Source organism: Variovorax sp. RCC_210 (assembly GCF_041355175.1).
In the GTDB taxonomy this organism is placed as follows: domain Bacteria; phylum Pseudomonadota; class Gammaproteobacteria; order Burkholderiales; family Burkholderiaceae_C; genus Variovorax.
Map to the genome: position 1 here is coordinate 1 of NZ_JBFUPJ010000018.1, position 57671 is coordinate 57671.

A 57671-nucleotide genomic window follows, 5' to 3' on the forward strand; every position below is an offset into this window, starting at 1 on the left:
GCAAGTCCTCTTCGAAGACTGTTTCAACCAGAATGTCGATATCCAACCCATCGTTGCACTTGGGATTTGAGGCCGCCCTTACTTTCTTTTGGCGAAGCAAAAGAAAGTAAGTCGCCCGCCGGGGCGAGACCCGGCCAGCAGCCTAAAAACAGAAATCAGAGCGTATGACTCCGATCCCCTTCAACAAACCCCATCGCATCCCACCCCTCACCAACAGCAAACCCCACAACCTTGAACAGCTCCCCCATCTCATGCTCATGCACCAGCCGAGCCGCCATGGCCCGCTCCCCCACGGAGCCTGCCTCCATCCGCCCCAGCAACCCGCAGTTCAGCAGAAACCGAGCCTGGCTCGTATAGCCCAGCACGGAAAGGCCCGCATCCTGCCCCGCCACGGCAATCCCCGTGAAGTCCACATGCGCAGTGATGTCCTTGTACCCAACATCGGCCAGCGGGTCCCCATCGGCCTGGTGCGCGCGATGGCACATCACCGTGCCCATGTGCCGCTGCGGGTGGTAGTACTCGCCTTCAGGAAAACCGTAGTCCACCAGAAAAGCCGCCCCCTTCTTCAACCGGTCCGCCAGCGTGGCGATGAACGCACGCGCCTGCGGATGGATTTCGGTCAGGTAGTCGTGCTCGCCGGGCACATCGACCGGCGGCCGCAGCCCGGTGGCGCGATCGGCCCACGCCCATCCGTCGCCCTGCGCATTGCGCACCACGCCGCGCTCGAACCACTGCCCGCCCACGCGCGCCAGCAACTGCACCGGCATGGCGTCGAGCACCTCGTTGCCGACCACCACGCCTTCCATCGTCTCGGGCAGTTCGTTGAGCCACTCGACACGCTCCGCATAACGCACCAGCGCCTGCTGCTGCCGCTCGCGCAGGGTGCCCGACAGGTCGACGATGCGGTAGCGCACGTCGGTGCGGCCGATCTCGTCGAGGGCATGCAGCAACTGCACGGCCAGCGCGCCCGAACCCGCGCCGAATTCCCAGACCGTGTCGGTCCCGGTCTTCTCCAGCGCCTCGGCCACCTGGGCGGCCAAGGTGGCGCCGAACATCGGCGTCAATTCGGGTGCCGTCACGAAGTCGCTGCCCGACGAAGGCATGTGGCCGAACTTGGCGGAGGTGTTGGCGTAGTAGCCCAGGCCGGGCGCGTACAGCGCGAGCGCCATGAAGCGGTCGAACCCGATCCAGCCCCCTGCGCGTTCCACGGAACGCGCAATGAGGTGATCGAGGGCGGTGGGTAAACTGCTGGGGGTTGTCTTTGTCGTCACGGCGCCATTGTCTCTCTCCTCCCATTTCCCCTCCGCATGAGCACCGCACCGCCCCCCTCCGCCCGCCGCACCGTTCTCGTCACAGGCGCAGGCCGACGGCTGGGCCGCGAGATCGCGCTGGGGTTGGCCGCGGGCGGCTGGCAGGTGGCCGTGCACTACCGCAACTCGCGCGCCGAGGCCGAACAGACGGTGGCCGACTGCGCCGCCCTCTCGGGCGATTCGGCGCTCTTCGCGGCCGACCTCGAGGACGAGGCCGCCACGCGCGCGCTGCTGCCGCAGGTGGTCGCGCGCTTTCGCGGCATCGACGCCGTGGTGCACAGCGCGGCCCTGTTCGAGCACGACGAAGCCGCCACCTTCAGCTACGCGCTAATGGAGCGCCATGCGCGCAGCAACACCGGCGCGGCCATCCTGCTGGCGCAGGCGCTGCACGCGCACCTGGCCGCGCGCGACGCGCAGGGCGCGGTGGTCCACCTGCTCGACCAGAAGCTGTGGAACCCCAATCCCGATTTCCTGAGCTACACGCTGTCGAAGGCGGCGCTCGAGGCCGCCACGCCGATGCTGGCGCTGGCGCTGGCCCCGCGCGTGCGCGTGGTGGGCGTGGCCCCGGGCCTCACGCTGGCGAGCCACATGCTGGACGACGAGACCTTCGCGCAGCTGCACAAGCTGTCGCCGCTGGGCCGGTCTTCCACGCCGGAAGACGTGGTCGCCACGGTGAAGTTCGCGCTGGAAAACCGCTCCCTCACCGGCACCACGCTGCTGGTCGACGGCGGCCAGCACCTGATGAAATTCGAGCGCGATTTCTCGCTCATGTGACGACGAGCACCACCACCATGTCTACCCCCTCCACGCCCCTGCCCGCGCCGACCCGGGGGCGCCAGACCCTCACCCTGCAGGGCCTGCGCTTCGATGCCAACCTGGGCATCCTCGACCACGAGAAGACGGCGCCGCAACCCATCCTGGTGGACGCCGAGCTCAGCCTCGGCCCGCAGCCGCTGCTGCCGCAGGACGACGACATCTTCCACGTGCTCGACTACCGCAAGGTGCGCCGCATCATCATCGAGGAGTGCACCGCCGAGCACGTCAACCTGCTCGAAAGCCTCATCGGCAAGCTGGTGCAGCGGCTGCTGCAGCTGCCCGGCGTGGTGGGCGTGCGCGTGAAGATCGCCAAGCTCGAAATCTTCGACGACTGCGAGGTGGCGATCCGCATGGAAGCCGGCGAGTGGTGAGCAGCAGCCCCGGCCCCTCAGGCCGCTGAACCGCAGGCCACGGCGGGCTTGGCGCCCGCAGGCCACATGCGCACGCCGAGAGCACCGAGCGCGGACAACGCCGCCATCAGCGCCACGCCCGACCAGCCCCACTGGGCCAGCACCAGGGCGCCGAGCGCCGAGCCCGTCGCCATGCCGACGAACACCCCCGTGAAGAACACCGCATTGAGCCGGCTGCGCGCACCGGGGTCGATGCCGTAGACCACCGTCTGGTGCGCGATGAGCGCGGCCTGCAGGCCGAAGTCGAAGCCGATGGCGCTGGCCACGATGAGCCCCAGCCGCGCGGCGGGCGCCATCAGCGGCGCGAACAGCATGGCCGCGAAAGACACCACCACCAGCGCCGCGCCCATGCGGATGACCAGTTCCGGCCCGCGCCGGTCGGCCAGCCGCCCGGCGATGGGCGCGGCCAGCGCACCCGCCGCGCCGGCCAGGCCGAAGGCACCGGCCGCCGCGCTGCCCAGGTGGAAGGGCGCGCCATGCAGCATGACCGCGAGCGTCGACCAGAAGGCGCTGAAGCCCACCGACAGCAAGGCCTGCGCGATGGTCGCGCGGCGCAGCGCGCCGTGGCGCTGCCACAGCTTGGCAAGCGAACCCAGCAACGCGCCGTAGCCCAGTTGCGTGGTCGGGCGCAGGTGCGGCAGGCCGCGCGCGGCGGCCACGCCGATGAAGGCGATGCTGGCGGCGGCCACCACGAACATCGCGCGCCAGCCGAAGTGCTCGGCCACGAAGCCGCTCAGCACGCGCGACAGCAAGATGCCCAGCAGCAGCCCCGTCATGACCGTGCCGACGATCTTGCCGCGGTGCGCCTCGGGCGCCAGCGTGGCGGCGGCGGGCACCACGTCCTGCGCCAGGGTGGCGGCCAGGCCGATCACCAGGCTGGCCGCCAGCAGCGGCCCGACCGACGGCGAAAACGCCGCGCCGAGCAAGGCCAGCACCAGCACGCTGGCCTTGGCGAGGATGATGCGGCGCCGGTCGAAGCGGTCGCCCAGCGGCGCCAGCAGCAGGATGCCCAGCGCGTAGCCCAGTTGCGTGAGCGTGGGCACGAAGCCCACCGAGCGCGCCGAGGCGCCGATGTCCGGACCCAGCACGCCCAGCATGGGCTGGCTGTAATAGAGCGCCGCCACGCCGAAGCCCGCGCTGGCGGCCAGCAGCAGGATCAGCGAGCTCGGCAGCTTTTCATGCACCGATGGAATGGAAGACATGGTGTTAACCCTTAGATGCGAAAACAAGGGCTGGAGTGTGCGCGTCGCAAACGGGCGAAGGTAGCCCCTTCCCTCGAACAATTGATATACGCTGCGCGCATGGCCGCACCGCTTTCGTCACCTTCATCAGCTTCATCCGCGCCCACCGACCGCATCGAGCTGATGCAGACCTTCGTGCGCATCGTCGAGGCCGGCAGCCTGTCGGCCGCGGCCGCCCAGATGGGCACCACTCAGCCCACCGTGAGCCGGCGCCTGCAGGCGCTGGAGCGCTCGCTGGGCGTGCGCTTGCTGCAGCGCTCCACCCACGCCATGAAGCTCACCGAGGACGGCGAGCGCTGCTTCGACCGCGCCAAGGAACTCATCCTGAGCTGGAGCGCCTTCGAGGCCGAGCTGCGCGGCGCCGGCGACCAGCCCGAGGGCCGGCTGCGCGTGGTGGCGCCGCATGCCTTCGGGCAGCAGCTGCTGGTCGGCCCGCTGGCGGCCTACCTGAAGCGCCACCCGCAGGTGACGGTCGAGTGGCTGCTGCACGACGGCCCGCACGACGAAACGCCCGATTTCATCACCGAGGGCGTCGACTGCGCGGTGCGCGTGGGCCAGGTGAGCGACCCGGGGCTGGTCGCGATCCGGTTGTCAGAGGTGCCGCGCATCGCGTTCGCCGCGCCGTCGATGTTCGAGGGCGTTGCGCTGCCCGCGCACCCCCGCGAGCTGGAGGCGCTGCCCTGGCTGGCCGCGCGCAACTTCTACCGCACCGAGGTCGTGCTGACCCACGAGCACACGGGCGAGGTGGTGCGCGTGCCGATCCGCCCGCGCCTGGTCACCGACAGCCTCTACGCCCTGCGCAGCGCCGTGCTGCTGGGCGTGGGCGCGGGCGTGTCGTCGGCCTGGATGCTGAGCGAGGAGATCGCCGCGGGCCGGCTCGTGCACCTGCTGCCGCAGTGGCGCGGCACGCCCGCGCCGGTGCACATCGTGTACCCGTACGCGCGCTTCTATCCGGCGAAGCTGCGGCTCTTCGTGGAGGCGATGCGCACGGCCTTTCCGGCTTCGTGACGCGCGAAAACGCAGGACGAGCGGGACCGAAGTGCGCCGAATGCGCGTGGAAAACACCCCGAAAGCGCCCGGATGGCACGTGAAATGGGGATCGGGGACAATCGCAGCCTCCCCCGACTCCCCGAAGTAGCCTGCCCATGAACGCCGTCTGGATCGACGAGGCGCCCGCCGCCGCCGACGCCACCAACTCCCTGAAGATCGAACGCGAGACGCACAAGCTCGAAAAGCGCCTGTGCCGCCAGGTCGGGCAGGCCATCGTGGACTACAACATGATCGAGGAGGGCGACAAGGTCATGGTGTGCGTCTCGGGCGGAAAAGACAGCTACGCGCTGCTCGACATCCTGCTCAAGCTGAAGGCGCGCGCGCCCATCCACTTCGACATCGTGGCGGTCAACCTCGACCAGAAGCAGCCCGGCTTCCCCGAAGAGGTGCTGCCCAAGTACCTGAGCGACCTGGGCGTGGACTTCCACATCGAGAACCAGGACACCTACAGCATCGTCAAGCGCGTGATTCCCGAGGGCAAGACCACCTGCGGCCTGTGCAGCCGGCTGCGCCGCGGCATCCTGTACCGCGTGGCCGACGAGCTGGGCGCCACCAAGGTCGCGCTGGGCCACCACCGCGACGACATGCTGCAGACCTTCTTCCTCAACATGTTCTTCGCCGGCAAGCTCAAGAGCATGCCGCCCAAGCTGGTGAGCGACGACGGCAAGCACGTCGTGATCCGCCCGCTGGCCTACGTGGCCGAGAAAGACACCGTGCGCTGGGCCCAGCACCGCGAGTTCCCGATCATTCCGTGCACCCTGTGCGGCAGCCAGGAAAACCTGCAGCGCAAGCAGGTCGGCGAAATGCTGCGCGAATGGGACAGGAAGCACCCCGGGCGCGTGGAAAACATGTTCACCGCGCTGCAGAACGTGGTGCCCTCGCACCTGCTGGACGGAACGCGGCACGATTTCAAGGGTCTGAAGGCGACGGGCGTGGCCGACGACGACGGCGACAAGGCCTTCGACGCGCCCTCTTTCGACTTGCTCTCCCAGGCACCCTCGGCCCTGCGCATCGTCCAGGGCTGACCGGGCAACCCAGGGGAATTTGGAGCCCGCGAGGCTCGGAGACCCTTTCATGACACGCGCGTTTTCTGCCTTTCGGACCTTCCTGCCTCTTGCAGTCGTCGCGAGCCTGAGCGGCTGCGCCACCTCTTGGGTGGTCGACAGCGACGTGAAGAGCTTCGCCTCCCCCGGCGCCGTGGCGCCCGGCGCCACCTACCGCTTCGACCGCCTGCCCTCGCAGCAGGCCGACGGCGCCCGCCAGGAATCGCTCGAGGCCATGGCCGGCGCGGCGCTCGACCAGGCCGGCCTGCGCCGCGACGACACCAAGCCCCAGTACACCGCGCAGATCGGCGCGCGCGTCACGGCCGGGCTGTCGCCCTGGGCCGATCCGTGGCTCTACAGCGGGCCCTGGGGCTACGGCGGCTACGGGTACGGTGGCTATGGCTACTACGGCCGGCGTTTCTACGGCGGCGGCTGGTACGGCGGCCCGGTGTTCGCGCCGCCGGCCAACCCCTGGTACGAGCGAGAAGTAAGCATCGTGCTGCGCGAGGTCGGCTCCAACCGCGTGGTCTACGAAACCCGCGCGCGCAACGACGGGCCCTACAACTCGAGCGCGGCGATCCTGCCGGTCATGTTCCAGGCCGCCCTGCAGGGCTTTCCGAATCCGCCGCAGGGCGAGCGCCGCGTAAACATCGAGCTGTCCACGGCGAAAAAGTAGCGCTTCTAGAATCCCGCGGATGGAAGAAGCCACCCGCCTGATCGCCGTTCGCCACGGAGAAACCGCCTGGAACGTCGACACCCGCATCCAGGGCCAGCTCGACATCGGGCTCAATGAAACCGGCCTCTGGCAGGCGCGCCGTGCCGGCGGTGCGCTGGCGGACGAACCCATCGGCGTCGTCTACGCCAGCGACCTGTCGCGCGCCTGGCAGACCGCCGAGGCCATCGCCCAGCCCCACGGCCTGCCCGTTCAGCCCGAGCCGCGCCTGCGCGAGCGGGCCTTCGGCACCTTCGAGGGCATGAGCTTTGCCGAGATCGAGGCCAGGCTCCCCGAGCAGGCCAAGCGATGGCGCGAGCGCGACCCCGAGTTCGAGCCCGAAGGCGGCGAGAGCCTGCTGGTGTTCCGCGACCGCGTGACGGGCGTGGCCGCGGAGCTGGCGGCGCGCCATCCGGGCGAACTGGTGGTGCTGGTGGCGCACGGCGGCGTGATGGACGTGCTGTACCGCGCGGCCACCCGCCAGGAGCTGCAGGCGCCGCGCACCTGGCAGCTGGGCAACGCGGCCATCAACCGCATGCTGTGGACGCCGGGCGGCTTCAGCCTCGTCGGGTGGAGCGATACCGCCCACCTGACGGCGGGCGATGCGCTGGACGAGATCACCAGCTGAGTTTTCTTTAGCGGTCTCGTTTCGGCGGCTTGCCGTTCAGGGCGCGATCACACCGGCGGGGCACGACTACGCATGCGAAGCCGAGTGCCCGCTGGCACCGGCTTCCGCCTTCGCTTCGCCGGGCAGGTCGACCATCGGCCCCGTTCCGCTGTAGCGGTCCAGCGCCAGGTAGATGGCCGGCGTGATGTACAGCGTGATCACCTGCGAGAAGATCAGCCCGCCCACCACCGCCACGCCCAGCGGCTGCCGCAGCTCGGCGCCGGCGCCCAGGCCCAGCGCGAGCGGCAACGCGCCCATCAACGCGGCCAGCGTGGTCATCAGGATGGGCCTGAAGCGCAGTCGGCAGGCCTCGCGTATCGCGTCCACCGGCTTCATGCCCTCGGTGCGCTGCGCGTCCAGCGCAAAGTCGATCAGCATGATCGCGTTCTTCTTCACGATGCCGATCAGCAGCAGGATGCCGATGGTCGCGATCAGCGTCAGGTCGAAGCCGAAGAGCTTCAGCGACAGCAGCGCCCCTACCGCCGCCGAAGGCAGCCCCGCCAAAATGGTCAGCGGGTGGATGTAGCTCTCGTACAGCACACCCAGCAGCACGTAGATGACCAGCACCGCCAGCACCAGCAGCACCGCCTGGCTCGACTGCGAGCTCTGGAACACCGCCGCGTCGCCGCCGTAGGTGGTGATGATCGACTGCGGCATCTTCAGCTCGTCCTTGAACTGGTCGATCTTCGCGGTCGCGTTGCCCAGCGGCACGTCGGGCCCGAGGTTGAACGACACCGTCACCGCCTGCAGCTGGCCCTGGTGGTTCACCGACGTGGGCCCCACGGTGCGGTTGATGGTCGAGAAGGCCGACAGCGGCACCAGCCGGCCGGTGGTGCTGCGCACCGACAGGCGGGACACGTCGTCCTCGAACTGGCGATCGTTGTCGGCGGCCGAAAGAATCACCTGGTAGGTGTTGCTCGCGGCGTAGATGCTGCCGATCTGGCGGTCGCCGTAGGCGTTGTAGAGCGCGGTGCGCAGGTCGCCCACGTTCACGCCGAGCACGCCAGCCTTGTCGCGGTCGATGTCGAGCGTGGCCTGCAGGCCGCGGTTCTGCGAGTCGCTGGTCACGTCGCGAAAGGCGGGGTCCGCGCGCATGCGCTCCATCAACCTGGTGGCCCACGGCACCATCTCGCCGGCGTTCACGCTCTGTAGCGTGTACTGGAAGCGCGCCTTGCTCTGCCGGCCGCCCAGGCGCAGGTTCTGCACCGGCTGCATGTACACGGCCACGCCCGGAATCTCGCGAAAGCGCTGGCGCAGCGACTCGAGCACCTTGGCCATCTGCGGGCGCTCGCCGCGCGGCTTGAGCACGGCAAACAGCCGGCCCGAATTCTGCGTGGCGGTCGGGCCGCCCACGCCCACGAAGGCGCTCACGTAGTCCACGCTCGGGTCGGCCTGCAGCGCGTCGGACACGCGGGCCTGCAGCGCCTTCATGGCGGTGAACGAGATGTCTTCGGCGGCTTCGGTGGTGATCTGGATCTGGCCGATGTCTTCCTCGGGGAAGAAGCCCTTGGGAATGGTGACGAACAGCCAGCCGGTGATGACGAAGGTGAGCCCCGCCATGGCCAGCATCAGCGCGCGGTGCCCCAGCGTCCAGTCGAGCGAGCGCATATAGCCGCCGTGCACCGCGCGGTAGCCGCGCTCGAAGGCGCGGCCGATGGCGGTGCCGGGCTCGGGGTGTTCTTCTTCGTGGTCATGCCCGGACGCCAGCGCACCCTCCTTGCGCGGCACCTGCTTGAGCAGCCGGCTCGCGAGCATCGGCACCAGCGTGAGCGACACGATGGCCGACACCAGCACCGCCAGCGCCACCACCACCGCGAACTCGTGGAACAGCAGGCCGATGACGCCCGGCATGAAGAAGATCGGAATGAACACGGCCACCAGCGAGATGGAGATCGACACGATGGTGAAGCCCACCTCGCGCGCTCCGCGCAGCGCCGCGGCGAAGGGCTCCATGCCCTTCTCGACGTAGCGCATGATGTTTTCCAGCACCACGATGGCGTCGTCCACCACCAGGCCCACGGCCAGCGTGATACCCAGCAGCGACACGTTGTCCAGGCTGTAGCCGAAGGCGTAGAGCAGCGCCACCGCGCCGATCAGCGAAATCGGAATGGTGGCCGCCGGAATCAGCGTGGCGACCAGCCGGTGCAGGAAGAGAAAGATCACCAGCACCACCAGCGCGATGGTGCCCAGCAGCGTGAGCTGCACGTCGTGCACGGCCTCGCGGATGGAGAGCGAGCGGTCGTTCACCATCTGGATCTCGACCGACTGCGGCAGCTCGGCCTTGAAGCGCGGAATGAGCGCGCGCACCGCGTCCACCACCTGCACGGTGTTGGCGTTGGGCTGGCGCTGCACGGCCAGTGAAATGGAGTCCTGCCCGTTGAAGCTGCTGGCGGTCTTCACCGACTCGAAGCTGTCCTCGATGGTGGCCACTTCGTCGAGGCGCACCGGCGCGCCGTTGCGCTGGCCGACGATGAGCTTGGCGAAGTCGGCCGCCTTCACGAGCTGGCGATTGGCCTGGATGGTGAGCGTCTGCCGCGGGCCGTCGAGCACGCCGACGGGCGTGTTGGCATTGGCCGAGTTGACGGCCTTGGCCAGCTCGTCGAGCGTGATGTTGCGCGCGTTGAGCAGGTCGGCGTTGGCCTTGATGCGCACCGCGAAGGCCTTGCGCCCGTACACGCCCACCTGCGCCACGCCGTCGATGGTCGACAGCGTGGGCGAGATCAGGTTCTCGGCATAGTCGTTGAGCTCGGCCGGGTTCATCGACGGCGAGATCAGCGCGATGAACAGCACCGGCGCGTCGGCCGGGTTCACCTTGCGGTACGACGGCAGCTGCGTGAGCTCCTGCGGCAGCTGGCGCTGGGCGCGCAGCAGCGCGGCCTGCACGTCGACGGCGGCGGCGTCGATGTCGCGGCTGCTCACGAACTCGAGCGTGAGCGAGGTCACGCCCTGCGTGTTCACCGAGCTGATGGTCTGCAGCCCGGGAATGGTGGAGAACTGCTTTTCGAGCGGCAGCGCCACCGAGCTGGCCATGGTGTCCGGGCTGGCGCCCGGCAGCTGCGCGTTGACGTTGATGACCGGCGTGTTGTAGCTGGGCAGCGCCGCCACGGGGATGCTGAAGTACGCAAAGATGCCGATGACCACGACGGCCGCCGACAGCAGCACCGTCATCGCCGGACGGCGGATGCAGAGCTCCGAGATGTTCATGCGCGTTCCTGCTTCGGCGGCTTGACGCCGGTGCCTTCGGAAGACGCGGCGCTGCCGGGGGTGACGCCCGTGGTTCCGTTCGTGCCGTTCGTGCCGTTGGTCGGCTTGGGCGGCGCGGCAGGCTCAACTGCTGCCGGCGCGGCCGCCGGCGCCTTGGCGTCCACCCGCACCTTGCCGCCCGGGCGCACGTTCTGGCTGCCCTCGATCACCACCTGCTCGCCCGGCTCCAGCCCGCTCACTGCGACCTTGGTGCCGAAGGTGTGCAGCGTCTTCACCTTGCGGCGCGTGGCGGTCCTGGCCTCGTCCACCACGTAGAGCGAGGTGCCGTCGGACAGCATCATCAGCGCCGCGGCCGGCACCACGGTGGCGCCTTCGAGCGTGCGCACCGTGATGCGCGTGCCCACGAACTGCCCCGGCCACAGGCCCTGGTCGGCGTTGGCGAACACGGCCTTGGCGCGCACGGTGCCGATCTGCGGATCGACCGTGTTGTCCACGAAGTCGAGCGTGCCGCTCAGCGGCTCCTTGCGGCCGGCGACGAGGGCATCGACCTTCGAGCGGGCGCGCGCGGCGCCCAGCAGGGCCTGCAGGTTGCCCTCGGGCACCGGAAAGCTCACGGCAATGGGGTCGAGCTGCGTGATGGTCACCAGCGACAGCGTCGGCTGCACCAGCGTGCCCGGGTAGATATTGACGGCACCGATGCGCCCGGCGATGGGCGCGCGCAACGTGGCGTAGCCCAGCGCCACCTGCGCGCTCTGCACGGCCGCGCGGTCGGCGGCCACGGCGGCGCGCTGCGCCTCCAGCTGCGAGAGCGTGGCGTCGGCCGCGCTCTTGGCGATGAAGTTCTGCGCCACCAGGTCCTGGCTGCGCTTGTACTGGCGTTCCAGGTCGGCCATGGTGGCCTCGTCCTTTTGCTGCTGCGCCCGGGCGCGCGCCAGGTTGGCCTGGTCGTTGCGGTCGTCGAGCGTGAAGAGCAGCTGCCCCGCCTTCACGAACTGCCCTTCCTTCACGTGCACCGCGCTCACCGTGTTCGTCACCTGCGGGCGCAGGTCGACGCTGTTGAGGGAGACCACGCTGCCGTTGACCTGCACGGTGACGGGCACGTCCTGCTTCTGGGCCGTGGCCAGCGTCACCAGCGCGGGGGCGCCGCCATTGCCCGCTCCACCGGCGCCCGTGCCGTTCGAAGCGCCGGGTGCCTTGGCCGACTTTGTGTCCGACTTGTTGCCGGACATGCTCCACCATCCGCCTGCGACGGCTACGATCAACACGCCCGCGAGGGCTACGGCAACATTTTTCTTCATGGGTTTTTTGTGCACTTTGGGCTGACAGCGGCTATTGAATCAGTGGCGGGAGCGCAGTGTTCACCACTCCTGTAAAGAAATGTAAAGCAAGCGAACCTTTTCGCCCGCTTTACGACAGGCACCCCCTCCCCGATGACTCCCTGCGAAGCGGCTGGCGCGGCACACCCCTCGCTAAAATCCCCGCTCCACAGCCTCTGGATAAACCCCATGAACCGCTGCAAGACACCCACGAACTCCCGACCCAACTCTCTCCTTTTGGCGCTTTGCGCCGCCGGCCTCACCGGCCTGTTCTCCCTCGCGGCCCACGCCCAGGACGAAATCCCTCGCCCGCAGACCCAGAACGAATCGCTGGCCGGCGGCCGCACCTTCCCCATCGGCGCCCTGCGCGGCAAGCTCATGGTGGTGGACACCAACGACGTGCAGCTCGACGGCAACCCGGTGCGCCTGTCGCCCGGCGCGCGCATCCGCAACCAGCAGAACCTGCTGCAGATGACCGGCGCGCTGGTCGGCCAGCTCTACCTGGTGAACTACACGCTCGACGCGGCCGGGCTGATCAAGGAGGTCTGGATCCTCACGCCGGAAGAGGCCTCGGCCTCGCGCGAGGCCATGAGCAAGCCGTTCCTGAACATCTGGCCGTTCGTCTCGAACGACACCGTCAACACGCAATAAACCAGGGCGGCGCGCCGCGCGCGCCCGCCGTCCCGCACGCCCTGCCCCCACGCAGGGCACAGAGAGTTCCCCCATGAAAAAAGTATTCATCAAGACCTTCGGCTGCCAGATGAACGAGTACGACTCGGACAAGATGGCCGACGTGCTGCACGCCGCGCAGGGCTACGAGCCCACGCAGAACGTGGACGAGGCCGACCTCATCCTGTTCAACACCTGCTCGGTGCGCGAGAAGGCGCAGGAAAAGGTCTTCTCCGACCTCGGCCGCGTGAAGCACCTGAAGGCCAAGGGCGTGAAGATCGGCGTGGGCGGCTGCGTGGCCAGCCAGGAGGGCCAGGCCATCATCGCGCGCGCGCCGTACGTCGACATCGTGTTCGGCCCGCAGACGCTGCACCGCCTGCCCGAGATGCTGAACGACCGCGAGCGGCTGGACCGCCCGCAGGTGGACATCAGCTTTCCCGAGATCGAGAAGTTCGACCACCTGCCGCCCGCGCGCGTGGAAGGCGCCACCGCCTTCGTGTCGATCATGGAAGGCTGCTCCAAGTACTGCAGCTACTGCGTGGTGCCCTACACCCGCGGCGAGGAAGTGAACCGCCCGCTGGACGACGTGCTGGTGGAAATCGCCGGCCTGGCCGACCAGGGCGTGCGCGAGATCACGCTGCTGGGGCAGAACGTGAACGCCTACCGCGGCAAGATGGGCGACACGGCGGAAATCGCCGACTTCGCGCTGCTCATCGAGTACGTGGCCGAGATTCCCGGCATCGAGCGCATCCGCTACACCACCAGCCACCCGAACGAGTTCACGCCGCGGCTCATCGAGGCCTACGCCAAGGTGCCGCAGCTGGTGAGCCACCTGCACCTGCCGGTGCAGCACGGCAGCGACCGCATCCTGATGGCCATGAAGCGCGGCTACACCGCCATGGAATACAAGAGCACGGTGCGCAAGCTGCGCGCCATCCGCCCCGAGCTGGCCCTGTCCAGCGACTTCATCGTCGGCTTCCCCGGCGAGACCGACGAAGACTTCGCCAAGATGATGAAGCTGATCGAAGACTGCCAGTTCGACAGCAGCTTCAGCTTCATCTTCAGCCCGCGCCCCGGCACGCCGGCCGCCGCGCTGAAGGACGACACCCCGCACGAGGTGAAGCTGGCGCGCCTGCACGTGCTGCAGGCGGCCATCGACACCAACGTGAAGCGCTTCGGCCAGGCGCTGGTGGGCAGCACGCAGCGCGTGCTGGTCGAGGGCGCTTCGCGCAAGGACGCGAACGAACTCATGGGCCGCACCGCCTGCAACCGCGTCGTCAACTTCGAAGGCGACGCCCGCCTGGTGGGCCAGATGACCGACCTGCGCATCACGCGCTCGCTGGCCTACACGCTGCGCGGCGAAGTGCTCACGCGCGAATCCGAACTGGCGGCACCGGCCACGGCCCCCGCCGCCGCGCTCGCCCACTGATGGCGAAGCGACCTTCCATCCGCGGCTCGTTCCAGCAGCTGCTGCTGTTCGCGTTCCTGCTGATCACCGCGCTGCTGGTGGGCGTGGCCCTGCGCTCGGTGCTGCAGTACGACGTGCTCATGACCCAGAGCCGCGACGCCGCCGCGCGCGCGCTGCGCCTGTCGGGCGCGGCCCAGTCGCTGGCCGAGCGCAGCGCGGCCATGGAGCGCGCGGGGCGCCAGTCGCTGGTGCTCAACGACGCGGTTCTGCGCCGCCGTTTCGACGACGCCGCGCGCGAGGCGCACCAGGTGCTCGAGCGGCTCGAAACCAACGGCCTGGCGCCGGCCGGCATCGAGATGTGGCGCGCCCAGCTCGGCGTGATCGAGGGGCTGATGAGCGGCAACGCCGACAGCGCCCTGGCACGCGAAAGCACCATGGCCATGCAGTTCCGCGAGCTCGACGCGCTGAACACCAACCTTGCGCAGCAGGCGCAGTTCCTGATCGAAACGCAGAACGACGCGCTGGCCAAGCGCATCGAGAACGCACGCCGCCGGCTGATGCGCGAAGTGGTCGCCGCCAGCGTGCTGGCCGTGTCGCTGGCGCTGGCCTTCGGCATCTGGCTGGCGCGGCCTTTCAAGCGGCTGGAGCACGCCATCGTCGGGCTGGGGCAGAACCGGCTGGACGAGCCCATCGACATCCGCGGCCCGGCCGACGTGCGGCGCGTGTCGCAGCAGCTCGAATGGCTGCGCCTGCGCCTGACCGAGCTCGACGCCGACAAGGCGCGCTTCCTGCGCCATGTGTCGCACGAGCTGAAGACGCCGCTGGCCGCGCTGCGCGAAGGCGTATCGCTGCTGGAAGACGGAGTACCCGGCCCGCTGAACCCGGCGCAGCTCGAGGTGGCGCAGATCCTCCAGCAGAACACCATCTCGCTGCAGGGGCAGATCGAGGCGCTGCTGCGCTTCAACGCCGCCGCCTTCGAGGCGCGCGAGCTGCGTCGCGAGCGCACCGAGCTGCTGCCGCTGATCGAGGAGCAGATCGAGGCCCAGCGCCTGCAGTGGCAGTCGCACGGCCTGCGCGTGCGCGCCGAGGGCCAGCCCATTGCCATCACGGTGGACCGCACCAAGCTCGGCACCGCCATTGCCAACCTGTTGAGCAACGCCATCCGCTTTTCGGTAACCGGCGGTGTCATCACGCTGGCGGTGTCGGGCACGCCGGAGGCCGTCTACATCGACGTGAACGACGCGGGGCCCGGCATTGCCGAGGGCGACCGCGACCGGATCTTCGAACCCTTCTTCCGCGGCGAGCGCCAGCCGGAGCACACGGTCAAAGGCACCGGCATCGGACTTTCGATCGTGCAGGAGTACATTGCAGCCCACGGGGGCCGCATCACCCTGCAGCCTGACGGACCCGGTGCACGCTTTCGCATCGAACTGCCGCGCACGGCCTGACAACCCCGGCACTCTCCCGAGTCTTCCAACACCGCCTCGCGTCCTCTTTTTCGACCCATGCCTTTCCCGTTCGTCCGCCGTTCCTCCTTCGCCGGGGCGATGACCGTGCCTTTCGTCCTGCTGCTGGCCGCCTGCGCCAGCCAGCCCAAGCCGCCCGCGGAAGCCGACGCGGTGCCGCCGCCGCCCGTGGTGCCGCGCGTGATGCCGGTCGAGGCCGAGCCCCGCGCGCCGGCGACCCAGCCCGCGTCGCTGTTCACGCTGATCACGCAGGGGCCGGTGGCGGCCATGCTGTCCTACGCCGACAAGATGCGCTCGCTCAACGGCGGCGACCTGGCCGGTGAAATCTCGCGCATCGGCGACCCGGGCGATTCGCCCACCACCCAGATGCAGCTGGCGCTGCTGCTCTCGCAGACCCGCGTGCCGGCCGACCTGGCGCGCGCGTTGGGGCTGCTGCAGCGCGTCATCGCCAACCCGTCTCCCGAGGCGCAGCCGCTGCAGCCGCTGGCGCGCGCCCTGGCCGCGCGCTACGTGGAGCAGCGCCGCGTGGAAGACGACCGCGACAAGCAGGTGCAGCAGCTGCGCGACAGCCAGCGCCGCATCGACCAGCTGAACGACCGCATCGAAGCCCTGCGCGCCATCGAGCGCAGCTTCGCGCGGCCCAACATGGCGCCCGCGGCACCCGCCGCGCCGCCCAACGGAACAAAGCAAAGCCCATGAGCAACACCGGTGCCCGCCTTCTCGTGGTCGACGACGACCCGGACATGCTCCGCCTGCTCTCGATGCGGCTGAGTTCGGCGGGTTACCAGGTCACGGCCGTGACCTCGGCCGAAACCGCGCTCACTCAGCTCGAAATAGAGCACCCGCAGCTCGTGCTCAGCGACGTGCGCCTGCCCGGGCGCGACGGCCTGCAGCTGTTCGACGAAATCCGCAAGCGCCATCCGTCGCTGCCGGTCATCCTGCTGACCGCGCACGGCACCATTCCCGACGCGGTCGAGGCCACGGCGCGCGGCGTGTTCACCTACCTGACCAAGCCCTACGACGGGCGCGAGCTGCTCGACAAGATCGCGCAGGCGCTGGCGCTGGGCGCGCCCGCCACCACGCCGAGCAAGGGCGGCGACGAAAGCTGGCGCTCCGAAATCGTCAGCCGCAGCAACCGCATGGCCGAGTTGCTGGCCGAGGCGCGCATGGTCGCCAAGTCGGACGCCTCGGTGCTGCTGCGCGGCGACTCCGGCGCCGGCAAGGAGCTGCTGGCGCGCGCCATCCACAAGGCCAGCGCGCGCGCCGACAAGCCTTTCGTGGCGGTCAATTGCGGGGCCATTCCCGAAGCGCTGCTGGAGTCGGAGCTGTTCGGCCACATGAAGGGCGCCTTCACCGACGCCCACGCCAACCACAAGGGCCTGTTCCAGCAGGCCGACGGCGGCACGCTGCTGCTGGACGAAATCGGGGACATGCCGCCCGCCCTGCAGGTCAAGCTGCTGCGCGTGCTGCAGGAGCGCGCGGTGCGCCCGCTGGGCGCGAGCCAGTCGATCGAGGTCGACGTGCGCATCGTCTCGGCCACCCACCGCGACCTGGACGCGGCCATGGAGGCCGGCCAGTTCCGCGAAGACCTCTACTACCGCCTGAACGTGGTGACGCTCACGCTGCCGCCGCTGTCGGCGCGGCGCGAAGACATTCCGCTGCTGGCCAACCACTTCCTGCAGCGGCTGTCGACCAAGTACGGCAAGCGGCTGTCGGGCTTCGCGCCCGAGGCGCTGAAGGCCCTGACCACGGCCGCCTGGCCGGGCAACGTGCGCCAGCTGTTCAACGTGGTGGAACAGGTGTGCGCGCTGTCGAGCTCGCCGCTGATTCCGCTGGCGCTGGTGCAGCGCGCGCTGCGCGTGCCCACGGTCGAGGTGCAGACCTATGCCGACGCCAAGCAGCGTTTCGAGCGCGACTACCTGGTCGGCCTGCTCAAGCTGACCGACGGCAACGTGGCCGACGCCGCCCGCCTGGCCGACCGCAATCGCACCGAGTTCTACCGCCTGTTGCAGAAGCACGAGCTCACGCCCGGGCACTTCAAGGCCGACCCTGTCGCCAACGGCAGCGACCCTGTCGGCGAATAGCGACGCACCTAAGTTGTTGATTCATATAGCCATTCCCCACCAGCCCGCCGGGCTTGTCGGGATTCGGCGACAAAAAGAGGGGTTTTGAGGCCCGCCAGCGGCCTCCACCCCCGAAAAATGCAGTCGAAGCGGCCTAAGCCGTTGATCTGAAAGCGTTTTTCCAGCCTGGCACAGGGTTTGCCCCTGTACTGGCATGACAGCACTAACCAGCCCATCTTTCGCACTGCGCCAGCAGCGCGACGGCCTGCGTCAAAAGCAGTTTTCTCCCTCGCGGCCCCGTGCCGCGGGCTATTCGCAAGCCGCGCTCGCCAGCGCCGGCGGCGCCGAGCCGGATTGCGTGATCAAGCGCTTTCCTGCCATTGGCGACACCCCTTCCCTCGACAAGCAACGTTGGTAAATCACCATGAAGCCAAACGACTTCTCGCAACTGAATGTTCTGGCCGATGCCGACTTTTCGCACCGCAGCGCGGTGCGTGAAGAACGCCATCCCAACGCCGTGACGGCACCGCCGGTGAATCGCGGTTCCATGACGCCGCGCCCGTGGCGCGGTTTCTGGAACAGCCTGGGCACCGCCGCCCTGGTGAAGCTGGGCGCCGGCCGCAAGGCCGAGGCCGCCAGCGCCGAGTCCGTGCAGCAGGTCAAGCAACCCTGGCAACGCGCCGCGGCCCAGCGCCGCAATGCCTTCATGCTGCTGACCGTGCTCAGCACCGTGATCGCCTCGTCGCTGTTCGCCGGCGTGCAACCCGACTACGACAACGTCTGGCTCGAATACGGCCAGATCGGCCTGTACGGCCTGCTCTCGGGCTGGGTCGTGACCGGTTTCGTTACCGCCCTGATGGGCTTCTACGTTTCGGTGCGCGGTGACAAGCACGCGCTTTCGGCCAAGCAGGTGGTCAACCACCCGATGAACCCGGAAGCCCGCACCGCGATCATCATGCCGATCTGCAACGAGGACGTGGCCACCGTGTTCGCCGGCCTGCGCGCCACCTGCGAATCGGTCGCCGCCACCGGCCACGCCAAGCAGTTCGACGTGTTCGTGCTGTCCGACAGCTACGCGCCCGAGACCGCCGCCGCCGAGCGCGCCGCCTGGGAAGACCTGCGCGCCGCCCTGGCCGAGAGCCCTAACCAGCCGCAGGTGGAGGTGTACTACCGCCTGCGCACCCGCCGCACGCACCGCAAGGCCGGCAACGTGGCCGACTTCTGCCGCCGCTGGGGCAAGGACTACCGCTACATGGTCGTGCTCGACGCCGACTCCGTGATGAGCGGCGACTGCCTGACCTCGATGGTCAAGCTGATGGAAGCCAACCCCACCGCCGGCATCATCCAGACCGCGACGCAGGCCATCGGCCACGTCACGCTGCATGCCCGCGCACAGCAATTCGCTTCCCGCGTGACGGGCCGCCTGTTCACGCTGGGCATGCAGTTCTGGCAACTGGGCGAATCGCACTACTGGGGCCACAACGCCATCATCCGCGTCGAACCCTTCATGAAGCATTGCGCGCTGGCCCCCATCAAGGGCACCGGCGGCATGTCGGGCGGCATCATGTCGCACGACTTCGTGGAAGCCGCGCTGATGCGCCGTGCCGGCTACAACGTGTGGCTGGTGTCCGACCTGGTCGGCAGCTACGAACAGCAACCGCCGGACCTGCTGGCCGAGCTGCAACGCGACCGCCGCTGGTGCCAGGGCAACCTGCAGAACGCCCGCCTGATGGCCGAGCCCGGCATCCACCCCGTGCACCGCGCCATGTTCGTGACCGGCACCATGGCCTACGTTTCGGCCCCCCTGTGGCTGGCCTTCCTGACGCTGGGCACCGCCCTGTGGCTGAGCGGCTCGAGCCTGGTGTCGAGCTGGAGCGTGCTGCCCGCCGAGCTGGCCGGCCTGTGGATCTGGACGCTGTGCCTGCTGTTCCTGCCGCGCGTGCTGGGCATCGCCGCCGTGCTGATGCGCGGCGAGCAACGCCAGTACGGCGGTGTGTGGGGCCTGGTGAAGAGCTCGGTGCTCGAAAGCGGCCTGGCCATCGTGCAAGCCCCGGTTCGCATGCTGGCCCACTCGCTGTTCGTGCTGGTCGCCCTCACCGGCATCAAGCTCGACTGGAAGTCGCCCCCGCGTGAAGCCGCCGCCGTGCCGTGGAAGATCGCTGCCTCGCAGCTGGCGCCCATGACCCTGGTGATCGCCATGCTGGCCGTCGGCGTCGCCATGATCGACCCGAGCGCGCTGATCTGGCTCATGCCTGTCGGCCTGCCGCTGCTGCTGGCGATTCCGCTGACCGTGCTGACCAGCCAGATCGCGCTGGGCACCACGCTGCGCGACCGCGGCTTCCTGCTGATTCCCGAGGAATCGCGCTCGCCGGCCGTGCTGCGCCGCGCCTGGATGCACGCCGTGCGCCTGGCCCGCCCGGCCGCGCTGGCCACCGTCTGATGCGCCACTGACCTGACGTGACGCACGGCTGAGCCCTCAGCCCTCCCCCCGAAAGCCGGTCATTGCGCCGGCTTTTTTCATGGCGCAGACTGGCCGCCTGCCTTGGCCGCTCGATGCTGCGCCCGGGGTCAAAATCCGGCCCATATAAGGGTTAACCCTTGGATCGGTGAAAATTCCCGGTTTTCCGGCGGCTGCGCGCAGCCGCCCAACGATCAAGCAAGGGGGTTCGATCCATGACAGAAACACAGGGGCCGGTGGTCCATCGGCGGTCGTTCTGGCCGCTCGTCGGGCTCATTGCCCTGGGCGCGCTCGCCATGCTGATGGGCGCATTCCTGGCGGTCGGCGGCGCGTACCTTGCCGCGCTCGGCGGCAGCTGGTACTTCGTGCTGGTCGGGCTGGCGCTGGCGGTGTCCGGGCTGCTCATCGCCAAGCGCCGCACCAGCGGTGCCTGGCTGTTCGCCTTGACGCTGGTGGCCAGCGCCGCCTGGGGCGTGTGGGACGCCGGCTGGCACTTCTGGCCGCTGGTGTCGCGGCTGGTGGCGTTCGGCGTGCTGGGGCTGCTGGTGGCGCTGGCCTATCCGTCGCTGGTGCGCCGGGCCGGTGGCGTTCCCGGGCGTGGCGCCCATGCCGTGGCCGGCGTGCTGGCGCTCGCGCTGGTCGCCACGGGCGGCTATGCCTTCGTGCCGACGCCGGTCATCGCGGCCCAGGGCCCCGCACCGACGATCGTGCCGGTCAACCCGCAGGACGCGCAGAAGGACTGGCGGCACTGGGGCAACACCACCGCCGGCAACCGCTTCGCCGCGCTCGACCAGGTGACGAAGGACAACGTCGGCGACCTGCAGGTGGCCTGGACCGCCCACACCGGCGACGTGCCGCAGAGCAACGGCTCGGGCGCGGAAGACCAGAACACGCCGCTGCAGATCGGCAGCACCGTGTACGTGTGCACGGCGTACAGCAAGATCGTCGCGCTCGACGCCGACACCGGCGCCGAACTCTGGAAGTACGACCCGAAGGCCACCGCGCCGAACTGGCAGCGCTGCCGCGGGCTGGGCTATCACGACCAGGATGCGGAGACGACGGCATCGGCTGCACCCGCACCCGCTGCATCCGCTGCATCTGCAGTCGCACCGGCGTCATCGACCACGCCCGCGGCCTGCCGCCAGCGCCTGCTGCTCCCCACCACCGACGCGCGGCTGATCGCCGTCGACGCCCACAGCGGCACGCCCTGCGCCGACTTCGGCAAGCAAGGCATCGTCGACCTGAAGACCGGCATGGGCGAGGTGAAGGACGGCTACTACCAGCAGACCTCCACGCCGCTGGTCGCAGGCGACCTGGTGCTGGTGGGCGGCCGCGTGGCCGACAACTTCTCCACCGACGAGCCGCCCGGCGTGGTGCGCGCGTACAACGCCGTCACCGGCGAGCTGGCCTGGGCCTGGGACCCGGGCAACCCCGCCGTCACCCGGCTGCCGCCGCCCGGCCAGACCTACACGCGCGGCACGCCCAACGTGTGGTCGGCCATGTCGTACGACCCGAAGCTGGGCCTGGTCTACCTGCCGACCGGCAACGCCACGCCCGACTTCTGGGCCGGCGAGCGCACGCCGCTGGACGACAAGTACAGCTCCTCGGTGGTGGCGCTCGACGTGAAGAGCGGCAAGGTGCGCTGGAGCTTCCAGACCACGCACCACGACCTGTGGGACTTCGACCTGCCCGCGCAGCCGCTGCTCTACGACATTCCCGACGGCAGCGGCAACGGGGGCACGCAGCCCGCGCTCGCGCAGGTGACCAAGCAGGGCGAGATCTTCCTGCTGAACCGCGAGACCGGAAAGCCCATCGCCGAGGTGCAGGAGCGCCCGGTGCCGCAAGGCAACGTGCCCGGCGAGCGCTATTCGCCGACGCAGCCCTTCTCGGTGGGCATGCCCTCGATCGGCAACAAGACGCTGACCGAGTCCGACATGTGGGGCGCCACGCCCTTCGACCAGCTGCTGTGCCGCATCGCCTTCAAGGGCATGCGCCACGAAGGCGTGTACACGCCGCCGGGCCTGGACCGCGCGCTGCAGTTCCCGGGCTCGCTGGGCGGCATGAACTGGGGCAGCGTGTCGGTCGACCCGACCAGCAGCTACATGTTCGTGAACGACATGCGCCTGGGCCTGGCCAACTACATGATCCCGCGCGCGAACATCAAGCCCGGTGCCAGCGGCATCGAAATGGGCGTGGTGCCGCAGGAGGGCACGCCCTTCGGCGCGATGCGCGAGCGCTTCCTGTCGCAGCTGGGCATTCCGTGCCAGGCGCCGCCCTTCGGCACGATGTCGGCCATCGACCTGAAGACGCGCAAGCTGGTGTGGCAAGTGCCGGTGGGCACGGTGAAGGACACGGGCCCGCTTGGCATTCGCATGGGCCTGCCGATTCCCATCGGCATGCCCACGCTGGGCGCGTCGCTGGCCACGCAGTCGGGCCTGCTGTTCTTCGCGGGCACGCAGGACTTCTACCTGCGCGCCTTCGACACCGCCAGCGGCAAGGAAATCTGGAAGGCCCGCCTGCCGGTGGGCAGCCAGTCGGGGCCGATGACCTATGTGTCGCCGAAGACGGGCCGCCAGTACATCGTGGTGAGCGCGGGCGGCGCGCGGCAGTCGCCGGACCGCGGCGACTACGTGATCGCGTACGCGCTGCCCGAGAAGAACAAGGGCAAGTAAACGCACATCAAGCAGGCCAGACCCAGGCCATCGAAAGCGCCGCGACGAGACTTCTCCGCGGCGCTTTCTGCTTATAGAATCCGCGCCTCTTTCAACCTCAGCCTTTCACTGGAGCGCCAAGTGCCCCAATTCGCCGTCATCACTTCCTGACGCCGACAACACCGCTTCATTGCTGGTCATGTCGGGCGCCTAGCTGCGTACCCCGCTGACCAGACACGGCCTCCCCGCACACGCATGGGGACACCCAGGCCGCAGAGGTCACACCCGATCTCGCTTCGCTATCTCCAGCTTCGCTCCCGCACGTTGTCGGTCTTTCCTGATTCGCATCCGGAGAACCAACGTGTCTACTTCTTCTCTTTCTCTTTCATCCATTCCGCTGCTCAAGTACCCCCGTACTGCGCACCTGGAAGGCTCGCGCCTGCAAGCGGGCGACACCGACGACGGCCAGGTGCCGCTCGCCGCGCTGCACGGCATGCAGGTGGTCGTCGAGGAAAAGCTCGACGGCGCCAACGCCGCCGTGTCCTTCACCTCGGCGGGCGAGCTGCTGCTGCAGTCGCGCGGCCACTACCTCGCGGGCGGTGCCGGCGAGCGCCAGTTCAATCTCTTCAAGCACTGGGCCGCGGCCCACGAAGGGGCGCTGCTGGTGCGGCTCGAAGACCGCTACGTGATGTACGGCGAGTGGTGCTTTGCCAAGCACAGCTGCTGGTACGACCGGCTGCCGGCGTTCTTCCTGGAGTTCGACATCTACGACCGCGTCGCGCAGTGCTTTCTCTCGACGCCGGCGCGGCACGCGCTGCTCGCGGGCGGGCCGGTGCTGTCGGTGCCGGTGCTGTACGACGGCCAGATGCCGCGGCAGGCGAAGGCGCTGCGCTCGCTGGTGCGGCCCTCGCTCGCGCGCAGTGCGGGCTGGAAGGCCGCGTTCGAGCAGGCCGTGGCGCACGAGGGCCAGCTGCTCGACCTGGTGCGGCAGCAGACCGACCTGTCGGACCTGGCCGAGGGCCTGTACCTCAAGACCGAATCGAACGGCCAGGTGACGGGCCGCTACAAGTGGGTGCGGCCGGACTTCGTGCAGACCATTCTCGACTCGGGCTCGCACCACAGCCGCCGGCCGGTGCTGCCCAACCAGCTGGCGCCGGGCGTGGACCTCTACGCACCCACGCCCACGACCACATGGCAAGACCTGGGGCTGCGCACGCTGCGCGAACCGGCGGAACCGACAACGAACGCAAGGAGGTCGCGATGAACTTCGCCGATCTGAAGGCGCTGGTGCCCGCGCCTGGAAAGGGCACCGACTGGCGGCAATGCTGCGCGCTGCTGCCGCAACTGCTGCGGCTGGAAGCAACGCCGCAAGACCCGTACTACCACGCCGAAGGCAACGTCGGCATCCACACGCGCATGGTGCTCGACGCGCTGCTGCAGGACGCGCACTACCAGCACGCCGACGCCGACGGCCGCTTCGTGCTGTTCATGGCCTGCCTGCTGCACGACATCGCCAAGCCCGACACCACGGTGATCGACCCGGCCAGCGGCCGCATCGGCCAACCCGGCCACTCGCGCCGCGGCGCGGTCGACGTGCGCGTGCTGATGTGGAAAGCGCGCGTGCCGTTCGCGCTGCGCGAAGCCGTGTGCCGGATCATCGCGGTGCACCAGCTGCCCTTCCATGCCTTTGCTTCGCGCAAGGGCGTGCGGCCGGAATGGCTGGCGCACAAGCTGTCGTGGGAGCTGAGCCTGCCGGACCTGTGCTGCGTGGCGCGCTGCGACATGCAGGGCCGCCACTATGAGAAGCGCGCCGACAGCCTGGCCGACATCGCGCTCTTCGAGCAACTCGCGCAGGAAGAAGGCTGCTGGAACGGCCCGCGCAAGATGGCCGATGCGCACACGCGCCTGGCCTACTTTCGCGGCGCCGACACCAGCCCCGACTACCCGCTGTTCCAGAACGCGGGCTCACGGGTCACGGTGATGTGCGGGCTGCCCGCCAGCGGCAAGAACCACTGGGTGGCGCAGCATCGCAAGGGCTGGCCGGTGGTGTCCTTCGACGATGCGCGCGCGGAGCTGGGGCTCAAGCACGGCGAGAATGACGGCATGGCCGCGCACCACGCGGTCGACCAGGCCAAGGCGCTGCTGCGCAGGCAGGAGCGTTTCGTGTGGAACGCCACGCACCTGAGCGAGCAGATGCGCGGCAAGACGCTCGACCTGCTGTGGAACTACCACGCGCAGACCGAGCTGGTGTACCTCGAGGTGCCGCACGCCGAGCTGATGCGGCGCAACCGCGAGCGCGACACCACGCTGTCGAACGCGGGCATCGAGCGCATGCTGCACCGCTGGGAACTGCCCGCGCCGGTGGAAGCGCACGACACGGTCTACGACGTGCAGAGCTGAAAGCAGGAGGGCCCGCCAGTGCGAACCGGCGGGCCCTCTTATATATATGCGTGTACCCGTGTGCGTGTGCGTGTGCGTGCGGTGACGCGGCGTTCGCTCAGAACGGCAGCTTGGGACCGCCGGGGCCGCCCATGCCACCCATGCCCTTCATGCCGCCCATCTTCTTCATCATCTTCATCAGGCCGCCGCCCTTCATCTTCTTCATCATTCCCTGCATCTGCTCGAACTCGTTGAGCAGGCGGTTCACTTCCTGGACCTGAACGCCGGCGCCGGCCGCGATGCGGCGCTTGCGCGTGGCCTTCAGCAGCTCGGGCTTGCGGCGCTCCAGCGGGGTCATGCTCTGGATGATGCCTTCCTTGCGGCGGATGTCGCGCTCGGCGCGGGTCATGTCGGCCTCGGTGGCCTTGGCGGCCATCTGCGTGGGCAGCTTGTCCATCAGGCTCGACAGGCCGCCCATCTGCTTCATCTGCTGCAGCTGGCCGAGAAAGTCGTTCAGGTCGAAGCCCGCGCCGCTCTTGACCTTGGCCGCGAGCTTCTGCGCCGCCGCCACGTCCACGCCGGCCGTGACCTGCTCCACCAGCGCCACGATGTCGCCCATGCCCAGGATGCGGCCCGCATGGCGCTCGGCGTCGAACACCTCCAGGCCGTCGATCTTCTCGCTGGTGCCGGCGAACTTGATGGGCACGCCCGTGACCTGGCGCACCGACAGCGCCGCGCCGCCGCGCGAGTCGCCGTCGGTCTTGGTCAGGATGATGCCGGTGAGCGGCAGCGCCTCCTTGAAGGCCTTGGCGGTGTTGATCGCGTCCTGGCCCTGCATGGCGTCGACCACGAACAGCGTTTCCACCGGGTCGAGCTCGGCGTGCAGCTGCTTGATCTCGGTCATGAGCACTTCGTCGATGGCCAGGCGGCCGGCCGTGTCGACCAGCAGCACGTCGAAGTAGTGGCGCTTGGCGTGGTCGAGCGCGGCGCGCGCGATGTCCAGCGGCTTCTGGTCGGGCGTGCTCGGGAACCACTCGGCGCCGGCCTGCTTCGTGACGGTCTTCAGCTGCTCGATGGCGGCGGGCCGGTACACGTCGCCCGACACGGTGAGCACCTTCTTCTTGCGCTTCTCGATCAGGTGCTTGGCCAGCTTGGCGGTGGTGGTGGTCTTGCCGGCGCCCTGCAGGCCGGCCATGAGGATCACCGCGGGCGGCTGGGCCGCGAGGTTGATGTCGGACACGCCCTCGCCCATGGTGGCGGCGAGCTCGCGGTTGACGATGCCCACCAGCGCCTGACCCGGCTTGAGCGAGCCCAGCACTTCCTGGCCGAGCGCCTTGTCCTTCACGCGGGCGACGAAGTCGCGCACCACTGGCAGCGCCACGTCGGCCTCGAGCAGCGCCATGCGCACTTCGCGCAGCATGTCCTGCACGTTGCTTTCGGTGATGCGGGCCTGGCCGCTCATCGTCTTGACGAGGCGGGAAAACTTTTCTGTGAGGGCGGTGGCCATGAGCGGGATGCCTTGCTGCCCGCTGCGGCGGGCCGGTGGAAGTCTTGGAGACGAGGGGAGAACTTGAAGTCGGGCGCGGGCAACGCAAGGGCGAGACGCTAAACTCCGGCCGATGATTTTAGCGATCCCCTCTCCACTCGGCGTGGCGCTGGGCATCGCCACCGCGATTGCCTATGGTTTTGCCGCCGCCGCGGGCGCAAGGCTGAGTCGCCAATCGACCCAGTGGGCCCTCGGGATCGCATGGTTGTTGCACGCCGCCGTGCTGGCCCATGGCCTCGTCGGCAGCGAGCCGCGCTTCGGTTTCGCCCCCGCCCTGTCGGTCACCGCGTGGCTGGTGCTCACTGTCTACGCGGTCGAAAGCCGCATGTATCCGCAGCTGAAGGTGCGCCGCGCGCTCGCCTGGCTGGGCGCGGCCGCGGTGCTGCTGGCCATCCTGTTTCCGGGCACGCCGCTGCATGTCACGGCCTCGCCGTGGCTGCCGCTGCACCTGGCCCTCGGCATTGCCTCTTACGGTCTGTTCGGCGCGGCGGTGGTGCATGCCTGGCTGATCACGCGGGCCGAAAAACAGATTCGCCTGGCCACCGCCGAGCCGCAGGGCGGCGTGCCGCTGCTGACGCTGGAGCGCCTCACCTTCCGCTTCGTCACCGCGGGCTTCGTGCTGCTGTCGGCCACGCTGCTGGCCGGCCTGCTGTTCAGCGAACAGCTCTACGGCGCGGCCGGCCGCGCCTGGAAGTGGGACCACAAGACCACCTTCTCGGTGCTCGCCTGGCTCACCTTCGCGGTGCTGCTGATCGGGCGGGTCCGCTTCGGCTGGCGCGGCCGCACGGCGCGGCGCGTGCTCTACGCCGGCTCGGCGTTGCTGCTGCTGGCCTATGTCGGTTCGCGCTTCGTGCTCGAAGTGGTGCTGGCCCGTCCTCCTGTATGAAATACCTCCTTGTTCTCGCGGTCCTGTGGATCGCGATCTGGCTCTGGCGCAAGAACCGGCGCGAAGAAATGCGCGACGCCCAGCGCGAACGCGCGGCCAAGGCCCAGCGCGCGCCCACGCAGGTCGGCCCGCCCAAGGCCATGGTGCGCTGCGCCCACTGCGGGCTGCACCTGCCGGCGACCGACGCCATCGCCGGGCCCGCGGGTTCGGGCGGCGCCGTCTACTGCAGCACCGCCCACCGCGACGCCGCCACGGCGCGATGAGCTCGCCCCCGCGGTCGCTGGCCGACCCCGTTACCGACTGGGACGTGCTCGACCTGGGCCCGGGCGAGAGCACCGCGCTCACGCGCCTGTGGCGCGGCTTCATGGGCGCGCGCTGCTTCGTCGCGCTGGTGCTGGTGCTGCTGCAGGGCGTGGCCTTCGCGCTCGGCCAGCCGATGCAGCCGGTGGCCATGGCCATCTCGGCGCTGTACGTGGTCGCCAGCTGGCTGGGCATGCGCTACACGCGCTTCCAGCCGCCGATTCGCGGCTTCACCGCGCTGTGGCTGCTGACCATCGGCATCGACCTGGGCACCTTCACCGCCTTGCAGCTGCTGCAGGGCGGCAGCGTCAACTACACGCCGCTGTTCGCGCTGCCGGTGCTCATGAGTGCGGTGCTCGGCACCATGACCGTCAGCCTGGGCACCGCCGCCAGCGTCACGCTGCTGCTGCTGGCCGACGCGGGCTGGCACTGGCTGCAGCAGCCGGTCGATTCCTCGGGCCGCTTCGTGCAGGCCGCGCTCACGGGCACCGGCCTGTTCGTGGTGGCGCTGCTTGCGCACGAGCTGGCCCGGCGGCTGGCGCGCGAGGAAGCCGTGGCGCAGCGCAGCCGCAGCAGCGCGCAGATGCAGGCGCAGGTGAACGACCTGGTGATCGAGACGCTGAGCGAAGGCGTGCTGGTGATCGACGCCGAAGGCCTGGTGCATGCGGCCAACCCGGCCGCCGACGCCGTGCTGGGCCACGGCCTGGCGCAACTGGCGCTGCCGTTTCCGCTGCATGCGCAGCCCGCGTGGCACGCACTGGCCGCGCTAGCGCGCCAGACCTTCGCGCGGCGCGAACCGCAGACCGAAGAGATCCCGGTGGCGCAGCAACGCGGCGCGGCGCGCGAGGTGCGCGTGCGCACGCGGCTCACGCCCACCAGCGAGCGGCGCGTGGACAGCCTGTGCGTGATGTTCCTGCAGGACCTGCGCGAGCTCGAGGCGCGCATCCGCACAGAGAAACTCGCCGCCATGGGCCGCATGTCGGCCGCGGTGGCGCATGAAATTCGCAACCCGCTGGCCGCCATCACGCAGGCCAGCGCGCTGCTCGCCGAAGACCTCACCGACCCCGCGCACCGCAAGCTCACGAGCATGGTGCAGCACAACGCGCAGCGGCTCGCACGCATCGTGGACGACGTGCTCGACGTTTCGCGCGCGCGCCAGCAGCGCGTGCTGTCGCTGGGCGAGCAGGTGGTGCTCGACCCCGCGGTGCAGGTGCTGGCCGAGGAGTGGATGCGCCAGACGCAGCGCAAGGGCGTGCACGTGGCGCTGGATGCGCCCGGCACCGACGTGCGCTTCGACGCCGAGCACCTGCGCCGGCTGATCGTCAACCTGATGGACAACGCCGCGCGCTATGCCAGCACGCGCGACGGCGCGATCCAGGTGCTGACCACGCTGCAACGCGCGGGCACGCCGCGCCCCAGCCTGATGGTGTGGAGCGACGGCGCACCGCTGGAACCCGCGGTGCAGCGCCACCTGTTCGAGCCCTTCTTCTCTTCCGAAAGCCGCTCCAGCGGACTGGGCCTGTTCCTGTGCCGCGAACTGTGCCGGCGACACGGCGCCACCATCGGTTACGAGCGCCGCGCGCTGGTGGCGGGCGGGCCCGAGGGCAATGAATTCTTCGTCAGCTTCGCCGTGAGCGAAAACCGGCTGACACAATAGCGCCGTGACCATCCCCACCCCTTCCACCCAGCGGCCGGCGCAGATCCTGGTCATCGACGACGAACCCGACCTGCGCACGCTGTACGAGCTGACGCTGCTGCGCGAAGGCTATCGCGTGGAGGCCGCGGGCAGCGTCTCGGAAGCCTGGCAGTACCTGGAGGCCGGCCGGTTCGACGCGGTGATCACCGACATGCGCCTGCCCGACGGCCAGGGCATGGAGATCATCCACCGCATACAGAAAGACCAGCGCAGCGAGCGCTGCGTGGTCATGACGGCCTACGGCTCCGCCGAGAACGCGGTGGAGGCGCTGAAGGCCGGTGCGTTCGACTATCTCACCAAGCCGGTCGACCTGAAGCAGTTTCGCGCGGTCGTCGCGTCCGCCGTGCAGGCGCGCCACGCGATGCCGGTGGCGGCCAAGTCCGCGCAGGCGGCGAGCGCCGGCGGGTCGTCCGTGCTCGGGGCTCTCACGCCGCTCGGGTCGCTCGGTGCTTCCGCTTCCGACATCGGCATTGCCGCGCTCGACCGCCTCGTGGGCGACTCGGAACCCATGCGCCTCGTGAAGTCGCGCATCGCGAAAGTGGCGCGCGGCATGGCGCCGGTGCTGGTGCGCGGCGAGTCGGGCACCGGCAAGGAACTGGTGGCGCGCGCCGTGCACGCCTGCAGCCAGCGCAGCGAAGGTCCGTTCGTCGCCGTGAACTGCGGCGCCATTCCCGAGAACCTGCTCGAGGCCGAATTCTTCGGCGCCAAGAAGGGCTCGTACACCGGCTCGGCGCAAGACCGCGACGGCTACTTCCAGGCCGCGCGTGGCGGCACGCTGTTTCTCGACGAGATCGGCGACCTGCCGCTGGCCATGCAGTCGAAGCTGCTGCGCGCGATCCAGGAGCGCAGCGTGCGCGCCATCGGCTCGACGCAGGAAGACGCGGTCGACGTGCGCATCGTGAGCGCGACCCACAAGGACCTGCACGCCGAAGTGCAGGCCGGGCGTTTCCGGCAAGACCTGTTCTATCGCCTCAACGTGATCGAGATCGCCGTGCCCGCGCTGCGCGAGCGCCGCGAAGACCTGCCCGCGCTGTGCGCCGCGCTGCTCGCGCGCATCGCGCAGGACGGCGGGCTGCCGGTGCCGCTGCTGTCGGGCGACCTGCTGCGCCGCCTGTCGCTGCACCCGCTGGACGGCAACGTGCGCGAGCTCGAGAACCTGCTGCACCGCGCGGTCGCGCTGAACGACGGCGACGAGCTGCACCTGGACCTGATGGGCGGCTTCACCGCCGCCGCCGAGGCCGCGGCGTCCGCGCCGGCGCCGCTGATGCCGGCGTTCGATGCGCCTTCGTCGGCGATGACCATGGCGCCTCTTGCACCTGCCGCACCGGCTGCCGCATCCGCATCCGCATCCGCCTCGGCCCTCGCTTCGACGGCAACGCTCGCATCGCCCAGGCCCGCCCCGCCGCCGCTGCCCTCCGACCTGCAGGCCTACCTCGACCAGCAGGAGCGCGAGATCCTCGTGCGCGCGCTGCACGAGAGCGGCTTCAACCGCACCGCGGCCGCCGCGCGGCTCGGCATGAGCCTGCGCCAGATTCGCTACCGCATCGCGCGCCTGGGCATCACCACGCCCAACGGCGACCCCACCGGCGACCCCCATGGCGATTCCAGTGGCGAAGATGGCGCGAGCAGCCATGCCGACGACTGACACGCCCGCTGCGGCCGAGGGTTCGCCCAGCGGCGACGGCCTCTGGCAAGCCGGCTGGTACCGCTTCGCGAAGGCGCTGCGCTCGCCCAACTTCGGGCCCCGCCCCGGCACCGCGCCCACCGACCTCGTCGTGCTGCACTCCATCAGCCTGCCGCCCGGCGAGTACGGCGGCGACGCGGTGCAGCAGCTGTTCACCAACCAGCTCGACTGGGATGCGCACCCCTACTTCCAGTCGATTCGCGGGCTGCAGGTGTCCTCGCATTTCTTCGTGCGGCGCAACGGCGAGCTCTGGCAGTTCGTGAGCTGCGACGACCGCGCCTGGCACGCGGGCGTGTCGTCGTGGCGCGGGCGCGGCAACTGCAACGACGACTCCATCGGCATCGAGCTCGAAGGCCTGGAGGGACAGCCGTTCGAGGCGCCCCAGTACGAGACGCTCGCGAGCCTGTGCGCCGCCGTGGCGCAGCACTATCCCATCGCGTACATCGCGGGCCACGAGCACATCGCGCCGGGCCGCAAGCAGGACCCCGGCGCCGGCTTCGACTGGCGCCTGTTGCGCGAACACCTCGGCTGGAATCCACAGATGTTTCCCGCGCAGCTGGCGCAGCGCTAATTTTTTCAATCGCACATCGGGCTGCGATTCGCTGCGGTTGACGCGAATCGCCACGCGAATTGCAAATGCCCGAGCCAGCAACCATGCGGGCTGCAAGCCCAAATCGCCTTGCAAGCCAAGCCCCATGCGGGTTGCGAGAACATAGGCCAGTGTTCACGCGGCATCTCTGGCGGTGTGCCCCGCCGAACAGATTTTTGTCGGTGTGTGTGTTTAAAGGAAAACACTACCGGTAGTGGCTTGTGGGTCATCCACACCCTAGATATAGTGTCCTCCGTCCGGTCATCAGCACCGGCGTGACGTCCGGCCCGGCCCGGCCCAGACGTCGCCATCCAACAAGAATTGCCAACCGAGAGGAAGCGAATGCAAACAGCCCTGACCCCCCAATCGACCCCGCGCGCCGTTCCCTCGACGCCGCCGCAGCAGCCTCGAGACACCGCTGGTTCGCCTGGCGGCCAGAACCTGGCGCACTACCAGATCATTCGCCGCAACGGCGCCGTGGTGCCCTTCGAGCCGAACAAGATTGCCATCGCGATGATGAAAGCCTTCCTGGCCGTGCACGGCACCCAGGGCGCGGCTTCGGCCAGCGTGCGCGAAACGGTCGACACGCTCACGCAAGGCGTGATCCGCGCCATGGTGCGTTCGCGTCCGGGCGGCGGCACCTTCCACATCGAAGACGTGCAGGACCAGGTCGAGCTCGGCCTGATGCGTGGCGGCCACCACGAGATTGCACGCGCCTACGTGCTGTACCGCGAGCGCCGCACGCAAGAGCGTTCCAAGCAGGGCGAGCATGAAATGCCGGCCGTGCAGACGCTGCATGTGCTGGACAACGGCGAGCGCGTCGAGCTCGACCTGAACCAGCTCAAGGGCCTGATCGAATCGGCCTGCGAAAACCTGGGCGACAGCATCACCGCCGCGCCGATCGTCGCCGAGACGATGCGCAACCTGTACGACGGCGTGCCGCTCGACGAGGTCTACAAGGCGTCCATCCTGGCGGCCCGCACGCTGATCGAGAAAGACCCCGACTACACCTTCGCCACCGCGCGCCTGCTGCTGCACACGATCTTCAAGGAAATCATCGGCCGCGAAGTGATGCCGGTCGAGCGTGCCACCGCCTACGCCGACTACTTCCCGCAGTTCATCAAGAAGGGCGTGGAGAACGACCTGCTCGACGAGAAGCTGCTGCAGTACGACCTGCCCCGCCTGGGCGCCGCCCTGAAGGCCGAGCGCGACAACCAGTTCGACTACCTCGGCCTGCAGACGCTGTACGACCGCTACTTCCTGCACGTGCGCAAGAGCCGCATCGAACTGCCGCAGGCTTTCTTCATGCGCGTGGCCATGGGCCTGTCGCTGAACGAGATCGACCGCGAAGCGCGCGCCATCGAGTTCTATGAAGTGCTGTCGTCGTTCGACTTCATGTCGAGCACGCCCACGCTGTTCAACGCCGGCACGCTGCGCTCGCAGCTCTCCAGCTGCTACCTGACCACCGTGCCCGACGACCTGGACGGCATCTACGAGTCGATCAAGGAAAACGCGCTGCTGTCGAAGTTCGCCGGCGGCTTGGGCAACGACTGGACCCGCGTGCGCGCGCTCGGTAGCCACATCAAGGGCACGAACGGCGAATCGCAGGGCGTGGTGCCGTTCCTGAAGGTGGTGAACGACACGGCCGTGGCCGTGAACCAGGGCGGCAAGCGCAAGGGCGCGGTCTGCACGTACCTGGAAACCTGGCACCTCGACATCGAGGAGTTCCTGGAGCTGCGCAAGAACACCGGCGACGACCGCCGCCGCACGCACGACATGAACACCGCCAACTGGATCCCCGACCTGTTCATGCGCCGCGTGATGGAAAAGGGCACCTGGACGCTGTTCTCGCCCTCCAACGTGCCTGACCTGCACGACCTGTTCGGCGCCGACTTCGAGAAGGCCTACGTCGCCTACGAAGAGAAGGCCGCCCGCGGCGAGATCAAGCCCGCGCGCACCCTGCAGGCCACCGACCTGTGGCGCAAGATGCTCACGATGCTGTTCGAGACCGGCCACCCCTGGATCACGTTCAAGGACGCCTGCAACGTGCGCTCGCCGCAGCAGCACGCCGGCGTGGTCCACTCGTCGAACCTGTGCACGGAAATCACGCTGAACACCAGCGACACAGAAACCGCCGTGTGCAACCTGGGTTCGGTGAACCTGCTGCAGCATCTGAAGGACGGCAAGGTCGACCAGGTCAAGCTGAAGAAGACGATCTCCACGGCGATGCGCATGCTCGACAACGTGATCGACATCAACTACTACGCCGTAAAGAAGGCGCGCGACTCCAACCTGCGCCACCGTCCGGTCGGCCTGGGCCTGATGGGTTTCCAGGACGCGCTGTACGAGCTGCGCATTCCGTACGCCTCGCAAGAAGCCGTGCAGTTCGCCGACGAGTCGATGGAAGCCATCTGCTACCACGCGTACTGGGCGTCCACCGACCTGGCGCGCGAACGCGGCAAGTACTCGAGCTACAAGGGCTCGCTGTGGGACAAGGGCATCCTGCCGATCGACTCGCTCGACCTGCTCGAAAAGGCACGCGGCGGCTACGTCGAAGTCGACCGCTCGGCCACCCTCGACTGGGACGCGCTGCGCTCCAAGATCAAGGCCGACGGCATGCGCAATTCGAACTGCGTGGCCATCGCTCCGACGGCGACCATCTCGAACATCATCGGCGTGGACGCATCGATCGAACCCTGCTTCGGCAACCTGTCGGTCAAGTCGAACCTGTCGGGCGAGTTCACGGTGATCAACCACTACCTGGTGCGCGACCTGAAGCGCCTGGGCCTGTGGGACGACGTGATGGTCATGGACCTGAAGCACTTCGACGGTTCGCTGCGCCCCATCGACCGCGTGCCGCAGGACGTGAAGTCGCTCTACGCGACCGCGTTCGAAGTGGAGACCACGTGGCTGGTGGAAGCTGCGGCGCGCCGCCAGAAGTGGATCGACCAGGCGCAGTCGCTGAACATCTACATGGCCGGCGCATCGGGCAAGAAGCTCGACGACACGTACAAGCTCGCATGGCTGCGCGGCCTGAAGACCACGTACTACCTGCGCACGCAGAGCGCGACGCACGCCGAGAAGTCGACGGTGCAGTCGGGCCGCTTGAACGCGGTGTCGTCGGGCAACGACGCACCCTCGGGCATGAGCGCACTCGAAGCCGCGGCTGCTGCCGCGCAGGCACAGATGAGCGCAATGCCCGCCACCGACATCGCGTTCTGCGGTGTGGACGATCCGACCTGCGAAGCCTGCCAGTGATGTGCAAGTGAAGCGTCGCGCAATGCATCGCAAAGATGCGCGCGACGCTTCGAGAAAACAGCGAGGTGCATGCGAAAGACGCGCGACGTTCACTCAATGGCGACATTGACTGACATCGCGCGATGCATGCGAGCAACATAACAACCACATAAATGGCGTGCGATGTGAACGAGCACTTTGCAACTCACATCGTTACTCCGATAATTTGAGCATTGGATTTTTCTATGTTGACCTGGGACGAAGAAGTCAAGCCCTCCTTACCAAAGGACATGCAACAAGGATTGCAGCACCACAACGCATCGACCCTCGGTTCGCCCGCAGGTCGTTCGGTGGATGCTTCGACTTCGTCGATTGCACAACCAGCTCGCACGTTCAACGCGCTCGATGACGGCGCCGCACCACTGCGATCCGTTGCTGCCGCCGCAGCTCCCGCTGCCGCCCAACGCGTCAAGGCTTCCGACAAGCGCATCATCAACGGCCAGACCGACGTCAACCAGCTGGTGCCGTTCAAGTACAAGTGGGCCTGGGAAAAATACCTCGCCACCTGCGCCAACCACTGGATGCCGCAAGAGGTGAACATGACGCGCGACATCGCGTTGTGGAAAGACCCGAACGGCCTGACCGAAGACGAACGCCGCATCGTCAAGCGCAACCTCGGCTTCTTCGTGACCGCTGACTCGCTGGCCGCCAACAACATCGTGCTGGGCACCTACCGCCACATCACGGCGCCCGAGTGCCGCCAGTTCCTGCTGCGCCAGGCGTTCGAGGAAGCGATCCATACGCACGCGTACCAGTACATCGTCGAGTCGCTCGGCCTGGACGAGAGCGAGATCTTCAACGCCTACAACGAAGTGCAGTCGATCCGCGAGAAGGACCAGTTCCTGCTCCCGTTCATCGACGCCATCAGCGACCCGCACTTCAAGACCGGCACGCACGAGACCGACCAGACGCTGCTCAAGTCGCTCATCGTGTTCGCCTGCCTGATGGAAGGCCTGTTCTTCTACGTCGGCTTCACGCAGATCCTCGCGCTGGGCCGCCAGAACAAGATGACCGGCGCCGCCGAGCAGTACCAGTACATCCTGCGCGACGAGTCGATGCACTGCAACTTCGGCATCGACCTGATCAACCAGCTCAAGCTCGAGAACCCCGGCCTCTGGACCGCGGAGTTCAAGGCCGAGATCAAGGACCTTTTCATGAAGGCCGTCGAGCTTGAATACAAGTACGCCGAAGACACGATGCCGCGTGGCGTTCTCGGCATGAACGCCTCCATGTTCAAGGGCTACCTGCGCTACATCGCCAATCGGCGTGCACAGCAGATCGGCCTCGAAACGCTCTTCCCGAACGAGGAAAACCCGTTCCCCTGGATGAGCGAAATGATTGACCTGAAGAAAGAACGCAACTTTTTCGAGACCCGCGTGATCGAGTACCAATCGGGTGGCGCGCTCTCCTGGGATTGAGATCTTTCGACAAGAATTAATGAATTCAAGAATTGCCCTTGCCACCGACTGCGCCAAAGAGCGCGGCATGGACGAGGGCTCAGGTGTTCATGGTGCTGGGGCTCAGATTCCAACGCCATGAATCACTTCACGCTACCCAACGTGCGTGGAGTGCTTCAATAGGTTGATTTTTTCAACTTGATCAAGGAGAAATAGAAATGGCAACTGCAAAGAAAGCGCCGGCCAAGAAGGTCGCTGCAAAGAAGGCTCCGGCAAAGAAGGTCGTGGCTGCTAAGAAGGCTCCGGCAAAGAAGGTAGCCGCCAAGAAGGCAGCTCCCGCCAAGAAGGTCGCTGCCAAGAAGGTAGCCGCCAAGAAGGCAGCGCCGGCGAAGAAGGTTGCGGCCAAGAAGGCAGCTCCTGCCAAGAAGGCCGCCGCCAAGAAGGCGCCTGCGAAGAAGGTAGCCGCCAAGAAGGCAGCACCGGCCAAGAAGGCCGCTGCGAAGAAGGCTCCGGCGAAGAAGGCCGCTGCCAAGAAGGCGCCTGCGAAGAAGGCTGCCGCCAAGAAGGCGCCTGCGAAAAAGGCCGCGGCCAAGAAAGCCGCGAAAAAGCCCGCTGCCGCCAAGCCTGCCGCTGCTGCCAAGAAGCCTGCTGCAAAGAAGGCTCCCAAGGCCAAGGCCGCCGCGCCCGCCAAGGCTGCTGCCGTAGCGCCCGCTCCCGCGGCGCAAACGACGCTGAATCCGCAGGCAGCCTGGCCGTTCCCCACGGCCAGCAAGCCCTGAGTTTTCTCAGCAGCCTTGAAAGCGCAAAAGCCCGGCACCTCACGGTGTCGGGCTTTTTTCATGGGGGTCCGTCGAGCGGGCGCCGCGTCAAGCGCAAGCCGGCGAACCGGCCCGATATGAAACCGATCAGAGCCCCAGCGCCTTGCGATCGATCTCGTAGTTCTGCGGCCCGCGTTGCGCGATCTTGATCGCGCCGACCTTGTTGCCCAACGCCGCGCACTGCGCGAGCGACCAACCCTTTTCCAGGCCGAACAGCAGCGCGCCGCGCCATGCGTCGCCGCAGCCCGTGGGCTCGACCACCTCGGTGGCCACCACGCCGGGCACATGCTCGCGCTCGCCGTTGACCCACACCTCGCAGCCCTCGGCCGCCAGCGTGACCACAAGGCCGCGCACGCGTTGCGAGATCTCGGCCAGGCTCCAGCCGGTGCGCTGCGAAAGCATCTTGCCTTCGTAGTCGTTCACCACCACCCAGCTCGCGAGCTCGACGAAGTGGCGCAGCGCCTCGCCGTCGAACATCGGCAGGCCCTGGCCCGGATCGAACACGAAGGGAATGTCGGCGGCGGCGAACTGCTCGGCGTGCTGCAGCATGGCCTCGCGGCCATCGGGCGCGACGATGCCGAGCTTGATGTCCTCGCGTGCGACCACCTTCGTGACGTGCGCCTGCTGCATCGCGCCGGGGTGGAAGGCGGTGATCTGGTTGTTGTCGACGTCGCTCATGATCATCGCCTGCGCGGTGTAGGTGTCGTCGAGCTGGCGCACGAACGCGGTGTCGATGCCCAGCGAGCGCATGCGCTCCACGTAAGGGGCGCCGTCGTTGCCCAGCGTGGCCATCGGCAGCGCGGTGCCACCGAGCGCGTTGAGGCTGTAGGCGATGTTGCCGGCGCAGCCGCCGAAGTCGCGCCGAAGCGTCGGCACCAGGAACGACACATTGAGGATGTGCAGCTGGTCCGGAAGGATCTGGTCGGCGAACCGGCCCTCGAAAGTCATGATGGTGTCGAACGCGAGGGAACCGCAAATCACTGCTGCCATGGTGTGCCGTTGGTTGGAGGTGGATGAATGAAGAACGAAGGCACGGCGCGCGCAGGCGCCGTGTTCAGGGATAGAAGGCTTCGACGCGGTAGCCCGCGATGGGCGGCAGTGCCGCGGCTTCCGAAGCCGAGAGGCTCAGCGGCAACGAGGCGGCGCGGTCCGCGCGCGCCTGCAGCACCGCCGGGGCGCCGTAGTCCGCCGGCGTGAGCACGCGGCGCACCACGGCGCGCTCCTGCGTGTCGAGCAGCGACAGCTCGACGGCCGGCATCGCGAGCGGCACGGCGGCACCGTTGCGCAGGGTGAAGCTCAGCCGGTAGTCGTTGGCACCGCTCTTCTCGCGCGCGAAGGCCGCGCCCTCGATCACGATGTCGCCGATCTGGCGCAGCGCAGCGAGCTCGCAGCCCGTGTACTGGCACAGCGCGGCCAGCGCGGGTCGCAGGTTGGGTTGCCGCGCGGCGATGCCGTCGCGCTCATGGCGCAGCACCTGCAGCACGAGCAACAGCACGGCCAGCACCGCGAGAACAATGAGCACCACGCGCACGCTCCTGCGCTGCCAGAAGCCGGGCGACGAGGGTTCCGCAATCTCTTCCTCATCGGCGAAGGGATGCCCCAGCGGCGGCTCGAAGGCGGCCGACAGCGAGTAGTCGGGCTCACTGGCGACCTGCACCACCGAGGCTTCGGCGGCCTTGGCGGCGGCGGCGCGCTCCTCGCGGGCCTTGGCGCCCGCGATCTTGGCCGACTTGGCGCGCGACCGGCGCAGCGCCTTCTGCATCTGCACCTGGTCGTGGTCTTTTTCTTCCTGCTCGCGCTCCCCTTCCCCGTCGTCGCTCGCGCGCTCGATGAGCGCGCGTGTCTTCAAGACGCGCGGTGTGAACGGCAGGGGCGGAGGCGGCGATGGCCGCGCTGCGGGGGGCGGCGACGCCAGGTTCAGGTCGATGTTCGGGAACGGAGGCAGCGTGCTCGGCGGCGGGCGCCAATCGGGTTCGGAAACATCGAGGTCGGACCAAGGCTCGTCGGCGGCGATGCCGTGGTCGGGCAAGGTGAGCGAGAAAGCGGGGAGCGCTTCGGGTGCCGCGGGCGCGGCGGCGTCGGCGTCGGCGGGCTCGGTGCGCTCGGGGGTTCGCGTTTCCAGCGGCGCATCGACCAGGGAGGGCTCTGGCTCTTCATCGAAGAAGTCCGCGTCCTCCGACTGCGGTTGGGGCAGCTCGGGTTCGGAAGGCGACGCAACTGGCGGTGACGATGGAAGCGGAGGTGGCGATGCAGCTTCAGGCGCCGAAGGTGGCTGCACCTGCACTTGCACCTTGGGCTCGGCGGCCGCGCCGACCAGCCCCGGCATGTAGCCGCCCTGCGTGGGCGGCGACGCGCCGTCGGGCGCTTCATGCAGGTCGAGCGTGGCGTCGAACACATGGCTGCATCGACCGCAGCGCACCCATCCGTCGGAGATGCGAAGCTGGTCGCGCACCACCTTGAAGGTGGTGGTGCAGGCGGGGCAGCGCGTGACGAGGCTCATGACCGGGCGATTGTAGGGTTGGGCCCCCGCCGTGTGAGGGGTGTGAGGGGCGCGAGAAGCACGCAAGGCGCGAAGCCTCGCCCATGGCCGCCCGCGCGCCTCCCCGGCAACTCAGCAGCGCGCGGTCATGAGAATCCAGCCGTCCTCGGTGTCGCTGACTTCGAGCGCGGCATAGGGTGCGTACGCTTCTTTCAACTCGTCGGCCTGGCGCTCGAGGATGCCGGCCAGCACCAGCGAACCGCCGGCCTTCACATGGCTGCGCAGCAGCGGTGCCAGCACCTTGAGCGGCGTGGCCAGGATGTTGGCCAGCACGGTGTCATACGTGCCCTTGGCAGCTTCGGGCAAGCCGGCCTTCAATTGCACGCCGTTGGCCTCGGCGTTGAGCACGGTCGAGGAGACCGCCGCTTCGTCGATGTCGACCGCGTCGATGTCGGCGGCGCCGAACTTGGCCGCGCCGATGGCCAGGATGCCGGAGCCGCAGCCGTAGTCGAGCACGCGCTGGTCGCCCAGCGTGCCCCGGGTTGCGATCCAGCGCAGGCACATGCGCGTGGTGGGATGCGTGCCCGTGCCGAAGGCCAGGCCCGGGTCGAGCCGGATCACCTGCACGGCCTGCTCGGGCGGTTCGTGCCACGTGGGCACGATCCAGAACTCGGGCGTGATCTCGACCGGCGCGAACTGCGACTGCGTGAGCCGCACCCAGTCCTGCTCGGGAACGGACGCGATGCCGAGCACCTCGCAGCCTTCGAAGAAGTCCTGCAGCGCGAGCACCGACGCGGCCTCCTTCGCGAGCGCCTCGTCGGCGAACAGCGCGATCACGCGCGAACGCTGCCAGCCGTCCTTGGGCGGCGGCATGCCGGGCTCGCCGAACAGCGCCTGCTCGGCGTCGGTCTGCGCGTCGGCGTCTTCCACCGACACGCTGAGCGCATCGAGGGCGTCGAGCGCATCGCTGAGCATTTCGACCCGGTCTTCCGGCGCCATCAAGCGGAGTTCAAACATCGCGGGCTTCCCGAATCAGCGCTTGTGCGCAGCCAGCCACTCTTCGAGATAGTGGATGTTGGTGCCGCCGGTCATGAACTTGCTGTCGACCATCAGCTCGCGGTGCAGCGGGATGTTGGTCTGGATGCCTTCGATCACGGTCTCGTTCAGCGCCGTGCGCATGCGGGCCATGGCCTGCTCGCGCGTGTCGCCGTAGACGATGATCTTGCCGATCATCGAGTCGTAGTTCGGCGGCACGAAGTAGTTGGTGTACGCATGCGAGTCGACGCGCACGCCAGGGCCGCCCGGCGGGTGCCACATGGTGATCCGGCCCGGCGACGGCGTGAACTTCCACGCGTCTTCGGCGTTGATGCGCACCTCGATGGCGTGGCCGTGCATCTGGATCTGGCGCTGCGTGAACGGCAGTTTCTCGCCGGCCGCGACCATGATCTGCGTCTTGACGATGTCGATGCCCGTGGTGAACTCCGTCACCGGGTGCTCCACCTGCACGCGCGTGTTCATCTCGATGAAGTAGAACTCGCCGTTCTCATACAGGAACTCGAAGGTGCCGGCGCCGCGGTAGCCGATCTTCTTGCAGGCAGCGGCGCAACGCTCGCCGATCTTCTCGATCAGCTTGCGCGGAATGCCGGGGGCCGGCGATTCCTCGATCACCTTCTGGTGGCGGCGCTGCATGGAGCAGTCGCGCTCGCCCAGGTACACGGCGTTCTTGTGCTTGTCCGCGAGGATCTGGATCTCGATGTGGCGCGGGTTCTGGAGGTACTTCTCCATGTACACGGCCGGATTGCTGAAGGCCGCGCCGGCCTCCGCCTTGGTCATCTGGATCGCGTTGACCAGCGCCGCCTCGGTGTGCACCACGCGCATGCCGCGGCCACCGCCGCCACCTGCCGCCTTGATGATGACCGGGTAGCCGATGGCGCGGGCAATGCGCTTGTTGGTGGCGGCGTCGTCCGAGAGCTCACCCTCGGAGCCGGGCACGCAAGGCACGCCGGCCTTGATCATGGCCTGCTTGGCCGACACCTTGTCGCCCATCGTGCGGATGTTGTCGGGCGTCGGGCCGATGAACTGGAAACCGCTCTGCTCCACGCGTTCGGCGAAGTTCGCGTTCTCGCTGAGGAAACCGTAGCCGGGGTGGATGGCTTCGGCGTCCGTCACCTCGGCGGCGGAAATGATCGCCGGCATGTTGAGGTAGCTCAGCGCCGAAGGGGCCGGGCCGATGCAGACGGCCTCTTCGGCCAGCTTGATGTACTTGGCGTCGCGGTCGGCCTCGGAATACACCATCACGGCCTTGATGCCGAGCTCGCTGCAGGCGCGCTGGATCCGGAGGGCAATTTCCCCCCGGTTTGCAACCAGGATCTTCTTGAACATGGTCACTCGATGATGAACAGCGGCTGTCCGTATTCGACCGCCTGGCCGTTTTCGCCGAGGATCTGGGTGACGGTGCCCGACTTGTCGGCTTCGATTTCGTTGAGGATCTTCATCGCCTCGATGATGCAGAGCGTGTCGCCCTCGTTCACCTTGCTGCCGATTTCGACGAACGCGGCGGCGCCGGGGCTGGACGAGCGGTAGAAGGTGCCGACCATCGGCGATTTCACGGCATGGCCGGTCGGCGCGGCTTCGGCGACCGGCGCGGCGGGCGCTGCGGCGGCACCAGGGACAGCGGCGGGTGCGGCTGCCTGGGGTGCCAGGGTTTGAACGTACTGCACGGGGGCGGCACCGCCACCCTTGACGATGCGGACCTTGCCTTCGGTCTCGGTGATTTCCAGTTCGGAAATATTCGATTCGGACACCAAATCGATCAGTGTCTTGAGTTTGCGCAGATCCATGGGACTCCAGTGCCGGCTTAGCCGGTCTTCAGGACATAACTTGTTCGAAAATCGTTGATTTTCGGCGTTTGGCGTTCAACGCCAGCGGAAGGGGGCCGATTCTAACCATGAACAAGTTCACGCCGCCAAGTGTCCAGGTCGGCCGGTTCGAGCTTGCCCATTTTACGAGCCGCCACGGAACCGCTGCCATTCAGGACCAGCGTGAAGGGCAATCCACCCCCGGTATTGCCCAGGTTCTTGACCAGTTCCGTCCCTTGCAACCCGGCCAGGCCGGTCGGGTAGGTGACAGGTGTGCGCTGCAGGAACTTGCGCACGGCGCTGGGCTGATCGATGGCCAATCCGACTACTTGCCAGCCGTTGCCACTATGTTCGCGAAAAAAGGCGTCGATCATCGGCATTTCTTCGACGCACGGGGGGCACCATGTAGCCCAGAAGTTGAGGAGCAGCGGCTTGCCTCGCAGGCTCGACAGAACCAGGTCACCGCCCTCCGGCCGTTCGAAGCTCTGGGCCCAGAAGGCCGCATCGAGCACCTCGCCGCCTGCGCCGCTACCGCGCTCCTTCCACCACGCGCCTCCCAGGCCGGCGGCCGCGGCCGCAGCCGCCACGCCGGCATAGAGCATGCCGCGACGGGTAGGCGAAGAAGTCATTCACTTGTCCTTTTCTCGTTCAATCAGTCTGCGCAGCGCGTTCAGGTCGCCTCGCGGCGTACGCCCTTGCGCATCGGGCTTCAGCGCGCCACGCAGGTCGTCGAGGTCGTACACCAACAGATGCACGCCGATTTCCTCGCCCAGCGCGCGGCTCGGCGCATGCACGCTCAAGGCCTCGACCTGCTCGCCGTGGAACCCGGAAACCATGCGCGGTTCGTAGTCCACATGGTGGTCGATCAGCGCGATTTCGGCCGATTTCGAATCATCGCAGAACAATTGAATATAAATGTCTGACAAACGGGTGGCCGTACCGTGCCACACGGCCCCGCCCACGTAGGGGCGAAAGACCGCCATGCGCTCCATCCATTCGAGCGCGAGCATGCGCAATGCGTGCAGCTCCTTCGGCTGGGTGTCCGCGCAGAAGAGCGCGATGTATTCGCGCACCTCGGCCTCCACTTCGTCGTTGTTCGGCAGCGCGGTGCGCGCCGACAGCCCCAGGTCGCGCAGTGCCCGGCGCTTGGCCGGGCCGTATTCCAGTCCCTCCTCGACAACGAGGCGGGCTGCAGAGGCGGCAATTTCACGCTTGGACGTGTCCATCGCGGCATTTTGCCCGCGGAAGGCGTCCCTCACACCAACATCAGTACGGCATGCAGGACAAACCCGGCGCGCTCATTCGGGACGCACAAGTCGCTTCCCTAGAATCGACCGATGCACATTCATATTCTGGGTATCTGCGGCACGTTCATGGGTGGCGTGGCCGCCTTGGCGCGCGAGGCAGGCCACCGGGTCACGGGCTGCGACGCCGGCGTGTACCCGCCCATGAGCGACCAGCTGCGCGCCCTCGGCATCGAGCTGATCGAAGGCTTCGGCGCCGACCAGCTCTCGCTTTCTCCGGACATGTTCGTGGTCGGCAACGTGGTGTCGCGAGCCCGGCTGGCCGACGGCAGCCCCAAGTTTCCGCTGATGGAAGCCATCCTCGACGCCGGCAAGCCCTACACCAGCGGCCCGCAATGGCTGGCCGAGCACGTGCTGCTGGGCCGCCATGTGCTGGCCGTGGCCGGCACGCACGGCAAGACCACGACCACTTCGATGCTGGCCTGGGTGCTGGAAAAAGGCGGCAAGGCGCCCGGCTTCCTGGTGGGCGGCGTGCCGCTGGACTTCGGCGTGTCGGCCCGGCTCGGCGGCGGCCCGGCGTTCGTGATCGAGGCCGACGAGTACGACACGGCCTTCTTCGACAAGCGCAGCAAGTTCGTTCACTACAGGCCCCGCACCGCGATATTGAACAACCTGGAGTTCGATCACGCGGACATCTTCGACGATCTTGCCGCCATCGAGCGCCAGTTCCATCACCTGGTGCGCACCGTGCCAAGCACCGGGCGGCTGGTGGTGAACGCGACCGAAGACAGCCTGCAGCGCGTCCTGGCGCAAGGCTGCTGGAGCGAACTGGCGCGCTTCGGCGACGGCGGTGCGAACACGGAATGGCAGGCGCGCGGCTCGCACGACGCCTTCGACGTGCTCCGGCGCGGCGAAATCGCGGGCCGTGTCGATTGGGAACTCTCGGGCCTGCACAACCAGATGAACGCGCTCGCGGCCATTGCTGCGGCCGACCATGTGGGCGTGGCGCCGGCCGAAGCGGCGCGCGCACTGGGCAGCTTCCGCAATGTGCGCCGACGCATGGAACTGCGCGGCACAGTCGAGCGCGCGGGCGGCGCCATCACGGTGTACGACGACTTCGCCCACCACCCGACGGCCATCCGCACCACGCTCGACGGCCTGCGCAGCAAGCTGGACGCGGCAGGCAAGCAAAGTGAGCGCATCCTCGCGGCCTTCGAGCCGCGCAGCAACACGATGAAGCTGGGCGTCATGGCGGCACAACTGCCCTGGAGCCTGGAAGCGGCCGACCTGTCGTTCTGCCACACGGCCGGGCTCGATTGGGATGCCGCCGCGGCGCTCGCGCCGATGGGCGAACGCGCGCAGGTGGCGAGCGCCATCGAGCCGCTTCTGGCGCAGATCGTCGCGGCCGCCCGGCCCGGCGACCACATCGTCTGCATGAGCAACGGCGGCTTCGGCGGCGTGCACGACAAACTGCTTGCGGCGCTGCGCGGCCCGGCGGCATCATGAGCCGCATGCGCGCACGCGAACTGATCGACACCCTGAAGCTGCAGCCCCACCCCGAAGGCGGCTGGTACAGCGAGGTGTTCCGCTCGGCCGCGAGCGTCACGCCGGGCGACGGCCGCTCGCAGCGCAGCGCGCTGACCAGCATCTACTTCCTGCTCGAGGCGGGCCAGCATTCGCGCTGGCACCGGGTGCTGTCGGACGAAGTCTGGGTTCACCTGGAAGGCGTGCCGCTGGCCCTGTGGACCTGCGACGCCGCCATGCGCACCGCGCCGGCCCATGTGCGCCTGGGCCCGGTCGATGTCCACGGCACCCGCCCCCAGCATGTGGTGCCCGCCGGCCAGTGGCAGGCGGCCGAACCCATACAGGGCCACACCTCCGGCGACTACACGCTGGTCGCGTGCATGGTCGGGCCGGGCTTCGACTTCGCGGATTTCTCGATGGTGCCGCCCGGCAGCGACGAGGCTGCGTCGATGCGGCACCACTGGCCCGACCTGGCGCGCATGCTCTAGATAAGAGCAGCCTAAGAGCAGCCCCCTTCAGCCGCGGCGCCGCTTGACGGCCTGCGACAGCGTGTCGAGCACCTGCACCGAGTCGTCCCAGCCGATGCACGCATCGGTGATGCTCTTGCCGTACTCGAGGCCCGACAGCTGGTCCTTGCCCGGGGTGAACTTCTGGGCGCCGGCCTGCAGGTGGCTTTCGACCATCACGCCGAACACGCGGTTCGAGCCCCCGGCGATCTGGCCCGCGATGTCCTTCGCCACGTCGATCTGCTTCTGGTGCTGCTTGGAGCTGTTGGCGTGGCTGCAGTCGACCATCAGCGTGGGCGGCAGCTTGGCGGCTTCGAGGTCCTTGCAGGCGGCCTCGACGCTGGCGGCGTCGTAGTTGGGCGCCTTGCCGCCGCGCAGGATCACGTGGCAGTCGGGGTTGCCGTTGGTCTGCACGATCGCGACCTGGCCGTTCTTGTGCACCGAAAGAAAGTGGTGGCCGCGCGCCGCCGCCTGGATGGCGTCGGTGGCGATGCGGATGTTGCCGTCGGTGCCGTTCTTGAAGCCGATGGGCGCCGACAACCCCGAGGCCAGCTCGCGGTGCACCTGGCTCTCGGTGGTGCGCGCACCGATGGCGCCCCAGGAAATCAGGTCGCCGATGTACTGCGGCGAGATCACGTCGAGGAACTCGCTGCCCGCCGGCAGCCCGAGCCGGTTGATGTCGATCAGCAACTGGCGCGCGATGCGCAGGCCTTCGTCGATGCGGAAGCTCTCGTCCAGGTACGGGTCGTTGATGAGACCTTTCCAGCCGACCGTGGTGCGCGGCTTCTCGAAGTACACGCGCATGACGATTTCCAGCGTGCCGGCGTACTTCTCGCGCTCGACCTTCAGGCGGCGGGCGTAGTCGAGCGCCGCGGCCGGGTCGTGGATGGAGCACGGTCCCATGATCACCAGCAGCCGATCGTCCTTGCCCGCCATGATGTTGTGGATGCTGCGGCGCGTGCCCTCGATCAGCGTCTCCACGGGCGTGCCGCGAATCGGGAAGAAGCGGATCAGGTGTTCGGGAGGGGGTAGCACGTTGATGTCCTTGATGCGTTCGTCGTCGGTCTTGCTGGTTTTTTCGACGCTCGCATACCAGCTGTCGCTGGCGGGGGCAGTGTTCGTGCTCATGGGTGCTTCCTTGTTGGAGTGGATATCGTCAGGGCATAAAAAAACCGCCGGGGGCTTGGAGGCCACCGGCGGTTTTGGGAGGGTGTTCGTTTGCTTTACGCGCTCGCCTCTCGTCCGCCGGAAACCGGGAACCAAAAGTAGGCAAAAAAGTAAGCGCGGAGGGCGGACATGTGGGCGGAATGTAGCACGGAAAAAGAAAACCCGGCGCGGGGGCCGGGCGTTCGTTGTTCTTATCGGTAACCCGATTCGTTGGGGTTGTGAATGATCCAGATCAGGTTGCCGGCGGAGTAGTCGCCCATGCCGCCACCCGCGAAGATCAGGCGGCCCTGGCCCTTGTAGGTCATCTCGAAGCGGTGCCGGTCGCTGCCGAAATAGAACGGGATGAAGGCCTTGCCGGTCACGTAAGCGCCCTGGTCGGTGGGCTGGCCCGCGAGGTCGGTGACCTGCCTGGCGCTCATGCCGATCTGCAGCTTCGTGAACTTGCTGTTGCGCGCCGGGTTGCCGGTGATTTCGCCTTCGTAGCCATTCAGGCCCTTCACGGTGCGGCCGCTGCCGGCCTCGATCTTCGACGAGTCGACCACGTTGCCTTGCGCGTCCATTCCGGCCTTGGCGCCGCCACGAGCCGATGTTGCGGGTGCTGCAGCCGTGGGGGCCGCCGCGGGCTGGCTGCCACCCGAACCGCCGCGCGACGCGCAACCCACGGTGGCCAGTGCCACGACGGCGGTCGCGGCCAGCAAAGCCGCGGACGAATTGATCCTGATCCTCATCGAAACGCTCCTTGTTTGAAAAACGAAGGAGCGCAGCTTAACAAGGCCGTTCAGGCCTGCTTCGGCAGGTTCAGGCCGTGCCGCCCACCGTCAGGCCGTCGATGCGCAGCGTCGGCTGGCCCACGCCCACCGGCACGCTCTGGCCTTCCTTGCCGCAGGTGCCCACGCCGGTGTCCAGCGCCATGTCGTCGCCGATCATGGTCACGCGGGTGAGCGCGTCGGGGCCATTGCCCACGATGGTCGCGCCCTTCACCGGGTACTGGATCTTGCCGTTCTCGACCCAGTAGGCCTCGCTGGCCGAGAACACGAACTTGCCGCTCGTGATGTCGACCTGCCCGCCGCCGAAGTTGGTGGCGTACAGGCCCTTCTTGATGCTGGCGACGATTTCCTTCGGGTCCTTGTCGCCGCCGAGCATGTAGGTGTTGGTCATGCGCGGCATCGGCACATGCGCGTAGCTCTCGCGGCGGCCGTTGCCCGTGGGCTTGACCTTCATGAGGCGCGCGTTCATCGAGTCCTGGATGTAGCCCTTCAGGATGCCGTCCTCGATCAGCACGTTGCGCTGGCTGGCGTTGCCTTCATCGTCCACGTTCAGCGAGCCGCGGCGGTCGGCGATGGTGCCGTCGTCGAGCACGGTCACGCCTTTGGCGGCCACGCGCTGGCCGATGCGGCCCGAGAACGCGCTGGAGCCCTTGCGGTTGAAGTCGCCTTCCAGCCCGTGGCCGATGGCCTCGTGCAGCAGGATGCCGGGCCAGCCCGAGCCGAGCACCACGGTCATTTCGCCGGCCGGTGCCGGACGCGCGTCGAGGTTGGTCAGCGCGGCCTTCACGGCGTGGTCGACGTATTCGGCGATCTGCTCGTCGGTGAAATACGCCAGGCCGAAGCGACCGCCGCCGCCGCCGGAGCCGATTTCGCGGCGGCCGTTCTGCTCGGCGATCACGGTGACCGACAGGCGCACCAGCGGGCGCACGTCGGCGGCCAGCGTGCCGTCGGCACGGGCCACCAGCACCACGTCGTACTCGCTGGCGAGGCCGGCCATCACCTGCGCCACGCGCGGGTCGCGCGAGCGGGCCAGCTTCTCGACCTTTTCGAGCAGCTTCACCTTGGCGGTGCTGTCGAGCGTGGCAATGGGGTCGACGCCGTCATAAAGCGAGCGGCTCGACGCGATCTTGCGCGCGGGCGTCTTCACGCGGCCGGTGCGGCCAGCGGAGGAAATGGAACGCACGGTGCGCGCCGCGTCGAGCAGCGAGGCCTCCGAGATGTCGTCCGAGTAAGCGAAGGCGGTCTTCTCGCCACTGACAGCGCGCACGCCGACGCCCTGGTCGATGCTGAAGCTGCCGGTCTTGACGATGCCCTCTTCGAGGCTCCAGCCTTCGCTGCGCGTGTACTGGAAGTAGAGGTCGGCGTCGTCCACCTTGTGCGAGGTGATCTCGGCCAGGGCCTTGCTCAGGTGCGATTCGTCGAGGCCGAACGGCGTGAGAAGGAGCTGTTGCGCCGTGGCGAGGCGCTCGATGGTGGGTTCGCGGGAGATCATTGCCAGATTATTGCTCGCCCCCAGGGCCGGCGCGCACTTCGTGCCGCTTTCGCCTTCCCCCCGCCGGGGGCAACACCGCGGCCTGGCAAGGCGGGCCCTGCGGTGTTCACCGCGGCGTCAGTTCTGCGCCAGCTTCCTCGCCCGCGCGATCGACATCAGGATGCCCAGCCCCAGCCCCAGCGTCACCATGGCCGTGCCGCCATAGCTGATGAACGGCAGCGGCACCCCCACCACCGGCAGGATGCCGCTCACCATGCCCATGTTCACGAAGGCGTAGGTGAAGAAGATCATGGTGACCGCGCCCGCCAGCAGCCGCGAGAACAGCGTGGTCGCGTTGGCCGCGATGGTCAGGCCGCGAAAGATCAGCAGGATGAACGACGCGATCAGCGCCAGGTTGCCCACCAGGCCGAATTCCTCGGAATAGGCGGCGAAGATGAAGTCGGTGGTGCGCTCGGGAATGAACTCGAGGTGCGTCTGCGTGCCCTGCATGAAGCCCTTGCCGCCCACGCCGCCCGAGCCGATGGCGATCATTCCCTGGATGATGTGAAAGCCCTTGCCCAGCGGGTCTTTGCTCGGGTCGAGCAGCGTGCACACGCGCTGCTTCTGGTAGTCGTGCAGCACGCGCCAGTCGACGCCGTCGGCGCACAGCTGCGACTCGAACCCCACGATCAGCGTGATGGCCACCGCGCCGATCACCACTGGCGGCACGATCAGCTTCCAGGGCAGCCCGGCAAAGAAGATCACCGCCAGCCCGGCCGCCAGCACCAGCAGCGAGGTGCCCAGGTCGGGCTGCTTCATGATGAGCCCGACCGGCACCGCCAGCAGCACCGTGGCCACCACGAAATCGAGCGGCCGCAATTGCCCTTCGCGCCGCTGGAACCACCACGCCAGCATCAGCGGCATGGCGATCTTCAGGATTTCGCTGGGCTGGATCACCACGCCCAGGTTGATCCAGCGCTGCGCGCCCTTCTTGGTGATGCCGAACAGCGCCACCGCCACCAGCAGCGCCACGCCCATGGAATACAGCGGCACGGCGGCCACCATGAGCCGCTGCGGCGGCACCTGCGCCACCACGAACATGATGAAGCCGGCCAGCAGCATGTTGCGGCCGTGGTCGATGAAACGCGAGCCGTGGTCGTACCCCGAGGAATACATGGTCAGCAACCCGGCGAACGCGAGCAGCAGCACGGCGAAGGCCAGAAAGCCGTCGAAGCCCTGGAAGATGGGCGCGATGCGACGCGCCAGGGAGGGCTGATTGAACACGGCAGACATGGGGGCGGATTATCCGCGCCCCGCCGCCTGCCTCAATCGAAAACCAGCTGAACGACCGTGCGCCCAGGTCGGCTTTCGAGCGCCAGCGCCGCGCCGATGGCCCCCGCGCGCTCGGCCAGCGCCCGCGGCGGGTGCGCGGCGTCGAAGCCCCTGCCGTTGTCGATCACGCGCAACACCAGCGAGCGGCCGCGCATGTCGGCCTCGATGCGCAGCACGCTGGCCTGGGCGTGCTGCAGCACGTTGGAAATCGCCTCGAAAAGTAAAAACTGCAGCTGGCGCATGGCCTGCGCGTCGAGGCGCGCCACCGGCGCCAGCTCGGCCACGGCCCATTCGAGCGCGATGCCCGCCGCCGCCAGCCGCGGTTCCAGCCGGTAGCGCGCCGCCGCGAGCAAGGCGCCGACATCGCCCGGCGGCAGGTGGATGGAGTCGATCGACAGCTTGAGCTGGTCGAGCGAGTCGCGCAGCGTGCGCAGCAGGTCGCCCGAGCTGGTCTGGCCCGACTGCAGCTGGCGAATGGCCGAGCTGATGTGCGAGCCCACGCCGTCGTGCATGTCGCGCAGGATGCGCTCGCGCTCGTGGGTGCGCGCCTGGTCGCGCGCCGCCGCCTCGAGCTCGGCGTAGGTGGCGGCCAGCTCGCGCTCGCGCTGGGTCACGCGGTCGGCCAGTGCCGTGACCCAGCCGCGCGCCTGCACGGTGGCGGTATGAAAGCGCCGCAGCACGATCAGCAGCAGCGCCACGCCGAAGAACACCGACGAATAGCGCACCCAGGTCGTTTCCCCGTAGGCGTCGCTCAGGCGAATCACCAGCCAGTCGCGCACGCCGAAGGCCACCGACACCAGCGCCGCGCCCGCCACCAGCCACTGCTCGGTGTTCGGCCTGCGCACCGTGGCCACGACGAAGGCGCCCACGAAGCCGGCGACGAACACGATCTCGACCGCGAGCCAGCCGGTGAGCCACAGCGGCTCGTCGCGCTGCAGCGCCAGCGAACTCGCCAGCACCGTGCCGGCCACCATGGCGCACAGCGGCCAGCGCAGCCACTGCAGGCGCGGGTTGCGCGCCCAGCCCGACAGGTGAAAGCAGAACATCATGGCCGACGCCGCCCAGCCCGCGTAGCAGGCCGCCATCAGCACGCCCCAGGCGCCCCAGGTGAGCGGCGGCTCGGCGATCGCGCTGTCGGCCACGCGCGCGGCCCAGCAGAACTCGGCCAGCGCCACCCACAGGTAGATGCCGTCGCGCCGGGCCCCGCCCCGGCCCTGCCCTTGCGCGTCGACCTGCGTCAGCCACAGCCCCATCGCGATGCCGCCCACGACCAGGCTGAAGGCGGTCAGCAGCACCGAGCCGGTGAAGCGCCAGGCGTATGCGCTTTCGAACAGCTCGGTGCGCACCGGCGCCGCCGGGCCGATGACCACGGGCGACAGGCCCGCGCGCCGGGCGCTGTCCGCGCGCAGCCGGATCTGCAGCCGGTTGTCGCCCTGGCGCAGCAGCCGCCCGGGCACCGGCACATAGATGGGCGCCTTGGCGTAGTCGGCGCCATTGCCCTTCGAAAGGTCGCCATAGACCTGCAGCAACGCGTCGTTGAGCTGCACCTCGAAGACGTTGCCCACGCGCGGAATGAAGATGCCCCACGGCGTTTCGGGCGCGGCGTCGAGCCGGAACGGCAGCTCGAAGCTCGCCATGCCGGGGCGCCCGTGGTGCCTCCGGTCCCAGTGGTAGGAAAGCTCGACCGGCTCGGTGCGCAAGACGCCGTCGACCGAGGTGGTCACGGTGCCGTGGCGCAGTTCAATGGGCGCTTCGGCTGCCACCGCCGCCGAAGCCGACAGCCCGCACAGCCCCGACCACCCCGCCAGCAGCATCGCCAGCCATAGCGCAAGCAGCGACAGCCGCCTCGGCCGCATCTGGCGTCAGCCCGGGTGTGACAGCAGGCCCAGCCGCGTCGCCTCGAAGACCGCTTCGCTCTTGGAGTGCACCGCGAGCTTGCCGTAGAGGTTCTTGATGTGGGTCTGCACCGTGTGCACGCTCAGCCCCTTGAGCCGCGCGATTTCCGCATAGGAGAAGCCGCGCGCGATGAGCGTGAGCACCTCGTGCTCGCGCGCCGACAGCAGGCCGCGGTCGGACTCCTCGGACGCCGCCTCGGGCGCGGCGCCACCGGTTCCACTCGAACCACCCGCGCTCCCGGAGGTCACGCCCGGCACCGCCGCCGACTGCAGGCTGCGGTACTTGGCCAGCACCCGCCGCGCGATCATGGGCGAGATCGGCGAGGCGCCGGCCTTCATCTCCACGATGGTCTGCGCGATGTCCTCGGGCGCTGCGTCCTTGTGGATGTAGCCGACGGCACCGGCCTCGATGCTGGCCAGCACGTTCTCCTCGTCGCCGAAGACCGACACCACCAGCGGCTCGCAGCCGGGAAAGCGCGTGACCGCGTCGCGGATCACGTCCAGCCCGGTGCCGTCGGGCATGCCCAGGTCGACCAGCAGCACGTCGGGAATGGTGGTGGTGCGCGCCAGCCAGGCCAGCGCCTCCTGCACCGTGCCGGCGCTGCCGAGCCAGTACAGCCGCGGGCTGCGCTGCACGCTCGCCTCGAAGAAGGTGCGCGCGCGACTGTCGTCCTCGACGACGAGCACGCCCCAGCGGCGTGGCGTCGCGTCGTGCTGAGCCTCTGTGTTCATGGGCGGAAGCATAAGGCGCGCGGCCTGTCGAAAATCCGGGCAAGACTCCCCCGTTCATGGGATGCACGCAACACTGCCCGCCACGACACTTGCGCCGCTTTCAGCCACGTGAACAACGCAGCGGTACCTCTCCCATGCCAGCGTTCATGCAACTGAAGTAGTCCGAACGTAGACCATTCAAAGCTTCCATGGCTGCGGGCTGAATACTTTTGAATTCCTTGCGCGCAGCAACACTCCACGGGGTGTGCGCGGGATGCCTGAGCACCCCTGGCACCGGCACGCCAGGTCTTTACCGAAGAACCCCGGACAGCGGGGTTTTTGTACGTTGGAAGCGGCCTCGCGAGAACAGACCTCATGCAGAATTACCCGCTTCCGGCAAGTGGGGTGCAACCTCGGCACCCACCGTTTTTTCCTCGCATGGATCCGCAAACCACTCACCTGTTGTACCTGCACGGCTTTCGCTCGTCGCCCCGCTCCACCAAGGCGCGGCTCATGGCGCAGCGCGTGGCGCAACGCCATCCGGACCTCCACTGGTGGTGCCCGCAGCTGCCGCCGTCGCCGCACGACGCCATCGACATGGTGATGAAGGGCATCGCGCACTGGCCGCGCAAGTCGATGGCGGTGGTCGGCTCGTCGCTCGGCGGCTTCTACGCCACCTACGTGGCCGGCATGACGCGCTGCCGCGCCGTGCTGCTGAACCCCGCCGTGCACCCCGCGCGCGACCTCACGCGCTACATCGGCGACCAGACCGTGTGGCACGACCCGTCGGAGCACTTCTACTTTCGCCCCGAATACATCCACGAGCTGCGCGCCATGGAAGTCGGCCAGCTCACGCGGCCCGAGCGCGTGTTCGCCATCATCGCCAAGGGCGACGAGGCGCTCGACTGGCACGAAATGTCCGCGCGCTACCCCGACAGCAACATCAAGCTGCTCGAGGGCAGCGACCACGCGCTGTCCGATTTCGAAAAAGCCCACCTCGACGACGTGATGGCGTTCATCAACCCGGTCTGAACGCGGCCGGGCCCGGGCGAGCCCCTCCTGCGTGGGAGAATCCCGCCCATGTTTGTATTGTTTGAAGAAGCCGGCAAGTACCTCGGCGGCCGCGTGCTGTCGGAGGCCGAATCGTCGGCGCAAGTCGAGCTCGACACGGGCAAGCGCGTGAAGGTCAAGGGCGCCAACATCGTGTTGCGGTTCGAAAAGCCCTCCCCCGCCGAGCTGATCGCCGAGGCGCGCACGCTCGCCGCCGGCATGGACCTCGACCTCGCCTGGGAATTCGCGGACGAGGGCGAATTCGGCTTCGCCGACCTGGCGGCCGACTATTTCAGCGACAAGCCGTCGCTCGCGCAGCAGGCCGCCGCGCTGTTCGCCCTGTTCGAGGCACCGCACTACTTCCGCCGCGCGGGCAAGGGGCGCTTCAAGAAGGCGCCGGCCGAAATCGTGCAGCAGGCGCTGGCCGCCATCGAGAAGAAGAAGGCCGTGCAGGCGCAGATCGTCGAATGGGCCGGGCAACTGGCCGAGGGCGTGTGCCCGCCGCCGATTCGCGAGCAGCTCTACAAGATCCTGTTCAAGCCCGACAAGAACGCCCCCGAGTACAAGGCCGTGGTCGACGCCTCGCGCGCCACGCAACGCCCGCCGCTCGACCTGCTGGAGCGCGCCGGCGCCATCGATTCGCCCTACCAGTTCCACTGGCGGCGCTTCCTGTTCGAGAACTTCCCCAAGGGCACCGGCTTCCCAGCGCTCGCGGCACCCGCCATCGCCGACGAGCTACCCGTGGCCGCCGGCGTGCAGGCCTTCTCCATCGACGATTCGCAGACCACAGAAATCGACGATGCGCTCTCGGTGCAGGGCCTGGGCAGCGGCACCGTCACGGTCGGCGTCCACATCGCGGCGCCGGCCCTGGCGCTCACGCCCGGCAGCGCCATCGACAACGTGGCGCGCGCGCGCATGTCGACCGTCTACATGCCGGGCTACAAGATCACGATGCTGCCCGACGAGGTGGTCAACACCTACACGCTGCTCGAAGGCGGCGACCGCCCGGCCGTGTCGCTCTACGCGCGCTTCGACGAAGCCACGCTGGAGCTGCAGGGCACCGAGACCCGGCTGGAGCGCGTGCCCATCGTGGCCAACCTGCGCCACGACCAGCTCGACGCCGTCGTCACGCAGCCCTGGCTCGAAGACGCCGCGTTCCAGGGCGAGAACACGCCCGACGCCGCCGCGCAGCTGCGCGCGCCGCTCTCCTTCCTGTTCCGCCTGGCCAAGCAGCTGAAGGCGCAGCGCGAAGTGGTGCGCGGCAAGCCCGAGAACTTCAACCGGCCCGACTACAACTTCCGCCTCGTCGGCAACGACGGCAACGAGCCCGTGGGCAACGAGCAGGTGCAGATCAGCACGCGCCAGCGCGGCGCGCCGCTCGACCTGATCGTGTCCGAGGCCATGATCCTGGCCAACAGCACCTGGGGCAGCTGGCTCGGCGAACTCGGCGTGCCCGGCCTCTACCGCAGCCAGGCCAGCCTGGCGCCCGGCATCAAGGTGCGCATGGGCACGCGCGCGCTGCCGCACGCGGGCCTGGGCGTGAAGAGCTACGCCTGGAGCACCTCGCCCCTGCGCCGCTACACCGACCTGGTGAACCAGTGGCAGATCATTGCCGCCGCGCGCCACGGCAAGACCGCCGCGCTGGCCGCCCCCTTCAAGCCGAAGGATGCCGACCTGTTCTCCATCCTCTCGGGCTTCGACGCGGCCTACGCCACGTACAACGCCTACCAGGGCGGCATGGAACGCTTCTGGACGCTGAAGTACCTGCAGCAGCAGGGCATCACCGAACTGGAGGCCACCGTCATCAAGGACCTGCCCAACGGCGCGCTGGTGCGGGCCGAGACGCTGCCGCTGGTGTTCCCCGTGGCCGGCCAGCAGGAGCGCGGTGCGCGCCTGCGCGTGAAGCTCGGCGAAATCGACGAGATCGCGCTCGACGTGACCGGCACGGTGCTCGAACGCCTCGACACGCCGAAGCCTGGCGAGGGTGACGAGGGCGCCGGCGAAGACAGCGCCGAGGACGACGAAGAAGTGGTGGCCGGCCCGATCGCCATCGCCGTCGACCTGACAGACAGCGAGGCCGCGCCGGAAAACACCGCTGCATGAACGCCGGCGGATCGTCCGGCGAAGTGCGCCCCCTGGAGGAATTTCGAGAATGAACTTCAAGGACCTCAGCACGCTGCAGATTGCCCTGGGCGTGTCGGTCATTGCGCACGCCGCGCTGCTCGCGGTGCGCTTCGTCGATCCCGAATCGTTCAACAAGGTCTTCAGCGAAACGCCGCTCGCAGTCATCCTGGTCAACAGCAAGACCAACGACAAGCCCGACGCGAACGCGCGCGTGATGGCGCAGACCTCGCTCGCCGGCGGCGGCGACCTCGACAAGGGCCGCGCCACCAGCCCGCTGCCGCCGTCGAGCTTCACCACCATGGGCGACTCCTTCGAGGAATCGCGCCGCCAGGTCGAGGCGCTGCAGGCCCAGCAGATGCAGATGCTCGCGCAGATCAAGCGCGAGCTGGCCGCCATGCCGGTGCCCGACCCGCGCAGCGCGGGCGAGCCCACCGAGGCCGCCGCGCGCGAGGAAAAGCGCCGCCAGATGGTGAACCTGGTCGCCGAGATCGAGCGCCGCGTGAACGAGGAAAACGCGCGCCCCAAGAAGCGCTACCTGAGCCCCGCCACGCGCGAGGCCGCGTACGCCCTCTACGTCGATTCGCTGCGCCGGCGCATCGAGCTGAAGGGCACCGAGAACTTTCCCACGGCCGCCGGCAAGAAGCTCTACGGCGAGCTGAAGATGACCATCACCATCAACTTCGACGGCAAGGTGCTCGACACCGCCGTCGACGAGAGCTCGGGCGACGTCACGCTCGACCGGCGCGCGCAGGCCATCGTGCGCAGCGTGGGCAACTTCGGCAAGTTCACCGACGCCATGCGCAAGCAGACCGACCAGATCGTGCTGCAGTCGCGCTTCAAGTTCACGCGCGACGAGACCATCGAGCTCTCGTCCCAGTAAGCCCCCCACACCACAAGAGCACGCCACCGGCGGCAGCGGAGACACAAGGCCATGGACCTGTACTGCGTAATGGGCAACCCCGTCGAGCACAGCCGCTCGCCGCGCATCCACGCGCGCTTTGCCGAACTCTGCGGCCAGCAGATGGACTATGGCCGGCGGCTGGTGCCGCTGGGCGCCTTCGCCGAGCACATCGCCGCCTTTCGCCATGAAGCCGCCGAGCGCGGCGACACCGCGCGCGGCTGCAACGTGACCGTGCCTTTCAAGTTCGACGCCGCCGCGCTGGCGCAGCACACCAGCGAGCGCGCCACGCTCGCGCAGGCGGTGAACACGCTGCGCTTCGCGGACGACGGCGGCATCCACGCGGACAACACCGACGGCATCGGCCTGGTGAACGACATCGAGCGCAACGCGGCGGTGCCGCTGCAGGGCAAGGCGCTGCTGCTGATCGGCGCGGGCGGCGCGGCGGCCGGCGTGCTGGGCCCGCTGCTCGACGCGGGCGCCTCGCGCGTGGTGGTGGCCAACCGCACGGTGGGCAAGGCCGTCGAGCTGGTGCGCCGGCATGCGGCCATCGCGCTGCGCCACGGCGC

General features: G+C 68.3%; 47 protein-coding genes (1 of these 47 running past the window's edge). 29 read left to right on the forward strand and 18 right to left on the reverse strand.

Features of this window, described 5'->3' with window-relative positions; all coding sequences use genetic code 11:
• Nucleotides 1–155: 155 nt before the first annotated feature.
• Nucleotides 156–1271 (reverse strand): class I SAM-dependent methyltransferase, encoded by a 1116-nt coding sequence (locus AB6807_RS33825; protein WP_371087986.1) that lies wholly within the window; start codon nt 1269–1271, stop codon nt 156–158.
• 36 nt (nt 1272–1307) lie between these two features.
• Here AB6807_RS33825 and AB6807_RS33830 point away from each other — a divergent pair, with 36 nt between their 5' ends.
• Entirely contained in the window at nt 1308–2084 is a 777-nt protein-coding gene (locus AB6807_RS33830; protein WP_116910511.1) for an SDR family oxidoreductase, read from the forward strand.
• A 17-nt stretch (nt 2085–2101) separates the two neighbouring features.
• Entirely contained in the window at nt 2102–2497 is a 396-nt protein-coding gene (locus AB6807_RS33835) for a dihydroneopterin aldolase (RefSeq protein ID WP_286518031.1), read from the forward strand.
• Between the two features lie 17 nt (nt 2498–2514).
• Here the strand turns inward: AB6807_RS33835 and AB6807_RS33840 are convergent, their stop codons facing one another.
• Nucleotides 2515–3738, reverse strand: coding sequence for an MFS transporter (locus AB6807_RS33840; RefSeq protein WP_371087987.1), 1224 nt, complete (start codon nt 3736–3738; stop codon nt 2515–2517).
• A gap of 99 nt (nt 3739–3837) precedes the next feature.
• On the opposite strand from AB6807_RS33840, the gene AB6807_RS33845 reads away from it, so the two are divergent.
• From AB6807_RS33845 to AB6807_RS33860, 4 genes are all read left to right on the forward strand, one after another.
• Nucleotides 3838–4785, forward strand: coding sequence for a LysR family transcriptional regulator (locus AB6807_RS33845; protein ID WP_371087988.1), 948 nt, complete (start codon nt 3838–3840; stop codon nt 4783–4785).
• A 137-nt stretch (nt 4786–4922) separates the two neighbouring features.
• Nucleotides 4923–5852 carry a tRNA 2-thiocytidine(32) synthetase TtcA gene (gene ttcA, locus AB6807_RS33850; protein WP_371087989.1) on the forward strand — a complete coding sequence of 310 codons (930 nt, stop codon included), beginning with the start codon at nt 4923–4925 and terminating at the stop codon, nt 5850–5852.
• Nucleotides 5853–5901: 49 nt separating this feature from the next.
• Nucleotides 5902–6546, forward strand: a complete 645-nt coding sequence (locus AB6807_RS33855; protein ID WP_371087990.1) for a DUF4136 domain-containing protein — start codon at nt 5902–5904, stop codon at nt 6544–6546.
• Between the two features lie 19 nt (nt 6547–6565).
• Nucleotides 6566–7210, forward strand: coding sequence for a histidine phosphatase family protein (locus AB6807_RS33860; protein ID WP_116910515.1), 645 nt, complete (start codon nt 6566–6568; stop codon nt 7208–7210).
• Between the two features lie 66 nt (nt 7211–7276).
• On the opposite strand, the gene AB6807_RS33865 is transcribed toward AB6807_RS33860, so the two are convergent.
• Nucleotides 7277–10453 (reverse strand): efflux RND transporter permease subunit, encoded by a 3177-nt coding sequence (locus AB6807_RS33865; protein WP_371087991.1) that lies wholly within the window; start codon nt 10451–10453, stop codon nt 7277–7279.
• Complete coding sequence (locus AB6807_RS33870) at nt 10450–11682, reverse strand: efflux RND transporter periplasmic adaptor subunit (protein WP_371087992.1); 1233 nt, start codon at nt 11680–11682, stop codon at nt 10450–10452. The genes AB6807_RS33865 and AB6807_RS33870 overlap by 4 nt, the downstream gene beginning before the upstream one ends.
• 276 nt (nt 11683–11958) lie before the next feature.
• On the opposite strand from AB6807_RS33870, the gene AB6807_RS33875 reads away from it, so the two are divergent.
• The 9 genes from AB6807_RS33875 (at nt 11959) to AB6807_RS33915 (ending at nt 24884) form a co-directional block, all read left to right on the forward strand.
• Entirely contained in the window at nt 11959–12420 is a 462-nt protein-coding gene (locus AB6807_RS33875) for a hypothetical protein (RefSeq protein WP_371087993.1), read from the forward strand.
• 73 nt (nt 12421–12493) lie between these two features.
• On the forward strand, nt 12494–13867 hold the full coding sequence (miaB, locus tag AB6807_RS33880; RefSeq protein WP_116910519.1) for a tRNA (N6-isopentenyl adenosine(37)-C2)-methylthiotransferase MiaB: 1374 nt from the start codon (nt 12494–12496) through the stop codon (nt 13865–13867).
• On the forward strand, nt 13867–15294 hold the full coding sequence (locus AB6807_RS33885; protein ID WP_116910520.1) for a sensor histidine kinase KdpD: 1428 nt from the start codon (nt 13867–13869) through the stop codon (nt 15292–15294). The genes miaB and AB6807_RS33885 overlap by 1 nt, the downstream gene beginning before the upstream one ends.
• A 99-nt stretch (nt 15295–15393) precedes the next feature.
• The gene (locus AB6807_RS33890) at nt 15394–16011 is read left to right on the forward strand and encodes a hypothetical protein (protein ID WP_286547695.1); all 618 of its coding nucleotides are present in this window, start codon (nt 15394–15396) and stop codon (nt 16009–16011) included.
• On the forward strand, nt 16008–17396 hold the full coding sequence (locus AB6807_RS33895) for a sigma 54-interacting transcriptional regulator (RefSeq protein WP_116910522.1): 1389 nt from the start codon (nt 16008–16010) through the stop codon (nt 17394–17396). The genes AB6807_RS33890 and AB6807_RS33895 overlap by 4 nt, the downstream gene beginning before the upstream one ends.
• Nucleotides 17397–17799: 403 nt before the next feature.
• Entirely contained in the window at nt 17800–19815 is a 2016-nt protein-coding gene (mdoH, locus tag AB6807_RS33900) for a glucans biosynthesis glucosyltransferase MdoH (protein ID WP_371087994.1), read from the forward strand.
• A 233-nt stretch (nt 19816–20048) separates the two neighbouring features.
• On the forward strand, nt 20049–22505 hold the full coding sequence (locus tag AB6807_RS33905; RefSeq protein ID WP_371087995.1) for a glucose/quinate/shikimate family membrane-bound PQQ-dependent dehydrogenase: 2457 nt from the start codon (nt 20049–20051) through the stop codon (nt 22503–22505).
• A gap of 340 nt (nt 22506–22845) precedes the next feature.
• Nucleotides 22846–23748: an RNA ligase family protein gene (locus AB6807_RS33910; RefSeq protein ID WP_371087996.1), complete on the forward strand. Its 903-nt coding sequence runs from the start codon at nt 22846–22848 to the stop codon at nt 23746–23748.
• Complete coding sequence (locus AB6807_RS33915) at nt 23745–24884, forward strand: AAA family ATPase (RefSeq protein WP_371087997.1); 1140 nt, start codon at nt 23745–23747, stop codon at nt 24882–24884. The genes AB6807_RS33910 and AB6807_RS33915 overlap by 4 nt, the downstream gene beginning before the upstream one ends.
• Nucleotides 24885–24981: 97 nt before the next feature.
• Here the strand turns inward: AB6807_RS33915 and ffh are convergent, their stop codons facing one another.
• Entirely contained in the window at nt 24982–26370 is a 1389-nt protein-coding gene (ffh, locus tag AB6807_RS33920) for a signal recognition particle protein (protein ID WP_286518009.1), read from the reverse strand.
• Nucleotides 26371–26482: 112 nt separating this feature from the next.
• On the opposite strand from ffh, the gene AB6807_RS33925 reads away from it, so the two are divergent.
• The 8 genes from AB6807_RS33925 (at nt 26483) to AB6807_RS33960 (ending at nt 37037) form a co-directional block, all read left to right on the forward strand.
• Entirely contained in the window at nt 26483–27295 is an 813-nt protein-coding gene (locus AB6807_RS33925) for an inner membrane protein YpjD (RefSeq protein WP_286518008.1), read from the forward strand.
• Complete coding sequence (locus AB6807_RS33930; protein ID WP_116910530.1) at nt 27292–27558, forward strand: PP0621 family protein; 267 nt, start codon at nt 27292–27294, stop codon at nt 27556–27558. The genes AB6807_RS33925 and AB6807_RS33930 overlap by 4 nt, the downstream gene beginning before the upstream one ends.
• Complete coding sequence (locus AB6807_RS33935; protein ID WP_116910531.1) at nt 27555–29252, forward strand: nitrogen regulation protein NR(II); 1698 nt, start codon at nt 27555–27557, stop codon at nt 29250–29252. Before AB6807_RS33930 ends, AB6807_RS33935 begins: the two co-directional genes overlap by 4 nt.
• A 4-nt stretch (nt 29253–29256) precedes the next feature.
• On the forward strand, nt 29257–30936 hold the full coding sequence (locus AB6807_RS33940; RefSeq protein WP_371087998.1) for a sigma-54-dependent transcriptional regulator: 1680 nt from the start codon (nt 29257–29259) through the stop codon (nt 30934–30936).
• Nucleotides 30923–31546 carry a 1,6-anhydro-N-acetylmuramyl-L-alanine amidase AmpD gene (gene ampD / locus AB6807_RS33945; protein ID WP_371087999.1) on the forward strand — a complete coding sequence of 208 codons (624 nt, stop codon included), beginning with the start codon at nt 30923–30925 and terminating at the stop codon, nt 31544–31546. Before AB6807_RS33940 ends, ampD begins: the two co-directional genes overlap by 14 nt.
• Before the next feature lie 360 nt (nt 31547–31906).
• Nucleotides 31907–34822 (forward strand): ribonucleoside-diphosphate reductase subunit alpha, encoded by a 2916-nt coding sequence (locus AB6807_RS33950; RefSeq protein WP_116910533.1) that lies wholly within the window; start codon nt 31907–31909, stop codon nt 34820–34822.
• Nucleotides 34823–35046: 224 nt separating this feature from the next.
• Nucleotides 35047–36279: a ribonucleotide-diphosphate reductase subunit beta gene (locus AB6807_RS33955; protein ID WP_116910534.1), complete on the forward strand. Its 1233-nt coding sequence runs from the start codon at nt 35047–35049 to the stop codon at nt 36277–36279.
• 197 nt (nt 36280–36476) lie between these two features.
• A complete protein-coding gene (locus AB6807_RS33960) occupies nt 36477–37037 on the forward strand; it encodes a histone H1-like DNA-binding protein (RefSeq protein WP_116910535.1) in 561 nt (186 codons plus the stop codon).
• Nucleotides 37038–37163: 126 nt separating this feature from the next.
• On the opposite strand, the gene AB6807_RS33965 is transcribed toward AB6807_RS33960, so the two are convergent.
• The 7 genes from AB6807_RS33965 to AB6807_RS33995 all read right to left on the reverse strand — a co-directional run bounded on the left by AB6807_RS33965 (nt 37164) and on the right by AB6807_RS33995 (nt 43639).
• On the reverse strand, nt 37164–38066 hold the full coding sequence (locus AB6807_RS33965; protein WP_371088000.1) for a carbohydrate kinase family protein: 903 nt from the start codon (nt 38064–38066) through the stop codon (nt 37164–37166).
• Nucleotides 38067–38130: 64 nt separating this feature from the next.
• A complete protein-coding gene (locus AB6807_RS33970; RefSeq protein ID WP_371088001.1) occupies nt 38131–39576 on the reverse strand; it encodes a zinc-ribbon and DUF3426 domain-containing protein in 1446 nt (481 codons plus the stop codon).
• A gap of 111 nt (nt 39577–39687) precedes the next feature.
• Entirely contained in the window at nt 39688–40572 is an 885-nt protein-coding gene (gene prmA, locus AB6807_RS33975) for a 50S ribosomal protein L11 methyltransferase (protein ID WP_371088002.1), read from the reverse strand.
• Nucleotides 40573–40587: 15 nt separating this feature from the next.
• On the reverse strand, nt 40588–41937 hold the full coding sequence (gene accC / locus AB6807_RS33980; protein WP_116910539.1) for an acetyl-CoA carboxylase biotin carboxylase subunit: 1350 nt from the start codon (nt 41935–41937) through the stop codon (nt 40588–40590).
• Nucleotides 41938–41939: 2 nt separating this feature from the next.
• Nucleotides 41940–42395 (reverse strand): acetyl-CoA carboxylase biotin carboxyl carrier protein, encoded by a 456-nt coding sequence (accB, locus tag AB6807_RS33985; protein WP_371088003.1) that lies wholly within the window; start codon nt 42393–42395, stop codon nt 41940–41942.
• Nucleotides 42396–42496: 101 nt separating this feature from the next.
• On the reverse strand, nt 42497–43042 hold the full coding sequence (locus tag AB6807_RS33990; protein WP_371088004.1) for a TlpA family protein disulfide reductase: 546 nt from the start codon (nt 43040–43042) through the stop codon (nt 42497–42499).
• On the reverse strand, nt 43043–43639 hold the full coding sequence (locus tag AB6807_RS33995; protein WP_116910542.1) for a hypothetical protein: 597 nt from the start codon (nt 43637–43639) through the stop codon (nt 43043–43045). It lies immediately after the preceding gene.
• 111 nt (nt 43640–43750) lie between these two features.
• Here AB6807_RS33995 and mpl point away from each other — a divergent pair, with 111 nt between their 5' ends.
• Together mpl and AB6807_RS34005 are read left to right on the forward strand one after the other, a co-directional pair.
• Nucleotides 43751–45163, forward strand: coding sequence for a UDP-N-acetylmuramate:L-alanyl-gamma-D-glutamyl-meso-diaminopimelate ligase (mpl, locus tag AB6807_RS34000; RefSeq protein ID WP_371088005.1), 1413 nt, complete (start codon nt 43751–43753; stop codon nt 45161–45163).
• Nucleotides 45160–45669 (forward strand): cupin domain-containing protein, encoded by a 510-nt coding sequence (locus AB6807_RS34005; RefSeq protein ID WP_371088006.1) that lies wholly within the window; start codon nt 45160–45162, stop codon nt 45667–45669. Before mpl ends, AB6807_RS34005 begins: the two co-directional genes overlap by 4 nt.
• A 27-nt stretch (nt 45670–45696) precedes the next feature.
• Here AB6807_RS34005 and AB6807_RS34010 read toward each other — a convergent pair whose 3' ends face one another.
• The 6 genes from AB6807_RS34010 to AB6807_RS34035 all read right to left on the reverse strand — a co-directional run bounded on the left by AB6807_RS34010 (nt 45697) and on the right by AB6807_RS34035 (nt 53063).
• Complete coding sequence (locus AB6807_RS34010) at nt 45697–46815, reverse strand: 3-deoxy-7-phosphoheptulonate synthase (protein ID WP_116910545.1); 1119 nt, start codon at nt 46813–46815, stop codon at nt 45697–45699.
• Nucleotides 46816–47045: 230 nt separating this feature from the next.
• Nucleotides 47046–47582, reverse strand: coding sequence for a hypothetical protein (locus tag AB6807_RS34015; protein WP_371088007.1), 537 nt, complete (start codon nt 47580–47582; stop codon nt 47046–47048).
• A 70-nt stretch (nt 47583–47652) separates the two neighbouring features.
• A complete protein-coding gene (tldD, locus tag AB6807_RS34020) occupies nt 47653–49113 on the reverse strand; it encodes a metalloprotease TldD (RefSeq protein ID WP_116910547.1) in 1461 nt (486 codons plus the stop codon).
• Nucleotides 49114–49230: 117 nt separating this feature from the next.
• Nucleotides 49231–50385 carry a rod shape-determining protein RodA gene (rodA, locus tag AB6807_RS34025; protein ID WP_116910548.1) on the reverse strand — a complete coding sequence of 385 codons (1155 nt, stop codon included), beginning with the start codon at nt 50383–50385 and terminating at the stop codon, nt 49231–49233.
• A 32-nt stretch (nt 50386–50417) separates the two neighbouring features.
• Complete coding sequence (locus AB6807_RS34030) at nt 50418–52280, reverse strand: sensor histidine kinase (protein ID WP_371088008.1); 1863 nt, start codon at nt 52278–52280, stop codon at nt 50418–50420.
• A gap of 6 nt (nt 52281–52286) precedes the next feature.
• A complete protein-coding gene (locus AB6807_RS34035; protein ID WP_371088009.1) occupies nt 52287–53063 on the reverse strand; it encodes a response regulator in 777 nt (258 codons plus the stop codon).
• 405 nt (nt 53064–53468) lie between these two features.
• Here AB6807_RS34035 and AB6807_RS34040 point away from each other — a divergent pair, with 405 nt between their 5' ends.
• The 4 genes in view from AB6807_RS34040 to aroE are tightly spaced (at most 51 nt apart) and all read left to right on the forward strand, a layout consistent with a single transcriptional unit that may run on beyond the window.
• Nucleotides 53469–54062, forward strand: a complete 594-nt coding sequence (locus AB6807_RS34040) for a YqiA/YcfP family alpha/beta fold hydrolase (protein WP_116910551.1) — start codon at nt 53469–53471, stop codon at nt 54060–54062.
• Nucleotides 54063–54110: 48 nt separating this feature from the next.
• Entirely contained in the window at nt 54111–56183 is a 2073-nt protein-coding gene (locus tag AB6807_RS34045) for a ribonuclease catalytic domain-containing protein (protein ID WP_371088010.1), read from the forward strand.
• 49 nt (nt 56184–56232) lie between these two features.
• Nucleotides 56233–57084: an energy transducer TonB gene (locus AB6807_RS34050; protein ID WP_371088011.1), complete on the forward strand. Its 852-nt coding sequence runs from the start codon at nt 56233–56235 to the stop codon at nt 57082–57084.
• A gap of 51 nt (nt 57085–57135) precedes the next feature.
• A protein-coding gene (aroE, locus tag AB6807_RS34055) for a shikimate dehydrogenase (RefSeq protein ID WP_371088012.1) crosses the window boundary here: on the forward strand, nt 57136–57671 show its 5' portion. The gene runs 343 nt beyond the window's last position; only the first 536 of its 879 coding nucleotides appear in the window; it begins with the start codon at nt 57136–57138; the stop codon falls past the right edge of the window.

Bases quoted from the DNA above. Each gene is read 5' to 3' on its own strand.
- AB6807_RS34040 (WP_116910551.1), top strand. From the start codon at position 53,469: ATGGATCCGCAAACCACTCACCTGTTGTACCTGCACGGCTTTCGCTCG.
- ttcA (WP_371087989.1), top strand. From the start codon at position 4,923: ATGAACGCCGTCTGGATCGACGAGGCGCCCGCCGCCGCCGACGCCACC.
- AB6807_RS33995 (WP_116910542.1), bottom strand. From the start codon at position 43,639: ATGGACACGTCCAAGCGTGAAATTGCCGCCTCTGCAGCCCGCCTCGTT.
- AB6807_RS33950 (WP_116910533.1), top strand. From the start codon at position 31,907: ATGCAAACAGCCCTGACCCCCCAATCGACCCCGCGCGCCGTTCCCTCG.
- AB6807_RS33885 (WP_116910520.1), top strand. From the start codon at position 13,867: ATGGCGAAGCGACCTTCCATCCGCGGCTCGTTCCAGCAGCTGCTGCTG.
- AB6807_RS34030 (WP_371088008.1), bottom strand. From the start codon at position 52,280: ATGCGGCCGAGGCGGCTGTCGCTGCTTGCGCTATGGCTGGCGATGCTG.
- mdoH (WP_371087994.1), top strand. From the start codon at position 17,800: ATGAAGCCAAACGACTTCTCGCAACTGAATGTTCTGGCCGATGCCGAC.
- AB6807_RS33915 (WP_371087997.1), top strand. From the start codon at position 23,745: ATGAACTTCGCCGATCTGAAGGCGCTGGTGCCCGCGCCTGGAAAGGGC.
- AB6807_RS34005 (WP_371088006.1), top strand. From the start codon at position 45,160: ATGAGCCGCATGCGCGCACGCGAACTGATCGACACCCTGAAGCTGCAG.
- mpl (WP_371088005.1), top strand. From the start codon at position 43,751: ATGCACATTCATATTCTGGGTATCTGCGGCACGTTCATGGGTGGCGTG.
- AB6807_RS33895 (WP_116910522.1), top strand. From the start codon at position 16,008: ATGAGCAACACCGGTGCCCGCCTTCTCGTGGTCGACGACGACCCGGAC.
- AB6807_RS33905 (WP_371087995.1), top strand. From the start codon at position 20,049: ATGACAGAAACACAGGGGCCGGTGGTCCATCGGCGGTCGTTCTGGCCG.
- tldD (WP_116910547.1), bottom strand. From the start codon at position 49,113: ATGATCTCCCGCGAACCCACCATCGAGCGCCTCGCCACGGCGCAACAG.
- AB6807_RS33935 (WP_116910531.1), top strand. From the start codon at position 27,555: ATGAGCTCGCCCCCGCGGTCGCTGGCCGACCCCGTTACCGACTGGGAC.
- AB6807_RS33930 (WP_116910530.1), top strand. From the start codon at position 27,292: ATGAAATACCTCCTTGTTCTCGCGGTCCTGTGGATCGCGATCTGGCTC.
- ampD (WP_371087999.1), top strand. From the start codon at position 30,923: ATGCCGACGACTGACACGCCCGCTGCGGCCGAGGGTTCGCCCAGCGGC.
- accB (WP_371088003.1), bottom strand. From the start codon at position 42,395: ATGGATCTGCGCAAACTCAAGACACTGATCGATTTGGTGTCCGAATCG.
- AB6807_RS33855 (WP_371087990.1), top strand. From the start codon at position 5,902: ATGACACGCGCGTTTTCTGCCTTTCGGACCTTCCTGCCTCTTGCAGTC.
- AB6807_RS33830 (WP_116910511.1), top strand. From the start codon at position 1,308: ATGAGCACCGCACCGCCCCCCTCCGCCCGCCGCACCGTTCTCGTCACA.
- AB6807_RS33875 (WP_371087993.1), top strand. From the start codon at position 11,959: ATGAACCGCTGCAAGACACCCACGAACTCCCGACCCAACTCTCTCCTT.
- prmA (WP_371088002.1), bottom strand. From the start codon at position 40,572: ATGTTTGAACTCCGCTTGATGGCGCCGGAAGACCGGGTCGAAATGCTC.
- AB6807_RS33845 (WP_371087988.1), top strand. From the start codon at position 3,838: ATGGCCGCACCGCTTTCGTCACCTTCATCAGCTTCATCCGCGCCCACC.
- AB6807_RS33865 (WP_371087991.1), bottom strand. From the start codon at position 10,453: ATGAACATCTCGGAGCTCTGCATCCGCCGTCCGGCGATGACGGTGCTG.
- AB6807_RS34015 (WP_371088007.1), bottom strand. From the start codon at position 47,582: ATGAGGATCAGGATCAATTCGTCCGCGGCTTTGCTGGCCGCGACCGCC.
- AB6807_RS33925 (WP_286518008.1), top strand. From the start codon at position 26,483: ATGATTTTAGCGATCCCCTCTCCACTCGGCGTGGCGCTGGGCATCGCC.
- rodA (WP_116910548.1), bottom strand. From the start codon at position 50,385: ATGTCTGCCGTGTTCAATCAGCCCTCCCTGGCGCGTCGCATCGCGCCC.
- AB6807_RS34045 (WP_371088010.1), top strand. From the start codon at position 54,111: ATGTTTGTATTGTTTGAAGAAGCCGGCAAGTACCTCGGCGGCCGCGTG.
- AB6807_RS33840 (WP_371087987.1), bottom strand. From the start codon at position 3,738: ATGTCTTCCATTCCATCGGTGCATGAAAAGCTGCCGAGCTCGCTGATC.
- AB6807_RS33965 (WP_371088000.1), bottom strand. From the start codon at position 38,066: ATGGCAGCAGTGATTTGCGGTTCCCTCGCGTTCGACACCATCATGACT.
- AB6807_RS34035 (WP_371088009.1), bottom strand. From the start codon at position 53,063: ATGCTTCCGCCCATGAACACAGAGGCTCAGCACGACGCGACGCCACGC.
- AB6807_RS33890 (WP_286547695.1), top strand. From the start codon at position 15,394: ATGACCGTGCCTTTCGTCCTGCTGCTGGCCGCCTGCGCCAGCCAGCCC.
- AB6807_RS33860 (WP_116910515.1), top strand. From the start codon at position 6,566: ATGGAAGAAGCCACCCGCCTGATCGCCGTTCGCCACGGAGAAACCGCC.
- AB6807_RS33960 (WP_116910535.1), top strand. From the start codon at position 36,477: ATGGCAACTGCAAAGAAAGCGCCGGCCAAGAAGGTCGCTGCAAAGAAG.
- AB6807_RS34010 (WP_116910545.1), bottom strand. From the start codon at position 46,815: ATGAGCACGAACACTGCCCCCGCCAGCGACAGCTGGTATGCGAGCGTC.
- accC (WP_116910539.1), bottom strand. From the start codon at position 41,937: ATGTTCAAGAAGATCCTGGTTGCAAACCGGGGGGAAATTGCCCTCCGG.
- AB6807_RS33990 (WP_371088004.1), bottom strand. From the start codon at position 43,042: ATGACTTCTTCGCCTACCCGTCGCGGCATGCTCTATGCCGGCGTGGCG.
- ffh (WP_286518009.1), bottom strand. From the start codon at position 26,370: ATGGCCACCGCCCTCACAGAAAAGTTTTCCCGCCTCGTCAAGACGATG.
- miaB (WP_116910519.1), top strand. From the start codon at position 12,494: ATGAAAAAAGTATTCATCAAGACCTTCGGCTGCCAGATGAACGAGTAC.
- AB6807_RS33955 (WP_116910534.1), top strand. From the start codon at position 35,047: ATGTTGACCTGGGACGAAGAAGTCAAGCCCTCCTTACCAAAGGACATG.
- AB6807_RS34050 (WP_371088011.1), top strand. From the start codon at position 56,233: ATGAACTTCAAGGACCTCAGCACGCTGCAGATTGCCCTGGGCGTGTCG.
- AB6807_RS33835 (WP_286518031.1), top strand. From the start codon at position 2,102: ATGTCTACCCCCTCCACGCCCCTGCCCGCGCCGACCCGGGGGCGCCAG.
- AB6807_RS33870 (WP_371087992.1), bottom strand. From the start codon at position 11,682: ATGTCCGGCAACAAGTCGGACACAAAGTCGGCCAAGGCACCCGGCGCT.
- AB6807_RS33970 (WP_371088001.1), bottom strand. From the start codon at position 39,576: ATGAGCCTCGTCACGCGCTGCCCCGCCTGCACCACCACCTTCAAGGTG.